Raw genomic sequence first — 57,671 nt, forward strand, 5'->3', positions numbered from 1 at the left:
CCCCCGCTCCGGTCGCCACCGCCAGCGGCGTCACGCCGGCGATAAAGGCCAGTGAAGTCATGATAATCGGGCGCAAACGGGTACGCGCCGCCTGCAAGGCCGCCGCGCTGAGCGAGCGCCCCTGCTTTATCGCATCCTCAGCAAACTCGATGATCAAAATGGCGTTTTTCGAGGTCAGCCCCACCGTGGTCAGCAGCGCTACCTGAAAATAGATATCGTTGCTCAGCCCACGCAGGGTAACGGCCAGCAAGGTGCCCAGAACGCCCAGCGGCACCGCCAGCAGCACGGAAAACGGAATCGACCAGCTCTCATACAGCGCCGCCAGGCAGAGAAACACCACCAGCACCGAGATGGCGTACAGCGTGGTTGACTGCCCGCCCGCCTGTTTCTCCTGCAGCGAAAGCCCACTCCAGGCTCCGGTGGTGCCGGCAGGCAGTTCGCTGGCCAGCCGCTCCAGAGTATTCATCGCATCACCAGAGCTAAAGCCCTGCGCGTTCTGTCCCTGGATTTCAAACGAGGCGGAGCCGTTATAGCGATTCAGCGCTTCCGGCCCCATGGTCCAGTGGGTGGATGCGATAGCGGAGAACGGTGTCATGCCGTTCTCTGCATTGCGGATATACCAGTTGTTTAAATCAGAAGGCGAAGAGCGATAAGGCGCATCGGCCTGAAGATAAACCCGCTTTACGCGCCCGCGATCGATAAAGTCATTGATATAGGCGCCGCCCCAGGCGCTGGTCAGCGTACTGGTCACGCCATCCAATTGCAGGCCCAGCGCGACCGCTTTGCTGGTATCAATATCGATCTGCAGCTGCGGCGTCTGCGGCAGAATATTCGCCCTGACCGCAGAGAGTTCCGGGCTCTGCGCCGCCTTCTGCAATAGCTGGTCGCGCAGCGATTCCAGTTCACTGCGGGTTGTACCGCCGCTGGCCAGCAGCTCATAGGTAAAGCCGTTGTTCTGGCCCAGCCCCGGCACCGAAGGCGGCGTCAGCGCAAATACCTGCGCGTCACGAATAGAAGAGAGCGCTGCCGTGGCGCGGGCGGCGATCGCCTCGGCGGAGTTTGCCGCCCCTGCGCGATCTTCCCAGTTTTTAAGCTTGATAAAGGCCATGCCGGCGTTCTGCGCCGCGCCGCTGAAATTAAAGCCGTTGATAGTGAATATCACATCAACGTTCTCTTTTTCCTCGCTGAGGAACCAGTCGATGATCTGCTGATTGACCGCCTCGGTACGGTTTGAGGTGGCGCCCGCCGGCAGGGTCGCCTGCAGCATGATACTGCCCTGATCCTCAGTAGGCAGGAAGCTTCCCGGCAAACGGGTAAACAGCACAAACAGCACCAGTCCCATCGCGCCATACAGGGTCATCATCACGATCGGGCGACGTAGCGTTCCCAACACCTTATGGCGATATTTACGCTCGGTGGCTTCATAAAAGCGGTTAAACCCGCCGAAGAATCCGCGACGATACGGTTTTCCCGGTTTCAGCAACATACCGCAGAGCGCAGGCGTCAGCGTCAACGCCACCACCACCGACAGCGACATGGCGGCAATAATGGTAATAGAGAACTGACGATAAATAACGCCGGTCGAGCCGGCAAAAAACGCCATCGGTAGAAATACCGCGGAAAGCACCAGCGCAATCGCCACCAACGCGCCAGAAATCTCTCCCATCGATTTTTCCGTGGCCTCCCGCGCCGGCAAGCCTTCGTCGTGCATGATGCGCTCGACGTTTTCCACCACCACAATGGCATCATCCACCAGCAGCCCGATAGCCAGCACCATCGCGAACAGCGTCAGGGTATTAATGGTATAACCGGAAATCGCCAGCACGCCGAAGGTGCCCAGCAGCACCACCGGTACCGCCAGCGCCGGAATGATGGTGGCCCGGATGTTCTGCAAAAACAGATACATCACCACAATCACCAGTACGATAGCTTCGATCAGGGTGACCACCACATCCTGAACGGAGATTTTAATGAAATCGGTGCTGTCCAGCGCATACGCCACTTCATAGCCGGCGGGCATCGAATGCCGATACTCTTCGACCTTCTGCTTGACCAGCGTGGCGGTATCCAGCGCGTTAGCGCCCGGCGCCAGCATCACGCCGACACCGGCAGCCGGATGGCCGTTCAGGCGAGTAGACATATCATAAGACTCGCTGCCCAGCTCAACGCGCGCGACATCGCCAACGCGCACGATTGCCCCGTTCCGCTCGCTTTTCACGATAATATTACGAAACTGCTCTGGCGTTTGCAGGCGTGACTGCGCGCGCACCGTTGCGGTCAGCTGCTGATTGTCCGGCGAGGGTAGCCCGCCGATTTTACCGGCGGAAACCTGAATATTCTGCGACTGAATCGCCGCGGAGACATCGGAAGGCTGCAATGAGAAAGAGGCCAGCTTGTAAGGGTCCAGCCAAATGCGCATGGCGTACTGACCGCCAAATACCTGAATATCCCCCACCCCTTCGGTACGGGCGAGCGGTTCCTGCATATTACTGACCAGCCAGTCGCCGATATCATTACTGCTGCTTTTATTGGTGGTGTCGTACAGCCCCATTACCAGCAGAAAGTTGGACTGGGATTTGGTTACGGTTACGCCAAGCTGTTGTACTTCGCTGGGCAAGCGCGACAGCGCCTGCTGCACTTTATTCTGTACCTGCACCTGAGCCGTATCGGGATCGGTGCCCTGGCTAAAGGTGACCGTAACGGTGACGCTTCCCCGCGAACTGCTGCTGGAGGTGAAATAGAGCAGATTATCCAGCCCGGTTAGCTGCTGCTCGATAACCTGCGTCACGCTGTTTTCCAGCGTCTCGGCCGACGCGCCGGTATAGGTGGCGCTGATATTGACGGAGGGCGGCGCCACATCGGGATACTGCTCTACCGGTAGCAACGTAATAGAAAGCGCCCCCAGCAGCATAATCAAAATGGCAATAACCCAGGCAAACACCGGGCGATAAATAAAAAAACGGGAAAACATTAAGCGGCGCCTCAGTTTTTAAAATAAAAATATGACGGGATCTGTTTAGCAGATAAACGCACTCAGCGGGGGTTCGTTCACGAACTCTTTTTATCCGGCTACCAACAGAGCAGCCAATAGTATGCCGAAACGGGAGGCGATAGCTTGACCTCTCTTCTGAAAAATGACGAACGGATTGAATCAGGTCGGCTTGTTGCCAGCGCCTGAGGGCGTGTTAATTTTACAGGTTATTCTGAAGGCAAAAGCCGTCATGCCGTGCCATTGTTAACTATACTTTTGGTTTGATGATGTTTATTGAGTGAGGGAATAATGAAAAAGACAATCATGGCACTATCTGCACTGCTGCTGGCTTCTCCGGTTTTTGCCGCAACTACGCACGCAACGGATGACACCGTCGCCACCGCCCACGAAGGCGCGCATACCGCCAAAGAAAAACTGCATCAGACGCAGCATCAGGGCGAAGAGATGAAACTTAAATCTGAACATGCCGCAGAAGGTAAAAGCGATAACCTGAGCAGTAAAGCCAGCGAAGGTACGAAGAAAGCGTGGGATAAAACCAAAGAGGGTACGGAAAAGGGCTGGAACGCCACCAAAGAAGGGAGCGAGAAAGGCTGGAATAAGACCAAAGAAGGCGCCAGCGAACTGAAAAACAAAGTCAGCGAATAACCCGCTATTCTCTGTTAATAAAAGGCCGCCGCTGCGGCCTTTTAACGTTAACGTTCCAGCCATCGTCCATCCGGGCTGCCTGTTAATTTTATACGTTCATGTTAACTCTGCGCCCAGACCCGCGGGCCATTCACCTGTTGATTGCCGGATTGCGCGGTTTGCGCGGCGTTCATCACCGCTTGTCCAGCGCCCTCCTTCACACCCTCCTTCACGCCCTGCTTGAGGCCTTCTTTCAGTCCCGCTGTCAGCGCTGCGCGCCCGGCCGTTGCCGCCGCCCCTGCCGCCCCGACGCCCGGGATCAGCATACTCAGGCCGGTTGCCACATAGCCCAGGATATCAAGCAGTTTAAAGATGCCGCCGCCCTTCTCTTTCTTCTGATCGGGCTGGGTTTCCTGCCCTCGCGCCATATCATCCTGCGCGCTCAGCTCGGCCTGCGTGGTTGGCTTATCGGCTAACTGCGGTGATGGCGCTACCTGATTTGAGCCTTTGCGAATAAAGGCATCCAGATCGCCTTTGCCAATATTTCTGTCGTTGGCTTTATTAAAGAAGTTTCCGCCCGCCCCATGCTTGCCGTTATCCAACATAGAAAACAGCATCGAATTGGGCTGGCTAAGCAGGTTTGCCGCGTCCCGCACTTCCTGGCTGTTATTACTGTCGTTGGCGATTTTAGTCAGCTTGTCAGGCTTAATGCCGCCGCCCTTGAAGAAGATATCCTGGTTATTTTGCAACGTCTCCAGCGCTTTACTCTCCTGCGGCGAGAGCTTCACATTATAAGAGGCGACATCGCACAGCCGATCGCGCGAGACGGTCGCGCCCGGATCGTCCTTACCGGTAAGCTGCTGCCACCGATCGGGATGAGCGGTGTAATATTTTGCCGCGGCGGCGACCTGCGGTGGGCATTTGCCCATGTCCTGCGAACCATCGGCAATCTTTTGCAGGGTTTCCAGGCTGACCTTTTTCGGCAGGCTTTCAGAGTACAGATAAAGCTCACGCATGGCGTCATTAGAGGTCATCTCGCGGGCGGGCGATCCTGGTGCTGAATCTGACGGAACATAGTCGTGGGTATAGGTTTCCGCTTTCGCATCGGCATACTGCCTGATCGCCGGATTCTGCTGCCATTTCTGGATATCTTTGGCGCTGATTTTTCCGTCGGTTTTGCCGTTCTTCGCCGGATCGATGGCGTCAAACATGGCGGGGTTCTCTGCCAACGCATCCAGCGCCTGTTTGGCATCACTTGGGGTGCTCGGATCGTTGCGCAGCTTTTCTATCCCTTCACGATCGAGCGGTTTTTTCAGCAGGTTTTCATGCCGGCCCAGAGTGGTGATGACCTGCTCAAACGGCATCTGATCGCTGGCGGCTGAGGTGAGCGGCAACGCGCCGTCCGCCTGAGCAGAGCCGGTTAGCTCCGCCAGCAGATTAGCGATCAGGCTTGATATTAGCTGCGTAAGCGGCTGCGTTGCCTGCTGCCCGCTCAGTGCCAGGTTCGTCTGCCCGGGCAGCGACGGGCTATTAAAAGAGAGCGGTATTGACCCGGTTCCTTTCGCGTCAGGCTGTTTAGCCGTTGGCGATCCTGTACCGGGCAACGCGGGTTCGCGCGGCGCGGTAAAGTTTGATGGTGAAAAACCAGAAAGGCGCATTTTTTTTTCCTTCCGTCAGATAAGAATCCTTATGTGGTTCCCCATACGCGGGAGTTCCATTTACCTGACGGAGCAACGCCCTGATGCAGCTTGAGCGGTCATGATGCAAACCGCCCCGGCCTATTTATGCAGCGCCAGTCCTTTTATCGCTTTCTCCACCGCCTTCTTCGGGCCGCGCAGCGCCAGACCGACCAGATCCAGGTTATCCGCATCCTCCGCCAGGAAAACCTCGCGGTTGGCCTGGTCATGGCCGGTGGAAAACATGGCGTGGACGTAGGGGATTAGCGTGAGCTCGCGCTCCAGCCCTTTGCGGTGCGCGTTCTGCAGGCCGTTAAGATCCGCTTCAAAAACCAACATTGGCTGGCCCAGCATATTGCCGTAGCGGTTGCCGTGTGCGTCAACATAGGGCTCGCCCATCATCTCCGGCGCGGCGGAAGCTATCCCGCTGGCAAGAAATGCCACTACGTTCAGGCGCTGCCATACCGCCAGATCGTGACGAACGATCAGTGCAACTTTGGTATCAAACATCAATCAGGTTCTCCGGTGATTAACAACAGAGACCATCATCAGAGAGAAGGGGCGCGGGCGTATAGAACGTTTGTGCACTGACGCTGATATTCAGCCGGAGTAAGGCGATAAGCGCGTCGGAACCAGCGGCCAAAGTGACTTTGATCGGCAAAGCCGACCTGCGCGGCGGCCTCAGCGGGATTAAATCCCTGCGCCAGCAGCATGCGGGCGGTGCGCAACCGCAGTCGCACCAGCCAGGCATGGGGCGACTGTCCGAACGCCTTTTGAAACTGGCGGGTCAAACGAAAGCGATCGATACCGGCATAATTGGCCAGTTCATCCAGGCCAATATCCAACGCCATCCCGTCATGCATATAATCCCGCACCCGACACATCTGATTAAACGACTCTCCCGCTTCCAGCGCGGGCCGCAGGGAAAGATGACGTGAAAGCAGATCGATTAATCGATCCAGGCTTTGGTCGCGCGCCAGTTTGCCTTCGTGATAATGTACGGCGTGAAAAGCCTGTTGGATGGCGTGGTTCAGCAATGCATCATCGGTAAGGGTATGCCGAAAGGCGGCCTGCAGCGTGGAAATATCGCCCAGTCCACGACGCTGCAGCATGCTCGTCAGCCACGCCTGCGGCAGATAGAGCATGGTATAAGCGAAACCTTCCGCCTGCGGGGCGTGTCCGTCATGTACCGCGCCCGGCTCAATCAGGATCACCCGGCCAGGACTGCTGGTATGCAGCGTGCGATGACAGTTAAAACGCTGCAGCCCGGTTTGCGTTACGCCCACCAGCATCTCATCATGATCGTGCGGATCGTAAGCATGGCCGTAAAAATGGGCATGCACGCTTTCGATGCCGGTTTCATGGTCGCGCTGCAAATTTATCCAGTCGTTACTTACGGATTTCGCCATCATTATTGCGCCTGCAGGGTTGAATTGTCTGACGGTACGCCAGGCCCGCTATTTACCTTATCTGTTTTTTAGCCGGTCGGGTATCTCAGCCAGCATATTCAGCGCCGCCACTTTACAGCCCTGCCGCGGTTGGATAGTATGGCGCGCAGACATCAGGGCCGCGCCCTGTTGCGTAAGCGTTAACGTTAACCAACGCACTATCAGCAGGTTTCCTGCTTTTTGTGCTTAGGTATTATGCGATCCTCGATATCCCCCTCTCCTCTTTTTTTCCTGTTTGTTCTGCTGATAACCGCAGCCAACTTGCGTACGCCGATTACCGTTACCGGCCCGGTGCTGGAAAATATTAGCCGCACTTTTAGCCTGAGCGCGTCTGAAGCGGGCCTGCTGAATTTTATTCCACTGCTGATGTTTGCCGTACTGGCACCGTGCGCTTCGTGGCTGGGTAATCGAATGGGGCTGGAAAAAGCGCTGTGGATCGCGGTCTGGCTGATTACGCTGGGTTCGCTGTGGCGTATTATCGGTAATGAGACCGGTCTTTGGCTGGGCACCCTGACGCTAAGTTCCGGCATCGCCATCGCTAATGTGCTGCTGCCACCGCTGATTAAACGCGACTTTACGGAGCACACGGCAAAATATATCGGCCTCTATGCCTCAACGATGGCGATCACCGCCAGCCTGGCTTCCGGCACCGCCGTACCGCTGGCGCAGGCGACTCCGGCGGGATGGACATTATCGTTGGGGATCTGGCTGGTGCCGGCACTGATTGCGCTGGTCGCCTGGCTGCCGCCGCTTAAACACGCCCGCACGCCCCGTCCGCAGCCGCGCAGCGCCCACGACGTCCGCTTAACCTCGCCGTGGAAATCACTGCTGGGCTGGCAGGTTTCATTGTTTATGGCGCTGCAGTCGATGGTGTTTTATACCCTTATCACCTGGTTTACGCCGTATGCGCAGGCGAATGGTTTTAGTCAGGTCGCGGCGGGCTGGCTGCTGTTTATCTATCAGGTGATTGCGGTCGCCGCCAACCTTGGCTGCATGGTGGCACTGAAAAAGCAGCGCGATCAGCGGATGATCGGCTTTATCGCTTCGCTGGCTATTTTTATCGGCCTGGCCGGTCTGCTGCTGGCGCCGCAGCTGGCGGCGCTTTGGCTGATTAGCGCCGGGCTGGGCGCGGGTGCATCGATGGTAACCTGCCTGGCGCTGTTCAGCCTCAGAGCCGCTAACCATCAGCAGGCCTCACAGCTTTCGGGTATGGCGCAGTGCGTGGGATATGGGCTGGCGGCGCTGGGTCCGCTGGCGTTTGGCGTGTTGCATGAAATATTTGCCAGCTGGAATAGCGCGCTGCTGGCGCTGCTGGGGATGACGATTTTGCAGATGGTTGTCGCGCCGCTGGCAGGCAGAGAAAAACAGATCGGCTAAATAGTTCCTGCTATCGCGCCAGCAACAGAGCATGGCTCGTTTTTCCGAGGCTGCCTAGCGCTCTGCCAGCAATTTGCTGTACATGACCGGCGTCATACCGGTCATGCGGGTAAAGGCGCGACGCATCACATCGGGTCCGGAAAAGCCGCAGCGGGCGGCAATAGTTTTCGCGGGCAGCTTCCCTTCCGTTAGTAGCAGCTTCGCTTTTGCCACCCGCTCACGCTCCAGCCATTGCCCCGGCGTCATATTTATCTGCTGGCGAAACAGGCGTGTCAAATGTCGCTCGCTTAAATGGATATGGGCCGCCATCATCGCCACGCTTTTTAACGTATCAAGATGGTTTATGCTCCAGCGTTGAAGATCCTGCAATGCCGTCCGTCCGGTTAATGAAAGATCACCGCCGCGCATAAAATGCGTCTGATTAACCGGGCGGCGGAAAAACATCACCAGGTTACCTGCAATATCCAGCGCCACTTCACGTCCCAGATCCTCCTCCACCAGGCGCAGCGCCAAATCGAGTCCAGAGGTCACTCCGGCAGCGGTTCTTATCGGACCGTCAGCCGCATAGAGCGCGTCGGCATCTACTGAGATTTCAGGGTAGCCTGCCGCCAGCGCCGCAGCGCAAGCCCAGTGCGTGGTTACTCTTTTACCGTTCAGCAGTCCGGTTTTCGCCAGCAGCAGCGCGCCGCTACATACAGAGCCAAAGCGACGGCTACGCTGACACAGGCCGACAATCATTTTAAGCATTGCTGCGTCAGGCGTGAATACATCAATATCCGGCGAACCGGCAATCAAAAACGTATCTGCCGCATAACTTTCTGCATCGCTAAGCTGATAGTCCGCCGCCAGCCGAACGCCGGAAGAAGCCTGCACCACCGGCGCAGCAAAAGACATTACACGCAATGTATAAACCTGGCGTTGCAAAATACGGTTCGCTTCGGCGAAGACATCAAGCGGGCCGGAAAGGTCCAGTAATTGTACGCCCGGTACCGCCAGAATAATGATCTCACGCTTCATTGTTTTCCCCATGTCGCGATAAATCGCATTGTCCCAAATCGTCGCTTATAGATGCTTTAAGACAACAAGGATGCGCTTTAGGCTTAAACAAGGCAACTAACCGGAGACAAGAATGCATAGCAAGATAAACAACCTGACCATACCCGATAGCCAAATGGCGCGTGACGCCACTGCTTTTATTCGTGATACAGAGTCCGATCTATTGTTCCATCACTCCAGTCGCGTCTACTACTGGGGAGCACTGGCGGGCCAGCGGTACAGACTTAACGTAGATCGCGAGCTGCTCTATATCGGCTGTATGTTTCACGATATTGGCCTGACGCATGAACATTGCAGCTGTGACAAACGTTTCGAAGTTGACGGTGCTAACGCAGCGCGTGATTTTTTAAAGGGCTATGGCATCGCGCAAAGCGATATTGATAAAGTCTGGACGGCCATCGCGTTGCATACCACACCAGGCATTCCGGAGTATATGGCGCCGGAGATCGCGCTGGTTACGGCAGGGGTGGAAATGGATGTGCTGGGCATCGGCTATGAAGACTTCGACGAACGTGAAATTGAGGCGGTTACCACCCAACATCCGCGTCCAGCCGCGTTTAAAGAAGAGATCATGACGGCGTTCTATAACGGGATTAAACATAAACCCCAAACCACCTTTGGCAATGTAAAAGCAGATGTGATTAAGGATAAAGATCCAGCCTTTTCACCGCTTAACTTTTGCCAGGTTATCCGCCAGTCGCGCTGGCGTAGTTAAAAGCAAACGCGTGGCTTCGGCTAATAAAATACCGGCAGAATGCATTGGCAGCCTGCCGGTCATCTTATCTAGTCGCTGTCCTCAAAATTTTCGCTTCGCGTTCTTCTGAACCCGAAGCGATTCTGCGGAAATTTGACTGTTTTAGCGTCAGTGTTACCGGCGTCTTTACGACGGAGCCCCGACACTGACTGCGGAATGTGTCTGAATGCTTTCCTTGCCTCCCAGTAAGACATGACTTTCTCTTCGTCAGTCTCCGTTTCGGCAAGCTGCTGTAACTTATCCATGATGGCATGATTACTTAAAGCACTCTGGCTATCCAGAATAGACATGACCGCTTCGCCCAGGGCTACATGCACATTCTTTTGATCTTCTTTATCCAAACGCTCTCCTGTGCTGATGTTAAAAGGAAACCGGTTATTCAGGCGATGCGGAATAACCTGGCGCTTTTCAGGCGCTAGCTGTTGCTTATGGCAACAGCTACGCCAGAATCAGGAGAGTCTTACTACAGGTATACATAACGTGAAAACAGATAATTGTGATAAACATTCAGGCCAGAGCGCGCCCGCTGGTCAGGATCTATTCGCGGCCCAGTACCAGAGCCAATAGCCCGTGGTAATGCTTTTCCATTTCCTTGCTGGTTGTACCATCCAGCTTCGTCAGCAGCTTGGCGCAGATCGCTTTGCGGTTAACGCTTTCACCCGCCCGTAAAATATCAGCGACGATCTGTCCCAGCGTCTCCTGCTGAGTAGGGATTTCTATATCTGCCATGTCAAAACGCGGAGCAAGTGCCTTGTTGGTTCCAGGTGTCCATCGTTGCTGCTGCATCATTGGCGCCCTCGTGGTCAGATGATTAAATAAGCTAAACTTGTTACGGGCTAAACTATACAAAAAAACAAAAGCTGTACAGGTATTTTTTGCTGAATTTTTTGTTGATCGATCTTGATCCGAGGCCAGAAGAAAGGGTACAGGCGCGCCTGTCCAGCGGGGGCAGCAGCGGCGTGTTGCAGGTAGTGCCACTGATGCCGTGCCAGTTTTTTATCGCAATTTAACGCGGCGCACCCTTCAGCTTGATACAACCAGATTGCTCTATAAATGACATCAGCTGATAACAGGCGAAACATGATGGAAATCGAACGCGGCAGCTCTGCTGCTTACCGTCTCTGCACGTTCCGCTCGATAAAAACGAGAACGCTTAATTACTGAACTCGCGGATTATCAGGCATCGGAACCGGTCAGGGTAGCCCTCACATGAGGAAGACTCTGGGGGTAGTTTTGCTGAATAAACTCAATCATTTTTTCCCGCACGTGACAGCGTAAATCCCAGGCCATGGGTGAATTTTGTGCCGTCATCAATAATCTGATAGTCATGGTTTTTTCACTGGTATCGGTAACCTGAAGCACCTGAGTTTGTTGATCCCAGAGTTTTGTTTCACTGAGTACTTTTTCAAAGTGCTTGCGCAGAGGCTCTAAGGGCATGGAATAATCAAGGTAAAGAAAAACCGAGCCTAAAATTTGTGCATTGTTACGCGTCCAGTTTTGGAACGGATTTTCTGTAAAGTAAGTAATAGGCAAGACCAGCCGGCGCAGGTCCCAGAGACGTACCACAACATAAGTCAGGTTTATCTCCTCAATCCAGCCCCATTCTTTTTCAACCACGACTGCATCATCAATTTTTATCGGTTGTGTAAAGGCTATCTGGATTCCGGCGAATAAGTTGACAAGCGACTTCTGTAGAGCAAACCCAATTATTATTCCGGCAACCCCGGCACCGGCCAGGATGGTAGTGCCGAATTTTCGAACGCCAGGGAAACTAAGCAGAATCAGAGAAAGACAGAGCATCACGAGAACGGCAATAGCAACCTTTTTAACATATATTATCTGAGTGCGAATTTTGCGGGCACGAAGATTATTCGAAATATTGATGTCATAACGGATAAAAAGCATATCCTGAGCAACATTGATCAATCGAATCAGGACTGAGCAAAATGATAATATAATAAATATATTAACTGTTGTTTTAATAAAACCAAGAGATGCAGGCTGAACGTTGACATAATTAACCCCTAAGTTTATTAACAGTAAGGGAATAAAAAGAAACATTGATCCACGAAGGTGCTTTTCAAGTGATTTGAATAGCTTTCGGTCACGACTCTGCCAGTAACAGATGAATCGAAGAAGGATAAATCGCGTTAGAAAACCCACTGCGAGTGAGAGAGTGACGAGCAATACGGCAGGCACCCATAATGGAGCGCCAGATAACTCACCAAATAACAAAGGCATTATTTCCCCTTATATTCAGACTACAGCACTGGGCTGTCAGATTAGTTTAAAAAATCAGTAAACATTTGGTTTTAGGTTATCTGATACACGCACATTATTATATGAGAAATATGATAAAATGGCCTCGTCAGGAGATAAAAATATCTGGCAATCTCTGGTAAACGCTTCCTGCGTGTCACGAATCTGACACACAAGTTCGGGAACCGAGTTGTGTACTTTTTATAAGCGATTTGAACCGATACCGAAGCAGGTCAACGGCCTGAGGGGATAACTAGCATAAGCCCACACGTCAGATAAATGCAACTCGTTGAGATTTTAAGAATTTTTCGATGGGTAAAGTAAATTGTGAAATGAAGATGCTGGCTAAGCAAGTCGGCGGCAGCTTTAACGCACGGGCGCAGAGTGTTCTTCGCGCTTACCTGCCACAAGGATTTCCCCGCAGTGAAGCCAGAGCAATGACGTCAATGAATCCCGGCCACGGCAGTGGCCGCTGTCATCTTAGTGCTGGAATAAGCTGAAGGTGCTGCTGTAATAACTGACCATCCAACCTACATAGACCAACCACACCAGCAACAGTCCGGTTAAGCTCATTTTCATTGTCATAACATTTCCTTACCCTCGCCAGGGTTCTTAACAACGCCTGGACCATAATTTGGCAGAGTAAGAAAAGACTGAACTTGCGGTAGATCAATTAAACCTGTTTCATGATAAAAACTGATAAATCATAGCCGATCAAGTTTGCTAATCGCCTGGCTTTTTTAGCCGCTCATCACATTTAGCTGGCCGATAAAAATAACCATCAATATCAGATATTTACCATTTCAAGATCTTCATCAATTTTTACTAATAATGATAATAATCACTATTTGCCTACTACCCTATTTCGTTGCAAGAAAGTTGTCACTCTATTGCTGTAATTAATGTAAAACGAACCGACAGTACTCCGGCGCTCTTTACCCGGATGGCAGAGGCTAAGCATAGATCCTATGGTGTATGTAGTTGACGATGGTAGCGGGCCTGGTGCTGCTGGGTGCGGTAACGCCGATTTTCGGTAAAGCGGAAGATTATCCGCAGGGCGTTGATTTGAGCGTTTTTGCCGGTATTCGTGATGAACTGCTTAAAGATCGCGCGCAGTTCATCAGCGATTTTGCCGCCACTTTTTACGGCACTAATGCCGGGCAGACGGTTTCCGCAGGCGTGCTGACGCAAACGTTGAATATTGCGCTGCTGGCATCGCTGAAAGGTACGCTGGAGTGCGTCACGGCCTTCTCCGAGACCGATTTCCGCCCGGATATGGCGAAGATCGATGTGCCGACGCTGGTGATTCACGGCAACAACGATCAGGTGGTGCCGTTTGAAACCACCGGTAAGGTGGCGGCGGAAATGATTAACAACGCCGAGCTAAAGGTCTATGACAATGGCCCGCACGGCTTTGCGGTAACGCATCAGGATCAATTGAATAATGATTTGCTGGCGTTCCTGCAGGCGCACTAAGCGAAAAAGGGGATGCGGCGCATCCCCTAAAAATAAAGAAATGTGCTTGTACTCCCGTCGCCTTACGTTCATTAGCCGTTTGTAAGAGGAGGCCACATATCCCTTTTCTCTTCGCGAAAACTGAGAAACCTGGCGGTTAATACACATTGTTTTATACCGGTGCTATCTGTTCAATAGCGCGATAAATCTTCAGGCCGCGCTGTTCCGCTATTTCAATATCTTTATCTGCGCCCCGCGAATCCCCTTCAATACGTAATATCGCATCGCACTGGGCAATTAAGCGATGCGCCACCGGATACAGCATCGATTCGCTAATTTCATCGCCCAACGTTTTTGAACCTGCCGCTTTAGCTAACGGAAGCGCCAGCCATTCGCCAATCACCGGCACGTGTCCGCGTTGATAAACCTGTAACGCCGCCGCTTCAAGCCGCTGAAGATTCTGCGCGATCAAGGTTTCATCGCCCTGCGTTCCGCTGCGATATGGCCCGGCAATAAGAATTAATTCTGCTGTCATTTTCGCCTCACATAATGCCCTTCAGGGCCAGGTACTGAAGTAACATAATGGTTTTAGCATCCGCTATTTCACCGTTATCTATCGCCGCCATCGCCTGCTGAAATTCCATTTCGACTACTTCAATATCTTCTCCTTCCTCTTTAATGCCACCGCCCGCGCCAGAAAGGTGTTCGTCGCGGTATTCAGCAATAAAGAAGTAGAGCTTCTCGGTAACCGAGCCCGGGCTCATAAAGGCTTCAAAAACTTTTTCTACCTGTTCAACCTGATAACCGGTCTCTTCTTCCGCTTCGGCTTTAATTCGCTTTTCAGGATCAAGGTTATCCAGCAACCCCGCCGGCGCCTCTAACAGCAGGCCGGGATGCTGATTTACGTAAACGGGAAAACGAAACTGGCGCGTTAAGATAACGGTTTGCCGGCTACGGTTATAAAGCAGAATCACCGCCCCGTTGCCCCGGTCGTAAACCTCACGGCTTTGCCGCTGCCATTCGCCATCGCGGCGCTTAAGCTCAAAGGTATATTTTTTCAGTAGGTACCAGTCATCCGATAACACTTTACTGTCAATAATGCGCATTTCTGCATGTTTAGCTGGCATAATGGCTCCTCCGTCGATAATATCGTCATCATATCGTGTACAAACGTGCACACTCAAATGAATTCGTGCAAACCAGGAAAAAGGCCATATGCTTACCTCGCAACGTAAACAGCTCATCCTGCAAAAACTTGCGGCGGAGGGGCAGGTGCTGTCTAAGCATCTCAGCGAAACCTTTAACGTATCAGAGGACACCATCCGCCGTGATTTACGTGAGCTTTCTGCTGAAGGCCTGCTGCAGCGGGTACACGGCGGCGCGCTGCCAGCTTCCGCTGCAACCGTCACCTTCGCCGAACGTAAAAACCTGCGGTTGGATGCGAAACGGGTTATCGCGAAAAAAGGCGCAGAACTGATTGAGCCGGGACAGGTCGTGATGATCGACGGCGGAACCACGACCGCTGAATTGATTACGTTCTTACCCCATAGCCTGCAGATTACCGTGGTCACCCATAGCCCAGGCATTGCGCTTGGTCTGGCGGATCATCCCTTGATCGATGTGATTATGATCGGCGGGCGGCTATTCAAACATTCGCTGGTGGCGGTTGGCGCGGCGGCTATTGAGAACGTCGCGAATGTCCGCGCGGATATTTTCTTTATGGGCGTAACCGGCATTCATGCTGACGCCGGTTTGAGTACCGGCGATTATGAAGAGTCCTGCATTAAGCGCGCATTTTCGCAAAAGGCGGCGGAAACCATTGTGCTGGCGTCGCCGGAAAAACTGAATTCCGCCTCGACCTGGGTAATCGGCGATATTTCGCTAATCAATACCATGGTGGTGGAAAAGAGCACCGCAGAACAGTTGCTGACGCCCTTTATCAACAAAGGCATCAGCGTGGTTAAAGCCTGAACGCTAAACAGCCTGGACGCCAAAGTGCCGCTTCAGGCCCTGCGCACCTTTGGCGGTGATACGCACGCAGCGGCTGCCGATATCCTTTTCCATCCAGCGCTGCTGCTCAAACCAGCTGAGCAAAGCGGCGCCCAGCGCCCCGCCGAGATGATAGCGACGTTCGCTCCAGTCCAGGCAGGCACAGCTAAATTTTCTGCGCGAGCCGGCAGGCGCTACCGCAATCCCCAGTTCCGCCAGCATTGCGCTGCCCTGCGTTGTGAGAGCGCTACCTTCCTCTGTTAGCCAGCCGCGCTCGGTTAGCCGCTGATACAGGCTCACCGCCACCTCCCCCGCTAAATGGTCATAACAAGTTCTGGCACGACGCAGATAAGCGGGCGTGGTAATACGCGGCGCGGCCATCCATTAATACACACAGCATACGGGCGCGTGACTTATCCGCCATAATCGCCGCCGTGGCCGCCAACAGATCTTCCGGCTGACAGAGATGCTGCGCCTCTGCGCTTTTTTCGCTGCGTAATGCCATATTCTATCCCCTGGTTGCCATTAACAAAGAGCCGGATGCGGATACGTTACCTTCAGATGGCGCGGATCACCATCTCCAGGCCCAACGCGAGCAGACAGATCAGAAAATAACGTTTAAATACCGGCGGAGAGATAAACCGGCGCAGCCGCTGTCCGGCAAACAGCCCGATCAGCGCCGGGATCACCGCTAATCCTGATATGCCCAGGGAGACGGAAGGCAATGCACCATGCCATCCCAGGCCGGCGGCAAGGGCCAGCGTCGAGCTGGTAAACGAGATCCCCAGCGCCTGCACCAGCTCATCTTTCTCCAGCCCCAGCGCCTGTAGCCAGGGCACCGCGGGCATAACAAAAACACCGGTAGCGCCGGTCAGCATACCGGTAACGATGCCTACCGGCAGCGACCAAACCGGCTCATGCCGCGGCGCGACGGCAACACTGCGCCCGGTCAGCGTCCATAGCGCGTAAACGATAAGCGCCGTTCCCAGTGCCAGCTGCGTATACGCGCTATGACCGTTGGCCAGCCATCCGCTGCTTAACAGCGTAGCGCTGACAATCGCCAGCTGCATCGGCCACAGCCGCCGGATCAGCGCGCCGCAATGCGCTCCGCCGCTCAGCTGAAAAATGTTGGTTATCAGGGAAGGCAAGAGCAGCATTGCGGCGGCGGTGGCCGGTGAAAGTAACGCGCCGAGCACGCCCATCGCCACCGTCGGCAGCCCCATGCCGGTCACGCCCTTTACCAGCCCCGCCAGCAAAAAAGTGACGCCTGCCAACAGCAGCGTAGCGAAATTAAACTCTATCATGCGTTTCTGCCTCCGCCTGCGGCGCCTGGCCGCGCTCGTTTTTGCCGTAATCGCGTATTACCGCCGCGACGCGCAGCCGGTAATGGCTGAAAATATCGGCGTGCCCCGCCTGCTGCGCGGTGCGGTGCGCTTCCTGACGTCGCTAGGCGAGTATCGCTTCCTCGTCCCGCCACCAGGAAAGAGATAATAGTTTCTCCGGCTGGGTCAGACTTTGAAAACGCTCGATGGAAATAAATCCGTCGATATGGCTGAGCAGCGGCTTAAGTTCCGTCGCCAGGCTCAGATAGCGTTGCTGCTGAGAGGGATAAGGTTCAGCTTCAAAAATAACGGCAAACATGGTCGACTCCTTCTGGTTGAGAAAACCAGCTTGCCGCAGACGCAGGGTGGATGCTTCGCCGGACAACAAAGTATGGGCGCCGAGTGGCCGTTAGGGTAGAGAGGCGAGTTGAACTACAGGGATCTCATCCTGCCTGTTCAACAGGCAGGATAAGCAATCCAGGTTCCGGGCGGAGCCTGGATTATCCAATTAGAAGTTGTAGTTGGCGGTAACAGAGACGTTACGCGGCGCGCCGTAAACCTGATATTGCCCCACGTAGGTATCGTAGGATTTATCGAACAGGTTATTCAGGTTCGCCTGCACCGACAGCTGTTTCGTAACCTGATAGCGGCCAAACAGATTCACCAGCGCATAGCTGCCCTGCTCTGCGCGCCAGGTACCGTTGCCTTCCGGCGCGGCGACATCCTGCCAGACGTGCGTCTGCCAGTTTACGCCGCCGCCCAGCGTCAGCTGGCTTAAGGCCGGCACGTTATAAGCGGCGAACAGCTTCAGGCTGGTGCGCGGCAGCATCGGGTTGATGGCATTGCCGTCGCCATCTTCCGCCACGTAGCGCGTTGCGCCGAAGGTCATCTGCAGGTTATCGGTGACCGCGCCGTTAACCTCAAACTCAATGCCTTTGCTGACCGTACCCTGCGCAGCGTAGTACGCCTGTTCGCTATTAGTGTTCGGGATCATCTGGCCGGTGGTTTGCGCGACGTTATCCTGCTCAACACGGAACAGCGCCACGGAGGTGGTCAGGCGGCTGTTCAGCCAGTCCGCTTTTAGCCCGGTTTCATAGTTTTTACCGACCGTCGGCGGCAGATAGCTGCCGTTAATATCCCGGTAAGACTGCGGATTAAAGATCGAGGTATAGCTGGCGTAAGCGGACCAGGTATCATTGATGTCATACACCAGGCCAGCGTAAGGCGTGATACGGTTTTTCGCCAGATTCTGCGTCAGCGTGCTGGTGCTCCATTTGGTATAGCGCGCGCCTACAATCAGGTTGAGCGGATCGGCCAGCGAAATGCGCGTGGCCAGATAGGCTGACTTCTGGTGCACCGTATCGGCCTGCGCCAGGCTTAGCTCGCCCCAGTTGGTCTCAGGAATATTGCCATCCCAGTTATTGTAATTGCCGATGTCATCCGAAGAAAGGTTCGCGAACGCGTTGGTGTAGCGGTTGTTTTGGCGGCTGTAGCTTACGCCCGCCATCAGCTCGTGCTGACGACCAAACAGCTGGTAAGGGCCGCTGGTAAAGGCATCCAGCGCATGCACTTTGCGCGTGCCGGTGTTATAGCCGGTGCCGCCGATAACAGGATAATCGGCGTAAGCGCTGACGCCTCGCCCGGTGGTTTTATCAAAAAAGCCATCAAGATAGAGCATCTTGCTGTCGAGTTTGGTTTCCGCATGGGTGCCGTTCAGGGTGATCTGCCAGCCGTTATCGAAGCGCTGCTTCAGCGTGGCGAACACTCTTCTGGACTCGGTATTGCTGTAGGCCCAGTCAGGCGCGGTATTGTCGCTGCGATCGTAGCTAATTTGGCTGCCGTCCGTATACCAGCGCGGTAAGCCGCCCCAGGTCGGGCTGTCAGCCTGGTTTTCCTGATAGTCGTAGCCCACCGATAAGGTAGTAGAGTCGGTGAGGTCCGCATCCACCACGCCATAAATGAATTTTTTTTCGTTGCTGTAGCGATCAAGATAGCTGTTTCTGTCCTGATAACCGGCGACCACGCGTCCGCGTACGTTGCCTGAATCGGTTAACGGCGCGGAGAGATCAAGCACATAGCGCTGCTTATCCCAGCTGCCGTAGCTGGCGGAAACGTTACCGACAAACTCGCGGCTGTCGGCGTGCTTACGCACCATATTCACCGAGGCTGACGGGTTGCCCGCGCCGCTCATCAGACCGGTCGCGCCACGCACCACTTCGATGCGGTCATAAATCGCGCTATCGGACATAGCATCGCCAAGGTTCCAACGCTCTTCAAACACGGTCGGAATATCATCAACCATGTAGTTATCAATCATAAACCCGCGCGAATAGAAAGTGCTGCGATCGAGATCGGCCACTTTTTCCGTCACGCCGGTGGTGTTCTTCAGCACATCGCCCAATGACTGCATCTGCTGATCCCGCATGCGCTGCTTGCTGATAATGCTGACGGACTGCGGTATATCCCGCGCGGTTAAGGTCATCCTGGTCCCCGCCTGGGTGACCGGCACGCTGTAATCGCTTTGCGTGCTGTTCTCTTCGCTGTCAACAGCGGCATCAACCACCAGCGTCTCTTCCTGCGCTGCCGCCCAGGCCGCGTTACCGTGCAGCGCAATGGCGATCAACGCTGCCAGGGAAGTTAGAACCCGTTTGACTGACGCGCCTTCGCTAAGGCGAATTTCCCTGTTATCAACTGAAATTAAAGACATTTTTTACCTTCGAGAGCTATTATTTTTTTGTGTGCCCGACCGTATGCGCTTTCTCAATCTGCAAAAGCCCTACGCTTAAGGCAGTTTTCCCTGAGCCAGAACTCCTGGCGCTGTCGCTTTCCCTGCCGGCTTAGCGGATTAATGGATACGTAAAAAATCATTTCACCGCTAATGGTGAGAATGAGAAATTTAATCATTTTCATTACGGATGTAAATGAGTATTACAGAATTGTCTTGAAGGCGCCTGTGGGGTGACAGCAAAGGGTAAAGATGAGGAGTTAAAGACGAAGGAAAGAGGCTATATGTTCCCCGATAAAGCACCGGGGAAATCTGCCGGCCCGCAAGAGCCAGCGACGTTTACGCTTTGTCGGCGGCCGGACGCAGGCGGGCAGTTAAACCACGCAGGAAGTAGCGCAGGAACTGATCGCCGCATTCACGGTAGTTTTTATGGTCCGGCGCACGCATGATGGCGGTAATCTCCGGCATAGAGACCCGGAATTGCTGCGAGGTCAGAATTGCCAAAATATCATCGGTTTTCAGCGCAAAGGCGATACGCAGCTTTTTAAGGATGATGTTGTTGGTAATACGACGCTCGACTTTCAGCGGCGGCATGCTCTCATCTTTACCGCGTTTGTGATAAATCAGGCCGTTCAGGAAGCCGCTCATCAGCACGTCCGGGCAGGCGACAAAGCCTTGCTCTTCTTCTTTCAGCATATAGCTGGCCATCTGCTCAACGGGAATCGCCATATCGGCCAGCGCCAGGATCGCGACCATATCATTATTGTTGAGCTTTAGCGCGTAGCGCAGGCTACGCAGTACATCGTTATTCATCATCGCGATGATTCCTTACCCTTCCGGCATACAAAGCGGGCAGTATAGCGATCTCTGCGCTGATGACGAGCAAAACAACGCGCTTTTGCGCTAACGACGTGCTGGTAATCACAAGGGAAAGAGCCTGAGAGACGAAGTAAAACAGCCGCCCTGCAGAGGCAGGACGGCAGAAGGCATTAGTTTTCCAGCTTATAGTTCAGGGTGATTTCAGCATTCAGTACCTGTGAAACCGGACAGCCTGCTTTTGCCTTGTTGATAATTTCATCAAAGGCAGCGTTATCGATTCCCGGCAGCTTGATGTTGCTATCAAGCGCAATTTTGGTAATGGCAAAACCTTCGCCCTGTTTATCCAGCGAGACATCCGCCGTGGTATCAATACTCTGTGGCGTATGGCCAGCCTGACCCAGCATCATCGACAGCGCCATTGAGAAGCAGGCGGCATGCGCTGCGCCAATCAATTCTTCCGGGTTAGTGCCGGGCTGATCTTCGAAACGGGTGTTAAAACCGTATGGTTGCTGTTTCAGCGCGCCACTTTCAGTAGAAACGGTGCCTTTACCCCGTTTAAGATCGCCTTCCCAGTGTGCCTGACCTTTCTTATGAATCGTCATCTTTCCTCCGGTTTTACTGAAATGTACTATCAGTATAGTTAGCCCGCTGCGTATCACCTGGCGGCAGCGGTTTTATTACCCTGGCCCAGGCTGTCAGACCATGTGCTGTCTGACGGACGGACGACGAGAAAAATGTAACTAACAAAGAATAACGGAGAGATATGATGTTTCAGAAAGATGATTTTGTGCAGGCGAAAACCGGCGGCCCGAAAATGCAGGTGCTGCGCGTAGAGGGTGAAACGCTCTGGTGCGCCCGCGTTGATGATGCAGACAAAAAAGAGATCGAGATCCCGGCCAGTTCAGTGAATCCTTATCATGAAGAGGGTGACTTCGGCGTCTGCTGAGTCCCCGGCAGCCTGAATGAGAACGGGCTGCCTTCTTAGGGCTGCGCGGCGCCGCTAAGATGAAACTTATTTTTACCGGGATCTGGGTATGAGCGTGAAATTACGTCCGCTTGAGCGGGAGGATTTGCACTTTGTGCATCAGCTGGATAATAACGCCAGCGTGATGCGTTACTGGTTTGAGGAGCCCTACGAGGCGTTTGTTGAACTCTCTGACCTTTATAACAAGCATATTCACGATCAAAGCGAACGACGCTTTGTGGTGGAAAATGGCGGTGAAAAAGTGGGCCTGGTGGAACTGGTTGAGATCAACCATGTGCACCGCCGCGCCGAGTTCCAGATCATTATCGATCCCCTGCATCAGGGCAAAGGGCTGGCGAGCCAGGCGGCAAAACTGGCGATGGATTACGGTTTTTCCGTGCTGAATCTGTATAAACTCTATTTGATTGTCGATCAGGAGAATGAAAAAGCGATCCATATCTACAGCAAGCTGGGCTTTGAGATAGAGGGCGTACTGCGGCACGAATTTTTTATTAACGGCGAATACCGTAACACCATTCGCATGTGTATTTTCCAGCATCAGTATCTGGAAAAACATAAAACTCATCCCGGCGCGATGGTCAAACCTACCGCTCAGTAAACGGCAGGCAGCGCGAGGATAGAACCTGCGCGCTGCTCTTCTCACCGTGATTTATCAACCGGCGCGCGCGCCGACCGGGTTGATCACCGGCTGAATCTGGGCCGGCTCAATGTTATACATGCCGCCATAGAACGGATCCACCAGCAGCCAGCCCGGGAAGCCGCCCAGCGGGATATTACCCAGGATATACCACAGGTTGGCCTTCTCTTTTAACGGCAACGTCAACGGAACATAGCCGGGGCGCTCCATCATCACCCGATAACTCTTTTTGCCGAAATAGCTGCCGTTCGATTTATCCAGCACCACGGTTTTCGGGGTTATCCCCTCCGCCACCGCGCGTCCGGTTTCATCCTGCACCACAAAGGTTGCTCCTTGCGGAATCGAATCGATTCGCACGCTTTGCGTTTCCGAGCCAACAATCGTGGCGCAGCCACTGAGCAGCGATACCGCCGCCAGCGCCAGTAACAGGCGTTTCATACGCTTTCCTGAATTTTACGGTTTGGTAGTAGTTTAATCGGCAATGCGGCAGTTTTCCTTAGCGCCCGATCGCTTTCCAGGCGCTAAGGCAGCGCAATGCGTTATTGATGCGCGCAGCCGCGGGCCAGCGCGGCGATATCCTGTGGCGTGGTGCGACAGCAGCCGCCGATAATTTGCGCCCCCGCCGCTTTCCACTCGCTCAGCTTATCCTGCAGCGAACAGCCGGCCGGCGCGCTATGCCAGCTTTTGCTGACCGCATCGTACTGCTCACCGGAGTTGGGATAGACCAGCAGCGGCTTTTCGGTCAGACGGCGCAGCGTCATTAACGCTGGCGTGACCTTTTCCAGCGCAATGCAGTTGACGCCCAGCGCCACCGCCTGCGGACAGGCGTTCAGTAACGCCGCCACCGCCGTCAGCGGCGTGCCGTCGGAAAGATGCTCGCTGTCGCGCAGGGTAAACGAGAACCAGGCAGGCATGGTGGGGAATTCCGCCACCAGCGCCACCAGCGCTTCAAGTTCGGCATAAGAAGGCAGGGTTTCACAGGCCAGCAGATCGATACCGGAACCCGCCAACGCCTCCACGCGCGGGCGATGAAACGCCATCATCTCTTTCTGCGACAGCGCATAGTCGCCGCGATACTCCGCGCCGTTGGCAAGAAACGCGCCGTAAGGCCCGACCGAGCCCGCCACCAGCAGCGGCGCGGCCTGCGGCTGCTGCGCCAGATAGTCATTGCGCGCGCGCAGCGCCAGCTCAGCGCTGCGAATAATCAGCTCGCGTGATTGCAGCTCGCTCAGCCCGCGCGCGGCAAAACTCTGCGGCGTCGCCTGATAGCTGGCGGTAATCGCGCACTGCGCCCCGGCGGCAAAATAGTCATAATGCACCTGATAAATCAGCTGCGGATCTTCCATCAGTACCTTCGCTGACCACAGCGCATCAGCCAACTGGCATCCGCGCGCCTCCAGCTCCGTTGCCAGCGCGCCATCAAGGATCAGCGTGTCGCGACGCTGGAGAAGATCGGCAATGGGATTAAATAGCATGTTTCGTTTCCTTAGCGCTTTGCTGCTTTTTACGTTGGGTTAACCAGAAAGCACCATAGCAGATCGCCACAAAGGGCAGACCACACCACAGCGCGATGCGCTGCTCAGGATCGAAAGCCAGACCAACGCAGGCCAGCAGACAGAGCGCAAAGCCCAGAATCGGCGTCAGCGGGAACCAGGGCGCCCGGTATTTCAGTTCGGCGAGCGGCCGTCCTTCGCGCTGATACTGCCGCCGGAAGGCATAATGCGAGGCGCAGATGCTGAGCCAAACCGCCACCACCGCGAAGCCGGAGATGGCGGAAAGCGCCACGTAAACGGTATCGGCGGCGACGATGCTGGAAAACAGCGCCAGCAGCCCGCCCAGCATACTGGCGCCGATCGCCACCAGCGGAATGCCTCGTCGCGTCAGGCGCGCAAAACAGCGCGGCAGCGTGCCTTCGTTAGACAATGACCAGAGCATGCGGCCCGATGCATACAGTCCGGAGTTGGCCGCCGAGAGGATGGCGGTCAGGATAACGAAATTAAAAATATCCGCCGCCCAGGGCAGGCCGATCTTTTCAAATACCAGCACAAACGGGCTTTTCACGATGCCCGCCTGCTCCATCGGGATCAGCGCCGCCAGAATCAGTACCGTGCCGATAAAGAAAATAATCAGGCGCGCCACGGTGGTGCGAATCGCCAGCGGCAGCACTTTCTGCGGGTTTTCCGTTTCGCCAGCAGCGATGCCAATCAGCTCGGTGCCAGAAAAGGCGAAGTTAACCGCCACCATCGTCATCAGGATCGGCAACGCGCCGTGTGGTAGCCAGCCGGACGCGGTGAGATTATGGAAGAACGGCGCGGGGGTGCCATCCTTAAGCGGGATCAGGCCAAATACCGCGCCGCCGCCAAGAATAATAAACGCCAGAATGGTGATCACTTTAATCAGTGAGAACCAGAACTCCCCTTCTGCGAAAAAGCGCGTGGAGATAACGTTCAGTAAAAATATCGCCAGACAAAATATCAGGCACCAGAGCCAGACCGGCGTCTGCGGAAACCAGTACTGCATACAAAAGCCCGCCGCCGTCAGGCTGGAACCGAGCGCGACGGTCCAGGTCAGCCAGTAGAGCCAGGCGACGGTGTAGCCCGTAGCCGGGCTAAGATAGCGCGAGGCATAGACGTGAAAGGCGCCGGTTTCCGGCATCGCGACCGACAGTTCGCCCAGTGATTGCATCACCAGCCATACCACCAGCGCGCCGATCAGGTACGCCAGGAGCGTCCCCGCCGCGCCGGTAGTAGAGATGATATAGCCGGTATTAAAAAACAGACCGGTGCCGATAACACCGCCCAGGGAAAGCATTACCAGATGGCGTGCTTTCATACTACGTTTAAATTGTCCGCCTTGCGGCTGTTCTGACTGCATGGTTGCCTGATCCATATGGACGTCTAAACTTCTAAATGTGGCAAAGTTTATACCTGCCCATGCAGCAGAATGCAACGTGACAAAGGATATGGCTTAACGGCGGTCGGGCGGAGTCGTTAATCGAACATACTTTGTAAATAGCGCTCCAGCGCGGCGCGGGAGCTAAAGCCGTGCGGAATGCCGTAGTGATCCTGCGTATCGCCCACAAGATACATCGGGAAGCGCGTGTAGTGATCGCAGGTCTTAATATCTGACGCCGGGTCCGCATAGTTCAGGCTTTTTTCTTTCAGCGTCGGATGAATGACCAGTGCGGTTCGCCCCAGGCGCGCTTCGCGGTTGACGTAAACATAGTTTTCGCCACGGCGGTAGCCATAGGTTTTCGGCGTCACGGTATCCATTTCAAAGCCAGCTTTTTCCAGAACGCGTGCCACCTCATCTGGTCGTAAATACATGCTTAATCCTCTCAATCTTATAAAGCTTCGCAACCTTACATCAGCGCAGCAGCCAGGGACATTCAGAATTATCCAGAAAGTCCGCGGCGGAAGACCTTTAGCGCTTCGCTTACAGGGAATGGTCTACACTAAGTATTACGTTATTCAGCAAAGGGAGAGGAAAAATGTCTAAACAAACAGTGAAAAATGATGAATTAGACGTACATCAGGACGTTTCGGTACTGGCAGATGCGCTGGACGATTTACTGAAATCGTACGGCAGCAAAACCAAAGATGATATTGACGTGGCACGCAGCAAAGCAGAAGCGCTGCTAAAAGAGACCCGGGCTAAAATCAACGGCCGTAGCCGCGTACGTCAGGCAGCGCGCGACGCGGGCCAGCAGGTTGATACCTGGATTCACGATAAGCCGTGGCACGGCGCAGGCGTCGGTGCCGCTATCGGTATTTTTATCGGCGCGCTGCTGGCTTCCCGTCGCTAACTCTCCACGCTGTATCTCCCATCCTCGCCACGTGCGGGGATTTTTTTTGCCCGAAAAAAATTTTTCCAGCGCTGATGCGCTCTGCGCCGCCGTTTGCCGTTAGGCCTGAAATCTTCATGGTTGAAAATGGAAAACGCTACATCTAGTATTCAAAACATCAAATGCACACAACACCTTGTAAATATAGCACAGCAGACGTATCGCTGGCGCTTAATGTAGCACAGGGTTTCAGGCTGGTTAAAGGAAATACGAATCATGCTCATTACTATTTACACTAAGAATAACTGCATGCAGTGTACCGCTACCAAAAACATGATGGATAAACTGGGGTTGCCCTGGCAGCTGGTTAATCTGGACGAGGAGCCAGCGGCTCTCGAAGACCTGAAGGCGCTGGGCTACCGCCAATTGCCGGTGGTGATGGCCGATGAGGATCACTGGAGCGGTTTCCGCCCCGATAAGCTGATCCGTCTGACGCAGGTGCAGCGGGCGCAGGGCTAAGCCGATGCTGGTCTACTTTTCCAGCCAGTCGGAAAACACCCACCGGTTCGTTACCCGACTTGGCCTGCCGGCGCGCCGTATTCCATTAGATAAAGCGCAGCGCCTGCAGGTAGATCGCCCTTTTATCCTGGTGGTGCCCAGCTACGGCGGCGGCAGCGCGCGCGGCGCCGTACCCGCCCAGGTTATTCAGTTTCTTAATGATGAAGCCAATCGTCGGCTGCTACGCGGCGTGATTGCCGCAGGCAACCGCAACTTCGGCGCAGGCTTTTGCCTGGCCGGCGACATCATTGCGCAAAAATGTCAGGTTCCCTACCTTTACCGCTTCGAGCTAATGGGAACCGCCGACGATATCGCCAACGTTAAAGCGGGAGTAACCCAATTTTGGCAACAACAAACAGCCCACAGCTAGCGCCCGACTATCATGCGCTGAACGCCATGCTCAACCTTTATGATGAGCAGGGAAATATCCAGTTTGATAAAGATCGTGAGGCGGCGCGCCAGTTCTGGCTGCAACAGGTGCTTCCCAACAGCGTGCCGTTCGATTCACTGACGGCGCGGCTACAGTATCTGGTGGCGGAAGGCTACTATGAAGCGGAGGTGCTGAACGCCTATCCCTTTGAATTTGTCTGCCAGCTATTTGAACAGGCGGCCGGTTGGGGCTTCCGTTTCCAGACCTTTTTAGGCGCCTGGAAGTTTTTCACCAGCTATGCGCTAAAAACCTTTGATGGTAAGCGCTACCTGGAAGATTTCCCCGATCGCGTCTGCATGGTGGCGCTCACGCTGGCGCAGGGCGACAGTCAGTTAGCCACGGCGCTGATGGAAGAGATGCTCTCCGGCCGCTTCCAGCCAGCGACGCCGACCTTCCTTAACTGCGGCAAGCAGCAGCGTGGCGAGCTGGTCTCCTGCTTCTTATTGCGTATTGAAGACAATATGGAGTCGATTGGCCGCGCGGTAAACTCTGCGCTACAGCTGTCAAAACGCGGCGGCGGCGTGGCTTTTCTGTTATCTAACCTGCGTGAAGCCGGCGCGCCGATAAAGCGTATCGAAAATCAATCTTCCGGCGTGATCCCGGTGATGAAAATGCTGGAGGATGCTTTTTCCTACGCCAACCAGCTGGGCGCGCGCCAGGGCGCCGGGGCGGTTTATCTGCATGCCCACCATCCCGATATTCTGCGCTTTCTTGATACTAAGCGGGAAAACGCCGACGAGAAGATCCGTATTAAAACCCTGTCGCTTGGCGTGGTAATCCCGGATGTGACTTTCCGTCTGGCGAAAGAGAATCAGCCGATGGCGCTCTTCTCGCCGTATGACGTGGAGCGCCTGTATGGCCAGGCGTTTGCCGATATCAGTATCAGCGAGAAATATGATGAAATGCTGGCGGATGCGCGTATCCGCAAAACCTTTATCAATGCGCGCGAGTTTTTCCAGACGCTGGCGGAAATCCAGTTCGAATCAGGCTATCCCTATCTGATGTTTGAAGATACCGTTAACCGCGCCAACCCAGTGCAGGGCCGCATCAATATGAGCAACCTCTGCTCAGAGATCCTGCAGGTGAATAGCCCTTCCAGCTACCATGACGATCTCAGCTATCGTCAGGTAGGTAAGGATATCTCCTGTAATCTCGGCTCGCTGAATATCGCCCATGCAATGGATTCCGGCAATCTGGGGCGCACCGTGGAGATCGCGGTGCGCGGCCTGAGCGCCGTTTCTGATATGAGCCATATTCATTCGGTGCCGTCGATTGAACATGGCAATGCGCAGTCGCATGCCATTGGCCTGGGCCAGATGAACCTGCATGGTTACCTGGCGCGTGAAGGGATCGCCTACGGCTCGCCGGAAGCGCTCGATTTTACCAACCTCTACTTTTACTGCATTACTTACCACGCGCTATGTACCTCAAACCAGTTGGCGCGGGAACGGCAGCAGCGCTTTGCGGGGTTCGGACAGTCGCGCTACGCCAGCGGCGACTATTTTACCCAATACATCGAGCAGGCCTGGCTACCACGCACCGAGCGTATCGCGCAGCTGTTCGCCAGGGCGGGCATCACGCTGCCGACTCAGACGGACTGGCTGACGCTGCGTGAAGCGGTAATGCGTGACGGGCTGTACAACCAAAATCTGCAGGCAATCCCGCCAACCGGATCGATCTCCTACATCAATCATGCGACCTCGAGCATTCACCCTATCGTCTCGCGCATTGAAATCCGTAAAGAAGGCAAAACCGGGCGCGTTTACTATCCGGCCCCTTTCCTGACCAATGAGAATTTCGCTGCATGGCAGGATGCGTATGAGATTGGCCCGGAAGCGATTATCGATACCTATGCGGAAGCGACGCGCCATGTCGATCAGGGGCTGTCGCTGACGCTGTTCTTCCGCGATGGCGTAACCACGCGCGACATTAACCGCGCGCAGATCTACGCATGGAAGAAAGGGATTAAAACCCTCTATTACATTCGCCTGCGGCAGATGGCGCTGGAAGGCACTGAGGTGCAGGGCTGCGTTTCCTGCTCGCTATAAACTGAATTGACGGATCGAGTTATGCAAAATCTTAAGCGCATCCAGGCGATAAACTGGAACCGCATCGAAGATGAGAAAGATCTGGAGGTCTGGAACCGTCTGACCACCAACTTTTGGCTGCCGGAGAAGGTGCCGCTCTCTAACGATCTGCCGGCGTGGAATAGCCTGAGCAACACCGAGCAGCAGCTGACTATCCGCGTATTTACCGGCCTGACGCTGCTGGATACTCTGCAAAACAGCGTCGGCGCGCCCGCGCTGATGGCTGATGCGCTGACGCCGCACGAAGAGGCAGTGATCTCTAATATCAGCTTTATGGAAGCGGTGCACGCGCGCTCTTACAGCTCAATTTTCTCTACGCTGTGTCCGGTTAATGAGGTGGATGCAGCCTATGCCTGGAGCGAAAGCTGCGTCCCGCTGCAGAATAAAGCCGACCTGATCAATCAGTACTATTGCGCCGACGATCCGCTAAAAAAGAAGGTTGCCAGCGTCTTTCTTGAGTCGTTCCTGTTCTATTCCGGTTTCTGGCTGCCGATGTACTGGTCAAGCCGCGGTAAACTGACCAATACCGCAGATCTTATCCGCCTGATTATTCGCGATGAAGCGGTGCACGGTTACTATATCGGCTATAAGTATCAAAAAGCGCTGGAAAAAGCCGATCCGGCCCGGCGTGAAGCGCTGCAGCAATTCGCCATCGATCTGCTGATGACGCTGTATGATAACGAGCTGGCTTATACCGAGGCGCTGTATGGCGAAACGCCGTGGCTGGAGGAGGTAAAAGCCTTCCTGCACTATAACGCGAATAAGGCGCTGATGAATTTAGGCTATGAAGCGCTGTTCCCGGCAGAAATGACCCAGGTTAACCCGGCTATTTTAAGCGCGTTGTCGCCTAACGCCGATGAAAACCACGACTTCTTCTCCGGATCCGGCTCCTCTTATGTGATGGGCAAAGCGGTAGATACCGAAGATGAAGACTGGGATTTTTAGTTAATGATTTGGGGGCGCATCAGCGCCCTTTTCTTCTTCAGTCCATTATCGATTAAAAATAATAATCACTCCGTTAAGAACTTTCGCCCTAAATAGGGCTTTTCATTCTTTTCAACACTGGAAATTCACCCCGGTTTTTGCGGCAAAAAAAGGGTAAAAATGCGTGCCGCCCTCCACAAAATTCATCTTTTTTTTAGCCGCAATTATTTGCCGTTAGCCCTTATCCCTACTGACCTAACGCGAGATGAGAATCTCAAAGCCTGATGACAAGCGCCGCGCAAAGGGTTGCCTGAGATTTTAACTATGTTAGGGTATAGGCCGCTTTAATTTCACCAGGACATAAATCACAGTAAATATTAACTAACCAGGATAATTAAATTGCATGGCAATTAAATTAGAAGCAAAGAATCTGTATAAAGTATTTGGCGAAAATCCCGATCGCGCTTTTAAATATATTGATAAGGGCGTGAGTAAAGAAACGCTGCTGGAAAAAACCGGACTCTCTTTAGGCGTTAAAAATGCCAGTCTGGCCATTGAAGAAGGCGAGATATTTGTCATCATGGGGCTTTCCGGTTCAGGAAAATCCACCATGGTTCGCCTTCTCAATCGTCTGATAGAGCCGACGCGCGGCCAGGTGATTATTGATGGCGTCGATATTGCAAAAATATCCGACAGCGAGCTGCGAGAAGTGCGGCGAAATAAAATCAGCATGGTATTTCAGTCATTCGCCCTGATGCCGCATATGAACGTGCTGAATAACACCGCCTTCGGTATGGAATTAGCCGGCGTTCCGCAACAGGAACGGCAGGAAAAAGCGCTGGAAGCGCTGCGTCAGGTTGGCCTGGAAAATTATGCCCATGCCTGGCCTGATGAATTATCTGGCGGTATGCGCCAGCGCGTTGGATTAGCGCGCGCATTGGCGATTAACCCCGATATTTTATTAATGGACGAGGCGTTTTCCGCGCTCGATCCCTTAATCCGCACGGAGATGCAGGATGAGCTGGTAAAACTGCAGGCGAAACATCAGCGCACCATTATCTTTATTTCTCACGATCTTGATGAAGCGATGCGCATTGGCGATCGCATTGCCATTATGCAGGGCGGAGAAGTGGTGCAGGTAGGCACGCCGGATGAGATTTTAAATAATCCCGCCAATGATTACGTACGCACCTTTTTCCGCGGTGTGGATATCAGTCATGTGTTTAGCGCCAAAGATATTGCCCGTCGCGGCGCCGGCGCGTTGATCCGCAAATCGCCCGGCCTTGGCCCGCGCTCCGCCATCAAGCTGTTGCAGGATGAAGATCGGGAATATGGCTACGTGCTGGAGAAACAAAAGTTTATCGGCGTGGTCTCTACTGATTCGCTGAAGGCAGCGCTGGCCGCCGGTACCGGCATTGACGCCGCTCTCCTTTCCACGCCTGCCGCCGTGCCTGGCGATACCTCCCTGAATGAACTGCTATCGCACGTGGCCCAGGCGCCGTGCGCGGTGCCGATTGTCGGCGAAGAAAATCAATATATCGGGGTTATTTCTAAAGGCACGCTGTTACAGGCACTAGATCGTGAGGGGAATCAGCCATGAGTCAGGCAAGCAACAATCCGTGGGAGACGACATCAACGCAGCCGGCGGCAGCCGATACCGCCAGCGATCCCTGGGGCAGTGCCTCCGCTGACGGCAGCGCAGCTCAGCCCACCAGCGGTGGCGATGCCGGAAGCTCAGCTTCCGATGCCTGGGGCTCGCCTTCCGATGCAGCTGGCGGCGGTGATGCCTGGGGCTCACCCTCCGATGCGGCTAGCGGCCATGATGCCGTAGCCAACAGCAGCGACTGGCTAAACAGCGCGCCCGCGCCGCAGACGGAACACTTTAATCTGCTGGATCCTTTCCATCATACCCTGATCCCGCTGGATAGCTGGGTAACGCACGGGATCGACTGGATCGTTAGCCATTTTCGCCCGCTGTTTCAGGGGATCCGCATTCCGGTGGATTATATTCTCAGCGCTTTCCAGCAATTGCTGCTGGGCATGCCTGCGCCGGTGGCGATCGTGCTGTTTGCGCTGATCGCCTGGCAGCTCTCCAGCTTTAGCATGGGAGTCGCCACGCTGATTTCCTTGGTGATTATCGGCGCTATCGGCGCCTGGTCGCAGGCGATGGTGACGCTGGCGCTGGTGTTAACCGCCCTGCTGTTCTGTATTGTCATCGGCCTGCCGCTGGGCATCTGGCTGGCGCGCAGCGAACGTGCCGGGCGCATTATTCGTCCGCTGTTGGATGCGATGCAAACCACGCCCGCCTTCGTTTATCTGGTGCCGATTGTCATGCTGTTTGGTATCGGCAACGTGCCCGGCGTGGTGGTGACCATTATCTTTGCCCTGCCGCCGATTGTGCGCCTTACCGTACTGGGCATTAAGCAGGTGCCGGCAGATTTAATTGAGGCGGCGGAGTCGTTTGGCGCTAATCCGCGCCAAATGCTGTTCAAAGTGCAGCTGCCGTTGGCAATGCCGACGATTATGGCGGGCGTCAACCAGACGCTGATGCTGGCGCTGTCGATGGTGGTTATCGCCTCAATGATCGCCGTCGGCGGTCTGGGGCAGATGGTGCTGCGCGGCATCGGCCGTCTCGATATGGGCCTGGCCACCGTCGGCGGCGTGGGGATTGTTATTCTCGCCATTATCCTCGATCGCCTGACGCAATCTTTTGGCCGCAACAGCCGCAGCCGTGGCAACCAACGCTGGTACGCCACCGGTCCGCTGGGTTTACTGACCCGCCCTTTTATTAAATAACGCCCGGGCGGCGTCGCTGTACGCCGCTCCGTTATGATCCGATCACCATAAATAAGGAATCGTTATGCGTAAAACAGCCCTTTTGGCCGCCGCACTGACGTCGCTGGCTACCGTGTCGGCCTTTGCCGCCGATTTACCCGGTAAAGGCATTACCGTTAAGCCGATCCAAAGCACCATTTCTGAAGAGAGTTTCCAGACGCTGCTGGTCAGCCGCGCGCTGGAAAAGCTGGGCTACCGTGTCGAGAAACCAAGCGAAGTGGATTATAACGTAGGTTACACCTCGATCGCCTCCGGCGACGCCACCTTTACCGCCGTAAACTGGCAGCCCCTGCACGATGATATGTACCGCGCCGCCGGCGGTGATAAAGCCTTTTATCGTCAGGGCACCTACGTTACCGGCGCCGCGCAGGGCTATCTGATCGATAAGAAAACCGCAGTGAAATATCATATCACCCGCCTCGATCAGCTCAAGGATGAGAAGCTGGCGCGACTGTTTGATAACAACGGCGACGGCAAAGCGGATATGACCGGCTGCGCGCCGGGCTGGGGCTGCGAGGCGGTCATTCTGCATCAGAATAAGGCGTTCGGTCTGGAGAAGACGGTAGAGCCGAATATGGGCAACTATGCCGCCATGATGGCTGATACCCTTGCTCGCTATAAGCAGGGCAAACCGATTCTTTATTACACCTGGACGCCGTACTGGATCAGCGATGTTCTGGTGCCGGGCCGCGACGTGGTTTGGTTGCAGGTGCCGTTCTCTTCAATGCCGGGCGCGCAGAAAGAGGTGAATACCCAGCTACCGAACGGCGCAAACTACGGTTTCCCGGTTAATACCATGCATATCGTCGCGAATAAAGCCTGGGCCGAGAAGAACCCGGCGGCGGCGCGCCTGTTTGCTGAGATGAAACTGCCGATTGCCGATATCAATGCGCAGAATTCACGTATGCATCAGGGCCAGTCCTCTGAACAGGCCATTAACGCTCATGTGGATGGCTGGATCAAAGCGCATCAGGCGCAGTTCGATCGCTGGATCGAAGACGCGAAAGCCGCGGCGCAATAAAGCCGGGCCGCTACCCTGGCGATCTGACGGGCAACGCATGTTGCCCGTTTTTTATTTATTCTTTATTTACGTCTGTTAAAGGTTACGCTCGCGCTAATGCAGGTAAAGAAAACTGGTATGTCCTGTTAAACACAACCAACAATGAAATAGTTTTTTGGGTTACTATTAGTCACGACGAATTATCAACCATGCTTATTGCTTATGAATTCAACATCCCAGGGACTTAGCCCAACGCTGGTCGCCCTGATGTCAATCGCCACGGGACTGGCGGTGGCCTGTAACTATTATGCGCAGCCCCTGCTGGATACCATTGCCCATAGTTTTAATCTGTCGGTTAATCAAGCCGGTTTCATTGTTACCACCGCTCAGCTCGGCTATGCCGCGGGCCTTTTGCTGCTGGTGCCGCTTGGCGATCGCCTGGAGCGACGCGGGCTGATTGTCGGCATGAGCCTGTTGGCCGCAGGCGGCATGGTGATTACCGCGCTTTCCGGCAGCCTGGGTATGATGCTGCTGGGCACCGCGCTAACCGGTCTGTTTTCCGTGGTCGCGCAGCTGCTGGTTCCGCTGGCTGCTACGCTCGCCGCACCAGAAAAACGCGGTAAAGTGGTGGGCACCGTAATGAGCGGCCTGCTGCTGGGCATTTTACTGGCCCGTACCGTTGCCGGCGCGCTGGCGCAGCTGGGCGGCTGGCGCGCGGTCTTCTGGGTAGCCAGCGTGCTAATGGTGCTAATGGCGCTGGCGCTGTGGCGCGGCTTGCCACGCTATCGCCAAACGGTAGACCTGGGCTATCCGCAGCTGCTTGGCTCTATTTTTCGTCTTTACGCTCAGTCACGCGTTATCCGTACGCGCGCCATCATTGGCTGCCTCTCCTTTGCTAATTTCAGCATCCTCTGGACCTCGATGGCCTTTCTGCTCGCTGCTCCGCCGTTTAACTATTCGGAAGGCGAAATCGGCCTGCTGGGGCTGGCGGGCGCGGCGGGCGCGCTGGCTGCGCGTCAGGCTGGCTCACTGGCGGATCGCGGCAAGGCGCGCCTTACCACCACGCTGGGACTGCTGATTATGCTGGCATCATGGGGCTTAACCGCCTTAGGGGCCCATTCATTGGTGGCGCTGATCGCCGGCATTATCCTGCTCGATTTAGCGGTGCAGGGCGTGCATATCACTAACCAAAGCGTGATCTATCGGCGTATGCCCGAAGCGCGTAACCGGCTGACCGCTGGCTATATGACCAGCTATTTTATCGGGGGCGCCGCCGGTTCGCTGATCTCCGCCAGCGCTTATCATTTTGCTGGCTGGTATGGAGTTTGCATCGCCGGCGCGCTATTAACTTTGCTTAATCTGTTTAGCTGGTGGCTGGGCCACCGTTATGAAGATCACAATAATTAATCGGCAAAATGTAAATAGCCGTTTTTTTCAGTGCCGACAGGCTATAAAGCCGTAACTCTCTCTGGTATGGTTAGCGGTAAATTTATTCATACCAGTTATTTTTTCGTAAGCAATTATTCAGTTCATGGAAAGGATATTGCTATCAAATGGCCTAAAAGTCGCTCGAAACTGGCGTAAGCTTACCGCCTGCCATATTAGCGGCAGGCATGATTTATCGCCAGACAGGATGCGTTAAGCTTTATTCGCCTGCTGACCCGCTTTGCCCGACGGCGAGGTGATAAGTGCTGTAGCATCAAAGCATTATGCTGCCCGACCTTCGGTTTATGGAGTGAGCCGAAACCTTTAGATGATGACGTTGCGATCGTATGAGCCATCGCTACTGGTAAAGATGTTCATGTCTGTTTCGTCATCACCATTACTATACCAGTTGCAACTAATGAGGTTCCTTTAAGATGGAAAGTTCGTTTACTCCCATTGAACAGATGCTGAATATTCGCGCTACACGTCATAAAGATTTTCCGCTCCAGGAAATCGTGCTGACGCGTCTGTGTATGCACATGCAGAGCAAGTTGCTGGATAACCGCAACAAAATGCTGAAAGCTCAGGGGATTAACGAGACACTGTTTATGGCGCTGATTACGCTGGATGCCCAGGAAAATCAGAGCATTCAGCCGTCTGAACTGAGCGCCGCGCTGGGTTCTTCCCGGACTAACGCCACACGTATCGCCGATGAGCTGGAAAAACGCGGCTGGATTGAGCGCCGTGAAAGCGATAACGATCGCCGCTGCCTGCACCTGCACCTGACGGAAAAAGGCAACGCTTTCCTGCGTCAGGTGCTGCCGCCGCAGCATCAGAGCCTGCAATATCTCTGGTCTTCTCTGAGCAGCAGCGAAAAAGCGCAGCTGGAAAGCCTGACGCGTAAGTTATTGAACCGTCTTGATCAGATGGATGAAGAGGAAGTTATTTCCTCCCTCTCCCACCAATAGCAATTCCTGCGACACAATCACTCTCAGAAACCGTTATTTTGATCCCCTTTTGTCCATGCCAGCGCTATCGCTGGCATTTTAGGCTCGGGCCCCTGCGTACAGGGAAAGGCGCACCCCGAAATACGTGTATACGTGGAAAACGTGGAGAGAAGCATGAGTGCGAATGCGGAAACGCAACAACCGCAACAGCCAGCCAATAAAAAGAAAAAGCGCAAAGGCGCGTTAATTTTTCTGGCTGTTTTGTTTGTTCTGGCGGGTATTGCTTATTTGATTTACTGGGCACTGGTGCTGCGCCATTTCGAAGAAACCGATGATGCCTATGTGGCAGGCAATCAGGTGCAGATCATGTCTCAGGTGGCGGGCAGCGTGAACAAAATCGGCTTTGATAATACCGATTTTGTAAAGAAAGGCGATGTGCTGGTCACGCTGGATAAAACCGATGCTGAACAGGCGTTTGAAAAAGCGCAAACCGCGCTGGCCACCAGCGTGCGTCAGACGCATCAGCTGATGATCAACGGTAAACAGTATCAGGCAACGATTGACCTGCAAAAAACCGCGCTGGCGCAGGCAGAAGCGGATCTGAAGCGCCGCGAGCCGCTGGGCGCCTCTAACCTGATTGGCCGCGAAGAGCTGCAACATGCGCGTGATGCGGTCGCTACCGCGAAAGCGCAGCTGGATGTGGCGGTACAGCAATACAACGCGAATCAGGCGGCGATTCTTGATACCTCGCTGGAAAACCAGCCGGCGGTAAAACAGAATGCCGCCGCGCTGCGTGATGCCTGGCTGGCCTTACAGCGCACCGAAATCCGCAGCCCTATCGATGGCTATGTCTCACGCCGCAGCGTTCAGGTTGGCGCGCAGATCTCTACCTCTACGCCGCTGATGGCCGTGGTGCCGGCCACCGGCATTTGGGTCGACGCCAACTTTAAAGAAACCCAGCTGGCCGGCGTGCGTATTGGTCAGCCAGCCACCGTGGTTAGCGATATTTATGGCGACGAGGTGGTTTATCACGGCAAGGTGGTCGGCCTGGATATGGGTACCGGTAGCGCCTTCTCGCTGCTGCCGGCACAAAACGCCACCGGTAACTGGATTAAAGTTGTTCAGCGCCTGCCGGTGCGTATTGAGCTGGATAGCAAAGAGGTCGCTGAACATCCGCTACGCATTGGTCTTTCCACGCTGGTAAAAGTGGATACCGCCAGTAAAGAAGGCAGCGTGCTGGCTTCTCAGGTACGTCAGTCGCCCGCTTATCAGAGCGATGCGCTGGCGATCGATCTGGCGCCGGTGAACCAGTTAATCAGCGAGATTATTCGCGCCAATGCGGGCGAATAACGCGGGAGGCTGTTATGGCACAAAAGCCGCTTGAAGGCGCTCAGCTGGTTCTGATGACCATCGCGCTGTCGCTGGCGACCTTTATGCAGGTGCTGGATTCCACCATCGCTAACGTTGCCATTCCGACCATCGCCGGTAACCTCGGCGCGTCGAACTCGCAGGGCACCTGGGTTATCACCTCGTTTGGCGTGGCGAATGCGATCTCCATTCCGATTACCGGTTGGCTGGCGAAGCGCATCGGCGAGGTGAAGCTGTTTGTCTGGTCAACCATCGCTTTTGCCGTCGCCTCTTTCCTGTGCGGCGTGGCGGATAGCCTGACGATGCTGATCCTGTTCCGCGTGATTCAGGGGCTGGTTGCCGGCCCGCTGATCCCGCTGTCGCAAAGCCTGTTGTTAAGTAACTATCCGCCGGCGAAACGCAGCGTCGCCCTGTCGCTCTGGGCGATGACGGTGGTGGTGGCACCGATCTGCGGTCCGATCCTTGGCGGCTGGATCAGCGATAATTACCACTGGGGCTGGATTTTCTTTATCAACGTGCCCATCGGTATTGTGGTTACTATCCTGACGCTGCAAACGCTGCGCAGCCGTGAAACCAAAACCGAAATTCGACCGATCGATACGGTAGGCCTGGTGCTACTGGTGGTTGGCATCGGAGCGCTGCAGATCATGCTGGATCGCGGACGTGAACTGGACTGGTTCAGCTCGACGGAAATTATCGTGCTGACAGTAATTGCAGTGGTGGCGCTGGCGGTGCTGTTCGTCTGGGAGATGACTGACGATCACCCGGTGGTAGATTTAACGCTGTTCAAATCGCGTAATTTTACCATTGGCTGTTTATCGATAAGCCTGGCCTACATGCTCTACTTCGGCTCCATTGTACTGCTGCCGCAGCTGCTGCAGGAGGTTTATGGCTATACGGCGACCTGGGCCGGGCTGGCTTCCGCGCCGGTAGGGATTTTTCCGGTGATCCTGTCGCCGATAATCGGTCGCTTTGCCCATAAGATCGATATGCGGCGCCTGGTCACCTTCAGCTTTGTGATGTACGCCGTTTGCTTTTACTGGCGCGCTTACACCTTCGAACCGGGGATGGATTTTGGCGCCTCCGCCTGGCCGCAGTTTATTCAAGGTTTGGCGGTGGCCTGCTTCTTTATGCCGCTGACCACCATTACGCTGTCGGGATTGCCGCCGGAACGTCTGGCCGCCGCTTCCAGTCTGTCGAACTTCTTGCGCACCCTGGCCGGTTCGATCGGCACATCGATTACGACCACCATGTGGACCAATCGCGAGTCGATGCATCACAGCTATTTCACCGAGTCGGTTAATCCTTATAACCCTAATGCGCAGGAAACCTACCGGCAGCTGGAACAGCTGGGCATGACGCAGCAGCAGGCGTCAGGCTATATCGCGAAGCAGATCACCAATCAGGGGCTGATTATCTCCGCTAATGAGATTTTCTGGGCCTCCGCCGGGATCTTCCTGATACTGCTGGCGCTGATTTGGTTTGCCCGCCCGCCCTTCACCTCCGGCGGCGGCGGCGGTGGCGCGCACTAACTTTCAGCCATAAAAAATGGGCTTAATGCCCAATGCTGGTCAGTTAAGACTAATAATGGTTTAAGGCTGCTATTTCACCTGAGATAGCAGCCTTTTTTTATTGGTCCGTGAGCATGCTTTCGTTTGCTGCTTTGGGCAAAACGCGGACATGTCCGGACTTAACGCTCCGGTTCCTGGCCGCTGCGCCCGGAAGCGGAATTGGACAGTGGAGCGCCCTAATTCCGCCAGAGTTATTCCATCGCTGTCGGGCGCACCACGATTTCGTTGATATCGACCGTTTCCGGTTGATTAATCGCAAAAGCGATGGTTTCGGCAAGCGTTTCTACAGAAATAGCGATTTCATGTATCTTTCTGACCTGCTCTGCTACTGCGGGATCGGTCACGCTGGACGGCAAATCGGTATCAACCGGCCCTGGAGAAATAATTGTGCTGCGAATGTTATATGGCGTCATTTCCATGCGCAGGCCTTCTGATATTGCCCTGACAGCAAATTTGGTTGCGGAATAGACGGCTGAGGTCGGACGAACACGATGCCCTGAGGTAGAGGAAACGTTGATAACGTGACCACTTTTCTGCTGTTTCATAAAAGGAAGCGCCGCAGCGATGCCGTAAAGCGTGCCTTTCAGATTGATATCAATCGCACGCTCCCAGTCATCGACCTGCGGCTGATCAAGGCGAGAGTTTGGCATGATACCGGCATTATTAATGAGCACATCAATTCGACCAAACACCTCAACCGCCTTGCCAACCAATGCTTCGACGTCCTGACGGTTTGATACATCCGTCTGTACTACTTCCGCCTTTCCACCGGCCGCTGTAATTTCATCAGCCAGAGCAGTAAGCTTGTCCAGGCGACGCGCGCCCAGCACAACATAAGCCCCCGCTGCGCTTAACAGGCGGGCTGTAGCTTCGCCGATACCACTACTGGCGCCGGTGATGACAACAACTTTTCCACTCATATTACTGGTCATAAAAGATTTCCTTTCCGGGATTACAGGGAATCAAACAACTATAGCGAGTGAGGCGGGATATGAATGATATCTTTCCTGCCCGTTATTAAGTTGGGGCGGTACCGGTATGACCGGCAACCGTAATAGCCTGTATGCGTAAATCATTACTGAGAAAAACTACGGCCCGACTGGTCGAACCATACCGATGGTAATATCTGCTTCACGGCGGCGAAGAGAAAGACGTTCTTTGGTTTCCGTCAGGCTCAGACAAAGACGCGGATACCTTTGTAAAACAGCCAATATGCGGGGGCAATGAGATTGCTAATGAAAACATAGGGCGCGGCGATAATGACATCACCTTCCACCACATTTTGTTCTGCAGCGGAAAATAACAGCTTTCAAAATGCTCCCATTTCCGCTTAGGCACGAAGCGGGCAGGTTGTCGGGGCTGGAGGTTTGCGATGAGCGAGCAGCGGAAGTTAGCGCTAATTAACCTGATAAAGAATGGAAACCAGTAGTTGAAAAAGCGGCCAGCAAATGGTTCTATAAAACATTAATAATTATTCACTATTAATGCATAAGGTCAGATACGTTGTCACTACAATCTGCAGAGTGGTTTAGCCGGAATGGCATGGAGTGTTCACGGGTAAAAGCCCATAATTCTGGCTTTCCGAAACACCTTCATGATGAGTATGTCATCAGCGCAAACCTGACGGGGGTTGAGGAAATCTGGCTGGCAGGAAAAACCGCATATGTTAAAAGTGGTCAGGTTACCTTATATAATCCAGGTACCATTCAGGCGTCGCGCTTTGACACTCAGTCCGTGGAATTCATCAGCGTGCACATACCTCAGTCAGTGATGAAGATGCTTGCAGATGAGGACAATATCCGCAGCGATCGCGAAGCGCCGGTTCTGCGTGAAGGCATAATCAATAATGCGCGCCTGTTTGACGCGCTATACCGTTTTGCAACATCATCCCGGCTGAATCAGGGCATGAATGAGGAGCAGGAACTGATTTTACTCTGTGGTGAGCTACTTGAGACGCCCGCTGTGCTTCAGAGAGGTGATGAACAGAGAATTAACGTAGTCATTGAGTACCTGCGGGATCACCTCAGCGTAAAACCGCAGCTGGAGGTGCTCCCGCAGATAGCGGGGATGAGCAAATATCATCTTGTTCGCTTCTTTACCCGGCATACGGGTATGCCGCCTCTGCAGTATCACATGCAGCTTCGCCTGCACCATGCCCGCGATTTACTTCGCAGAAACGTGCATCCGCTCGATGCCGCGATAATGCTGGGGTTTTACGATCAGAGTCATTTCATCAACGCGTTTCGCAAAGTGATGGGAACAACACCCCATCACTATGCTTCGCAGGTCAGATCAGGTCACCATAAACTCCCGGTACCCTGACATAATCACGTAAAGCGCAAAGTAGCTGAATATGAGCGCTGAGGCTATATAGGAATATTTAAGCAGACGGTGGCCAAGCAGTTTGCCCCCAAAACTTCCGACCAGGCAGAGTACACAGGTCCAGAAAATCCCCGCAATGAAGAAGCCACTCAGAAACCAGGACGTTGCCGTGACGCTGTGCTGACCCATCCGGGATATCAGCGCGCCTCCCACTGTCGCAAACCACAGAATAGCCGTGGGGGAAGACATGGCAAGCACCACGCCCCTGCCAAATTCACGCAGAAGCGGGCGATACTGATGGGTTTCGCTCACGTTAAGCTCTGCCGCCCTCCTGAAAGCGGCCACCAGCATTTTACCGGCGAACCATAAAAGCATCGCGCCACCGCCAATCCACAGTACCCAACGTACTGCTTCATACTGAAGCAGTACGGCCATTCCCGCCAGTGCCAGTAATGCATACGTCAGGTCACCCACGCAGGTCCCGATTCCCAGCCAGAAACCATGAAAATACCCGCGTTGCATGGCAAGGGTAATCATGGCGATATTGGCAATCCCGATATCAAGACACAGCGAAAGGCTCAGTAAGAAACCATTTGAAAACTCGATCATAGCGTAAAGCCTTTAATCTTTTGGTCATACTCGATCATGTCGACAGTTTTGCCAAGCCGGTTCAGCAGCAGATCAGCCTCTTCGCGCTGATGATGAGGTGAATAGCATTGCAGAAACGCTATGGCAGCATCTGTATCACCCTGCAATACAGAGCGGGTCATTACTGTTGCCAGTTCCGTCAGAGCAGGCTTCACCGCACTGAGTTCCACCCTATAGTGGGTTTCATTCCATTTCAGGCACTCGTGTTCAGTTAACCACTTGAGTTGTATGTAAGCCGCCCCTGCATCAGGATAATCGCATGGGCCACGGCGCAGATATCGCAGCATTTCAAGCAGGAACACTTTTAACTGCAACGTCTCATTCAACTGCAGGGCCTGTCGTGAAGGCTCCGTCAGGCACATCAGCAGCCCAAACACATCGGCCAGTGCTTCCTGCACCACCATTGATCCCCATCGGTCCTGTTTACTCAGTTTGCCAAACATCATCTTTTCAAGGACAACGGAATGCCCCAGGTCATGACCGCGGAACCATGCAATAAGGTGTCGGGCACAGAGAGCGCTTTCCGGGATAGCGTCATGGTGCCAGCCAAGTAGGGAGGTTTGAGAGCGGGCGAACCTTTCAAACAGGTTCAGATAGGTATTCGCAAACACGATGGTGCGCTTTTGGGGTGCATATTTCACGCCTTCATCTTCAGGGCAAAAATAAGCGAAATGTTTCGGGTAGCTGTTAGCTTCGCCAGCAATGGCAAACAGGTCGACAATTTTGTAGCGGCATCCGGGCAGAGCAACCAACCGTTGATCAATATGGCTTTGCAGCCAGCAGAGGTTGTCAGGAAAGAGATCATCCACCACATCCGAAACTTCCTGCAATCCGCGATTGGGTAACCCAAACCAGGCGGAATAATGCTGCGTGCGGGACTTACCTACCCACGTCGACATGTAACCTATTCCCTGCACCAGCTCCTGTTCATCCAGTCCTGCTATCTGCGGGAGAAGTTCTTCTGCTGTGCTGGCGTCAGAAAGGATTTCTGCGCGCAGCTGCAACGCTTTGCGGGTATCGGGATCGTCAAATTCCTGCGCAAGCTTGAAACAGATAATGCTGAGTTTTTCTCCAACAGATTGAAGCAGCGTGCTCCCGGTTCGTGTGGTAACCGGGTGAATATGACTGGCCGCTTCTGCAAGACGCGTAGCCTGATGGATAAGGTCCAGCGCAGCGGGCGAAAGTGAGTCAGGCAGAGGAATATCCATCATGTGGATATGGTATGAGTCAGCAGCAGGCCAGAACGGTGTCGTAAACATGAAATTCCCTTCCATTATGAATAACGAGACTCTTACTTAACCATTGCATGCGTTACCGGTATTGGAAGGAATTGCGCAGCGCTGACTGAAAGCGAGATGCATTTTAGAGATTGCTTCGCTTTCCAGCGTTTGGACAAAGTGCCGTGTCGAAAAAATGACTACGCGAGGCTCAGACTTACATATTGATAGAGCCACAAGGTCTGCGTTACACAGGGGACAATTAACCTGCGCCCTATAAATTAATTTAAGAAAGAGGTATAAAAAAATCCGGCGACAGGAATGTCTCCGGATTCTTATATAGCCCCAGGATCGTTCAACCGATCCTTAGCTGCTTGCCATTACGGACTTAATGCCCGTTTTTCTTTATTACCTGCCTGCGTGCGACTTAGTGGTTCTGACGCCACCACTCCGCCAGCAGAATGCCGGTTGCGACCGAAACGTTCAGGCTTTCTACCTTACCGGTGCCGTCGATCGACACGCTCAAATCGCCCTGCTGCAGCGCGGACTCCGTCAGACCATCGCTCTCCTGCCCCAGCACCAGTACCATCTTCGCCGGCAGTTTCGCCTGGGTTAACGGCGTGCTGCCTTTATGGCTGGAGGTGGTCACGATGGTGTAGCCCGCGTTACGGAACGCTTCCAGACCGGCCACAAAGCTTTTGGCGCTGAGCGCCTGAACATGCTCGGCGCCGCCTTCGGCGGTACGTACCGCCGCGCCCGACTCCAGCACCGCCGCATCATCCACCAGCAGACCTTTCACGCCGAAATGTGCGCTGCTGCGCATAATGCCGCCGATGTTGTGCGGGTTGCCGATGTTTTCCAACGCCAGTACGCAATCCTGCTCACGATCGGTTGCCAGCCAGTCGCTTACCGGTGTGCCGACGCGCTTTTTAATCAGGAAGCAGACGCCGCCATGATGTTCGGTACCGGAGGCTTTCTCCAGTTCAGCTTCATCCACAACGTGATAGGCTTTGCGGTTGGCCGCCAGCCAGCGCAGCGCATCACGGAAACGCGGCGTCACGCTCTGGACGAACCAGGCGCGTACAATGCACTCTGGACGACTCAGAAACAGCGCCTGACAGGCGTTTTCACCATAGACGCGGGTCTCTTCCAGACGCTGACGACGCAGCTGGCCCGGATCGATAAAGCTTTTACCGCTGATGCCGCCATGATCGGGCTTAGCTTCTTCATTCGGCGCGCGCGAAATGGTACGCCACGGCGACTCGCCGCGCGGCAGCTCGTCGCGGTCACGCTCGCGATCGCCGCGAAACTTACCGTCGCGTCCGCCGCGTGCCGGGTTTTCAGACTGGCGCGATGGACGACGGCTTCCTTCCTGACGGTCAGCGCCGGGCCTGCTGCCTTTGCCCGTACGGGGATTTTGTCCGCGTTTATCATTGTTATCATCACCGCGAACATACATCACTTTGACTTTGCCGCTTTTACCTTTGAATTCGTCGTTCATCTGTTCCTCCACCTGCTGAGCGCGAAGCGCGAAGATTACCTGAAGCCCAGGTTGTATGCCATCAACTTCGGCTAAAAGTCGCCAACTATTATATTCATTGACTATTCCATGTTGTTGCTTAATCGCGCGCCATTGATAATTGAGCTTACGCATAAAATTAGCAGTTTAATGCGCTGTTAACGATAAACCCTGAGGTGATAAATGAATACGGTATGTGCATCCTGTCAGGCAACGAACCGCGTTCCGGAAGAGCGCATTGCCGATGGAGCAAAGTGTGGCCGTTGCGGTAATGAGCTGTTTGACGGCGAAGTCGTCAATGCTACCGCCGACACGCTGGATAAATATCTGCAGGACGACCTGCCGGTAGTGGTTGATTTTTGGGCGCCCTGGTGCGGCCCCTGCGTCAACTTTGCCCCCATTTATGAAGATGTGGCCAGCGAGCGCAGCGGAAAAGTGCGCTTTCTGAAGGTGAATACCGAAGCCGAGCCTGCGCTCAGCGCCCGTTTCCGCATTCGCAGCATCCCTACCATTATGCTGTTTAAGCAGGGCGAATTGGCCGATATGTTGAACGGCGCCATGCCGAAAGCGCCGTTTAATGAGTGGCTGGACGAAGCGCTGTAATCATCGCGGCTGACAATGTCAGCCGCGCTACGCTTCTTGCCCACTTCCCGCTACAATGGCGTTTTTGCCCGCTCAATGTGATGACTGATAACGCCGTTTTACGCCTGCGCGCCGAGCGCCTGGCGCGTGCTACCCGCCCTTTTCTCGCTCGTGGCAATCGCGTACAACGCTGCCAGAGTTGTCTGCTGCCGCAAAAGCTCTGCCTGTGCGATGAAATTTCTGCGCAATCCGCGCGCAGCCGCTTTTGTCTGGTGATGTTTGATACTGAGCCAATGAAGCCCAGCAATACCGGTCGCCTGATTGCGGATATCCTTCCCGAAACGCAGGCGTTCGGCTGGTCACGCACCGAGCCAGACCCGGCATTGTTGGCCGCGGTAGCAAACACTGACTATCAACCGATGGTGGTATTCCCGGAATCCTATGCCGACAGCGATCGCCCGGTGTTAAATAGCCCGCCGCTTAGCGGGAAGCCGCCGCTGTTTATTATGCTGGACGGCACCTGGACCGAGGCGCGGAAAATGTTTCGTAAAAGCCCATGGCTGGATGCGCTGCCGGTGATGTCATTACGCCTGACCACGCCTTCAGGCTATACGCTGCGCGAAGCGCACGGCGCCGGTCAGCACTGTACCGCCGAGGTTGCCGCCGAACTGCTGCGCCAGGCGGGCGATGAGGCTGCCGCTCAGGCGCTCAGCGCGCATTTTACGCTGTTTCGTCAGCGCTATCTGGCAGGAAAACCTCACCATCCGGCTCACTTCACGGCAGAGGCAACAGAAAACGTTTAGACTCAGCGTAGTTATCGCCTGAGGGATGGGAAATGAGTCAACGTGGACTGGAAGCGCTGTTACGTCCAAAATCTATTGCCGTTATCGGCGCGTCGATCAAACCAGGGCGCGCCGGCTACCTGATGATGCGCAACCTGTTAGCCGGCGGCTTTAGCGGCCCGGTTCTGCCCGTCACGCCAAAATATAAGGCGGTATCGGGCGTCCTCGCCTGGCCGGATATCGAAAGTTTGCCGTTCGCGCCCGAGCTGGCGGTGATCTGTACCAATGCCAGCCGGAATCTTGCTCTGCTCCAGCAGCTGGGCGAGAAAGGCTGTAAAGCCTGCATTATTCTTTCCGCGCCGGAAAGCCAGCTGCCTGAGCTAAAAGCCTGCGCCAGCCGCTGGCAGATTCGTCTGCTTGGCCCTAACAGTCTCGGCCTGCTGGCACCGTGGCAGGGGTTAAACGCCAGTTTTTCTCCGGTTCCCATCTTAAAAGGCAAGCTGGCCTTTGTTTCGCAGTCGGCAGCCGTTTCTAATACCATCCTCGACTGGGCGCAGCAGCGTCAGCTTGGCTTCTCCTGGTTTATCGCGCTGGGCGACAGCCTGGATACCGATATTGACGATCTGCTTGATTTTCTGGCGCGTGACGGCAAAACCAGCGCCATCCTGCTCTATCTGGAGCATTTGAGCGACGCGCGGCGCTTTGTCTCTGCTGCCCGCAGCGCCTCGCGCAACAAACCGATTCTGGTGATTAAAAGTGGCCGCAGCCCGCAGGCGCAGGCATTGCTGAAAACCCACGCCGGGCTGGATGCCGCCTGGGATGCCGCCATTCAGCGAGCGGGTTTGCTGCGAGTACAGGATACCCACGAACTCTTCTCGGCGGTGGAGACCCTAAGCCATATGCGCCCGTTGCGCGGCGAACGGTTGATGATAGTCAGCAACGGCGCAGCGCCCGCCGCGCTGGCCCTGGATGCGCTACAGCTGCGCAGCGGCAAGCTAGCCCAGCTTGATGAGGCGACGCTGAAGACGCTACGCGCGCAGCTGCCCGTTGAGATCGCCCCGGATAATCCACTTGATTTGAAAGATGATGCGACGCCCGAACGCTATCTGCAGGCGGTCTCCGCGTTGCTCGACTGTCATGAGTTGGATGCGCTGATGATTATTCATGCTCCCAGCGCGGTTGCGCCCGCGACCGAAACCGCGCATCGTCTGATAGAATTGCTCAAACAGCATCCGCGCGGCAAAAGCGTGACGTTACTGACTAACTGGTGTGGCGAATACTCCTCGCTGGAGGCGCGCCGGGCGTTCAGCAACGCTGCAATCCCCACCTATCGTACGCCCGAAGGCACGGTAACCGCCTTTATGCATATGGTTGAGTATCGCCGCAACCAAAAGCAGCTGCGCGAAACTCCCGCGCTGCCGACCACGCTGAAACAGGATACCGCTTACGCTCATCAGCTGATCCAACAGGCGTTAGACGAAGGGGCCACGCAGCTGGATACACATGAAGTGCAGGCTATTTTACAGGCCTATGGCCTCACCACGCTGCCGACCTGGATTGCGGGAGACAGCGCTGAAGCGGTTCATATCGCCGGGCAAATCGGTTATCCAGTCGCCCTGAAGCTACGATCGCCGGATATACCGCATAAATCCGATGTTCAGGGCGTGATGCTTTATTTGCGCACCCCAAGCGAGGTGCAGCAGGCGGCCAATGCCATTATCGATCGGGTAAAGCTGGCCTGGCCGCAGGCGCGAATTCATGGATTACTGGTGCAGAGCATGGCGAATCGCGCCGGCGCCCAGGAGCTGCGGATCGTGGTTGAACAGGACCCACTGTTTGGCCCAGTGATTATGCTGGGCGAAGGCGGCGTAGAGTGGCAGGCCGATCGACACGCGGCCGTCGCGCTGCCGCCGCTGAATATGACGCTGGCGCGCTATCTGGTTATTCAGGCGATTAAAAGCGGTAAAATTCGCGGACGTAGCGCATTGCGGCCGCTGGATATCGCGGCGCTAAGCCAGGTACTGGTGCAGGTGTCCAACCTGATAGTGGACTGCCCGGAGATCCAGCGGCTGGATATTCACCCGCTGCTGGCTGCCGGCGATGAGTTTACCCTGCTGGATGTTTCCCTGACGCTGGCCAGCTTTAGCGGCGTGAACGAATCAAGGCTGGCCATTCGCCCTTATCCGCATACGCTGGAAGAGTGGATCACCATGAAAAACGGCGAGCGCTGCCTGCTGCGCCCTATCCTGCCGGAAGATGAACCTTTGCTGCAGCGCTTTATCGCTCAGGTCACCAAAGAGGACCTCTACTATCGCTACTTTAGTGAGATCAACGAGTTTACTCATGAGGATTTAGCCAATATGACGCAAATCGACTACGATCGAGAAATGGCTTTCGTCGCCGTGCGCGAACAGCGGGGAGAAAAGGCAATTATAGGCGTGACCCGAGCGATATCCGATGCGGATAATACCGATGCTGAATTTTCTATTCTGGTACGCTCGGATTTAAAAGGACTGGGACTTGGCAGACGCCTACTGGAAAAGATGCTGGTTTATACGCGTAGTCATGGTCTGTTGCAGTTAAATGGTATTACCATGCCTAATAACCAGGGCATGATTACCCTGGCGAAAAAGCTGGGATTCAGCGTTGATGTGCAGTTGGAGGACGGCATTGTTAGTCTGCATCTGCCTCTTACTCACGCTGGCGAGCAACATTAACCCGCGAAGATCGCCCTTTGCGCCGAGTTAATGTTAATATTGTCGGTTAGAACCATGATTTTATGGCAGAAGACCACTCAATGAATAGAGAAGAAGCGCACTGTGATGTTGTCTAAATTTAAGCGCAATAAACACCAACAACACCTTGCACAGCTGCCCAAACTGTCTCAGTCAGTTGCTGATGTAACTACGCTTTACTCACCATCCGAGTTCCGCGCGACACTGCTGGAGAAAATCGCCAGTGCTACGCAGCGCATCTGCATTGTGGCGCTCTATCTGGAAAATGATGATGCCGGACGCGCCGTTCTGTCCGCGCTTTACGACGCCAGGCGCGCGCGCCCGGAACTGGATATCAGCGTGCTGGTTGACTGGCATCGGGCACAGCGCGGCCGTATTGGTGATGCGAAAGGCGTGACTAACGCTGACTGGTATTGCGATATGGCCAGCCAGCATCCGGATATTGCGATTCCGGTCTACGGTATTCCGGTTAACACTCGTGAAGCGCTGGGCGTGCTGCATCTGAAAGGTTTTATCATCGATGATACGCTGTTCTATAGCGGCGCCAGCATCAATGATGTCTATCTGCATCAACATGATAAATATCGCTACGATCGCTATCAGCTGATTCGTAATCCGCAATTAGCCGATACCATGTTTGAATGGATCGATCGCAACCTGAAAAAAGCGGAAGCGGTCCATCGCCTCGATCATCATGAACGTCCTACCAGCCCGGAAATTAAAAATGAAACGCGCCAGTTCCGTCAGGATCTGCGTGGCTTTGACTATCATTTTACGCCGAATGCCGGCAATGAAGAGCTGGCGGTAACGCCGCTGGTTGGGCTGGGAAAGCGCAGCCTGCTCAATAAGACTATTTATCATCTGATGCCCTGTACGGAGCAGAAACTCACGCTCTGTACTCCCTATTTTAATCTGCCCGCCATTCTGGTACGAAATATCATTTGGCTGCTGCGTCAGGGTAAGGAAGTGGAGATAATCGTCGGCGATAAAACGGCAAATGATTTTTATATTCCCGAAGATCAACCGTTTAAAATTATTGGCGCGCTGCCCTATCTGTATGAGATCAATCTGCGGCGTTTCCTGAGCAGGCTGCAATATTACGTAAGCAACGGTCAGCTGACCGTACGCCTGTGGAAAGACGGTGAAAACAGCTACCACCTGAAAGGCATGTGGGTGGATGAAGAGTGGATGCTGATCACCGGTAATAACCTTAACCCGCGCGCCTGGCGTCTGGATCTGGAAAATGCGGTGTTGATTCATGATCCGTTGCAACAGCTGGCGGAACAGCGCGAACATGAACTGGCGCTGATTCGTCAACATACCAGCGTAGTAAAACACTTCCGCGATCTCGACAGTATTGCCGACTATCCGGTAAAAGTACGTAAGCTAATCAGGCGCCTGCGCCGTATCAGGATCGACCGGCTAATTAGCCGTATCCTGTAAGCGACAGGATGTCATAACGCGCCTTAATGCACCTTTCAGGTCAGGAGCGGCGATGCGAGTAGCAGCGATCTTATTTTGCTTATGCTGTACAGGCTGTAGCCATATGGCGCAGGATAGCTGGACCGGCCAGGATAAGGCCCAGCATTTTATTGGATCGGCGCTGCTCTCTGCCGCAGGCAATGAATATGGGCAGCAGCAAAACTGGTCGCAGCACCGCAGCAACAGTTTTGGTTTGATGTTCGCTTTTAGCCTCGGCGCGGCAAAGGAACTTTATGACAGCCGCCCGGAAGGAAGCGGCTGGAGCTGGAAAGATTTAAGCTGGGATATTGCCGGCGCAGCGGCCGGCTTTGCACTGTGGAATGTGGGCCAGTAGCTTAGAGTTTCATGCCCTGCCCTTTGCGATGCAGCATTAGCGATACCAGCAATGCCAACGCTCCCATTACTGAAACATACCAGAAAAACCAGCTTTCATGTCCAGCCGCTTTAAGTGATAGCGCGACATATTCTGCCGAGCCGCCAAAAATAGCATTCGCTACGGCATAAGAAAGGCCAACGCCTAATGCGCGGACTTCGGGTGGAAACATCTCTGCTTTTACGATGCCGCTGATAGAGGTGTAGAAACTGGTAATCAATAACGCCAGCATCACCAGAACAAATATCAGCCAGCCGCTTTCGCTGTTCTGCAACAACGTCAGGATCGGCACGGTACAAAGCGTGGCGCCGGCGCCAAAAATGAGCATTGAGTTACGCCGCCCAATCCTGTCTGATAATGCGCCCATCAATGGCTGAATGAGCATAAAAATAAACAGCGCCAGCGTCATTAACGCACTGGCGTTTTTAGCATCCATACCGGCGGTATTAACCAGATATTTTTGCATGTAGGTGGTGAAGGTATAGAAGCTTAACGATCCGCCGGCGGTAAAACCTAACACCATTAAAAATGCGCACCGATGTTTCCATAAGCCGCGTAGCCGTCCCGCATCCTGATGCTGTCGGGTTTTATCACTGGTGGTTTCGTTTAGCGAACGTCGCAGAAATAGCGCAACTATCGCCAATACCGCGCCCAAAGCAAAAGGAATACGCCATCCCCAGCTGCGAAGCGCTTCCGGCTCCAGCAAATGTTGTAAAACCACCACAGTAAGCAATGCCAGTAGCTGGCCGCCGATCAAGGTAACATATTGAAATGAGGCATAATATCCTTTACGTCCCTCTACCGCCACTTCGCTCATATAGGTCGCGCTGGTGCCATATTCTCCACCGACCGATAATCCCTGAAACAGACGCGCCAATAGCAGCAGTATTGGTGCCCAGATCCCCAGCGTGGCGTAGCCAGGTAAACAGGCAATCACCAGCGAACCAAAACACATCATACAGACGGAGATTAGCATTGAGGTCTTACGGCCATGACGATCGCCAATCCAGCCAAAAAGCCATCCGCCTATTGGACGCATCAAAAAACCCGCAGCAAAAACGCCAGCGGTTTGAACCAGCTGTGTAGTGGTGTTGCCCGTTGGGAAAAAAATGTGCGCAAAATAAAGGGAGCAAAAGGAGTAAACGTAGAAATCAAACCATTCGACAAGATTACCCGACGATGCGCCGATGATAGCGCGAATGCGGGCTTTGTTTGTCGCCCCTGCGACGTTTTCCTGTTTGCTATTGGTGATCACATCAGCCATATAGTGCCTCACTGTGGTTCCTTGCTGCCTAAAAAGGCCAAAAAGTCAGTAAAGCATTAAAGCATGATGTTAAGAAAATGTTTTGTATTCAGGGAATGGGTTTTGTGAAGTGGCAGGAATTACGGCTTTCCGTAAACCGCAGACACGAAAAAGCCTCAGCTTTCGCTGAGGCTCTGTCGTTTGTTTGATGCCTGGCAGTTCCCTACTCTCGCATGGGGAAGCCCCACACTACCATCGGCGCTACGGCGTTTCACTTCTGAGTTCGGCATGGGGTCAGGTGGGACCACCGCGCTCTTGCCGCCAGGCAAATTCTTTGTGCACGGAACGGCTCTTTTGCGCTGCTACTGCGTTGGCTGCTCTCGCATAACTCAGTTACATACTTCTGTATGCGCCTTCGTTATGTCTCGCTGGCCGCCTGGCTTCAGCACAAAATCTTCCGTTCCCGCAAATATCTATCCGGTGAACAAAGCTGAAAATCTCTCAATCCAAAACGCCTGTGGCGTTGTAAGGTTAAGCCTCACGGGTCATTAGTACCGGTTAGCTCAACGCATCGCTGCGCTTACACACCCGGCCTATCAACGTCGTCGTCTTCAACGTCCCTTCAGGAGACTCAGGGTCTCAGGGAAGACTCATCTCGAGGCAAGTTTCGTGCTTAGATGCTTTCAGCACTTATCTCTTCCGCACTTAGCTACCGGGCAGTGCCATTGGCATGACAACCCGAACACCAGCGGTGCGTTCACTCCGGTCCTCTCGTACTAGGAGCAACCCCTCTCAGTCTTCCAGCGCCCACGGCAGATAGGGACCGAACTGTCTCACGACGTTCTAAACCCAGCTCGCGTACCACTTTAAATGGCGAACAGCCATACCCTTGGGACCTACTTCAGCCCCAGGATGTGATGAGCCGACATCGAGGTGCCAAACACCGCCGTCGATATGAACTCTTGGGCGGTATCAGCCTGTTATCCCCGGAGTACCTTTTATCCGTTGAGCGATGGCCCTTCCATTCAGAACCACCGGATCACTATGACCTGCTTTCGCACCTGCTCGAACCGTCACTCTCGCAGTCAAGCCAGCTTATGCCATTGCACTAACCTCACGATGTCCGACCGTGATTAGCTGACCTTCGTACTCCTCCGTTACACTTTGGGAGGAGACCGCCCCAGTCAAACTACCCACCAGACACTGTCCCCACGCCGGTTCACGGCGCCAGGTTAGAACATCAAACATTAAAGGGTGGTATTTCAAGGATGGCTCCGTGCGAACTGGCGTCCGCACTTCACAGCCTCCCACCTATCCTGCACATCAAGGCTCAATGTTCAGTGTCAAGCTGTAGTAAAGGTTCACGGGGTCTTTCCGTCTTGCCGCGGGTACACTGCATCTTCACAGCGAGTTCAATTTCACTGAGTCTCGGGTGGAGACAGCCTGGCCATCATTACGCCATTCGTGCAGGTCGGAACTTACCCGACAAGGAATTTCGCTACCTTAGGACCGTTATAGTTACGGCCGCCGTTTACCGGGGCTTCGATCAGGAGCTTCTCTTGCGATAACCCCATCAATTAACCTTCCGGCACCGGGCAGGCGTCACACCGTATACGTCCACTTTCGTGTTTGCACAGTGCTGTGTTTTTAATAAACAGTTGCAGCCAGCTGGTATCTTCGACTGGCTTCGGCTCGGGGAGCAAGTCCCTCCACCTACATGCCAGCGTGCCTTCTCCCGAAGTTACGGCACCATTTTGCCTAGTTCCTTCACCCGAGTTCTCTCAAGCGCCTTGGTATTCTCTACCTGACCACCTGTGTCGGTTTGGGGTACGATTCGTTGTTACCTGATGCTTAGAGGCTTTTCCTGGAAGCAGGGCATTTGTTGCTTCAGCACCGTGGTGCCTCGTCGTCACGCCTCAGCCTTGACTTTCCGGATTTGCCTGGAAAGTCAGCCTACACGCTTAAACCGGGACAACCGTCGCCCGGCCAACATAGCCTTCTCCGTCCCCCCTTCGCAGTAACACCGAGTACGGGAATATTAACCCGTTTCCCATCGACTACGCCTTTCGGCCTCGCCTTAGGGGTCGACTCACCCTGCCCCGATTAACGTTGGACAGGAACCCTTGGTCTTCCGGCGAGCGGGCTTTTCACCCGCTTTATCGTTACTTATGTCAGCATTCGCACTTCTGATACCTCCAGCATGCCTCACAGCACACCTTCGACGGCTTACAGAACGCTCCCCTACCCAACAACACACAGTGTCGCTGCCGCAGCTTCGGTGCATGGTTTAGCCCCGTTACATCTTCCGCGCAGGCCGACTCGACCAGTGAGCTATTACGCTTTCTTTAAATGATGGCTGCTTCTAAGCCAACATCCTGGCTGTCTGGGCCTTCCCACATCGTTTCCCACTTAACCATGACTTTGGGACCTTAGCTGGCGGTCTGGGTTGTTTCCCTCTTCACGACGGACGTTAGCACCCGCCGTGTGTCTCCCGTGATAACATTCTCCGGTATTCGCAGTTTGCATCGGGTTGGTAAGCCGGGATGGCCCCCTAGCCGAAACAGTGCTCTACCCCCGGAGATGAATTCACGAGGCGCTACCTAAATAGCTTTCGGGGAGAACCAGCTATCTCCCGGTTTGATTGGCCTTTCACCCCCAGCCACAGGTCATCCGCTAATTTTTCAACATTAGTCGGTTCGGTCCTCCAGTTAGTGTTACCCAACCTTCAACCTGCCCATGGCTAGATCACCGGGTTTCGGGTCTATACCCTGCAACTTAGCGCCCGGTTAAGACTCGGTTTCCCTGCGGCTCCCCTATACGGTTAACCTTGCTACAGAATATAAGTCGCTGACCCATTATACAAAAGGTACGCAGTCACCCCATAAAGAGGCTCCCACTGCTTGTACGTACACGGTTTCAGGTTCTTTTTCACTCCCCTCGCCGGGGTTCTTTTCGCCTTTCCCTCACGGTACTGGTTCACTATCGGTCAGTCAGGAGTATTTAGCCTTGGAGGATGGTCCCCCCATATTCAGACAGGATACCACGTGTCCCGCCCTACTCATCGAGCTCACAGCACATGCATCTTCGTGTACGGGACTGTCACCCTGTACCGTGCGCCTTTCCAGACGCTTCCACTGACACACATGCTGATTCAGGCTCTGGGCTGTTCCCCGTTCGCTCGCCGCTACTCAGGGAATCTCGGTTGATTTCTTTTCCTCGGGGTACTTAGATGTTTCAGTTCCCCCGGTTCGCCTCATGCCACTATGTATTCATGACATGATAGTGCAACGGATTGCACTGGGTTTCCCCATTCGGGTATCGCCGGTTGATAGCGGTTCATATCACCTTACCGGCGCTTATCGCAGATTAGCACGCCCTTCATCGCCTCTGACTGCCAGGGCATCCACCGTGTACGCTTATTCGCTTAACCTCACAACCCACAGACGTCTCGTGACGGCTGCGCATCACGTCAGCTTCGTTGTGCAGTGCTCGCCATGCTCATGGACAATAAGTCCACTCCGCCTGCTGCGCGCTGTACGCCTTGCTGTCGTTTTGCTCGCTCGTCCCGGTGTACTGATTCGGGATGTAAGTATTGAGAGAATCGTGAACAACATAACGTTGTTCCGTTTTCAATTTTCAGCTTGTTTCCGGATTGTTAAAGAGCAATATCTTAAAGCCGACTTCTCAGTCAGTTTTAAGATATTTTGGCAGGTGACTTTCACTCACAGACCAGCAAGTGGCGTCCCCTAGGGGATTCGAACCCCTGTTACCGCCGTGAAAGGGCGGTGTCCTGGGCCTCTAGACGAAGGGGACACGAAATTTGCTGTGCGAATCACCGATTCGCTAATTTCGTGTAAGGGCGAGATTTTCTTAAGAAAATCGAGCGACAATATCTTTTGTCACTGTACCCCCTACGCGTAAACGCCTTGCTCGTTACTTCTATCAGACAATCTGTGTGAGCACTTCACGGGCGGGATTCAGCATGGTAAGGAGGTGATCCAACCGCAGGTTCCCCTACGGTTACCTTGTTACGACTTCACCCCAGTCATGAATCACAAAGTGGTAAGCGCCCTCCCGAAGGTTAAGCTACCTACTTCTTTTGCAACCCACTCCCATGGTGTGACGGGCGGTGTGTACAAGGCCCGGGAACGTATTCACCGTGGCATTCTGATCCACGATTACTAGCGATTCCGACTTCACGGAGTCGAGTTGCAGACTCCGATCCGGACTACGACGCACTTTATGAGGTCCGCTTGCTCTCGCGAGGTCGCTTCTCTTTGTATGCGCCATTGTAGCACGTGTGTAGCCCTGGCCGTAAGGGCCATGATGACTTGACGTCATCCCCACCTTCCTCCGGTTTATCACCGGCAGTCTCCTTTGAGTTCCCGGCCGAACCGCTGGCAACAAAGGATAAGGGTTGCGCTCGTTGCGGGACTTAACCCAACATTTCACAACACGAGCTGACGACAGCCATGCAGCACCTGTCTCACGGTTCCCGAAGGCACTTCCGCATCTCTGCAGAATTCCGTGGATGTCAAGGCCAGGTAAGGTTCTTCGCGTTGCATCGAATTAAACCACATGCTCCACCGCTTGTGCGGGCCCCCGTCAATTCATTTGAGTTTTAACCTTGCGGCCGTACTCCCCAGGCGGTCGACTTAACGCGTTAGCTCCGGAAGCCACGAGTCAAGCTCACAGCCTCCAAGTCGACATCGTTTACGGCGTGGACTACCAGGGTATCTAATCCTGTTTGCTCCCCACGCTTTCGCACCTGAGCGTCAGTCTTCGTCCAGGGGGCCGCCTTCGCCACCGGTATTCCTCCAGATCTCTACGCATTTCACCGCTACACCTGGAATTCTACCCCCCTCTACGAGACTCTAGCCTGCCAGTTTCGAATGCAGTTCCCGGGTTGAGCCCGGGGATTTCACATCCGACTTGACAGACCGCCTGCGTGCGCTTTACGCCCAGTAATTCCGATTAACGCTTGCACCCTCCGTATTACCGCGGCTGCTGGCACGGAGTTAGCCGGTGCTTCTTCTGCGGGTAACGTCAATGAATAAGGTTATTAACCTCACTCCCTTCCTCCCCGCTGAAAGTACTTTACAACCCGAAGGCCTTCTTCATACACGCGGCATGGCTGCATCAGGCTTGCGCCCATTGTGCAATATTCCCCACTGCTGCCTCCCGTAGGAGTCTGGACCGTGTCTCAGTTCCAGTGTGGCTGGTCATCCTCTCAGACCAGCTAGGGATCGTCGCCTAGGTGAGCCGTTACCCCACCTACTAGCTAATCCCATCTGGGTTCATCCGATGGTGTGAGGCCCGAAGGTCCCCCACTTTGGTCTTGCGACGTTATGCGGTATTAGCCACCGTTTCCAGTGGTTATCCCCCTCCATCGGGCAGATCCCCAGACATTACTCACCCGTCCGCCACTCGTCAGCAGAGCAGCAAGCTGCTCTCTGTTACCGTTCGACTTGCATGTGTTAGGCCTGCCGCCAGCGTTCAATCTGAGCCATGATCAAACTCTTCAATTAAAAGTCTGATGCTCGAGAAAAACGTCGTAATGAATTACGTGTTCACTCTGAGACTTGATACTGCAATTATTTTTGCGATATCCCTTCCGTGAGTGCCCACACAGATTGTCTGATAAATTGTTAAAGAGCGGTGCGACCGGCGTTTCGTGCCGTTGTCGCGAGGTGGCGTATATTACGCTTTCCTCTTTCAGAG

At 54.3% G+C, this 57,671-nt stretch carries 47 protein-coding genes, 1 tRNA gene, 3 rRNA genes and 3 pseudogenes (1 of these 54 only partly in view); 25 read left to right on the forward strand and 29 right to left on the reverse strand.

Annotation, left to right across the window (positions count from 1 at the left end; genetic code table 11):
* A protein-coding gene (locus tag K6958_RS15810; RefSeq protein ID WP_249892008.1) for an efflux RND transporter permease subunit crosses the window boundary here: on the reverse strand, positions 1 to 2,971 show its 5' portion. 167 nt of this gene lie to the left of the window's left edge; 2,971 of the gene's 3,138 nt are visible here — the first part of the coding sequence; its start codon is at positions 2,969 to 2,971; its stop codon lies off the left edge, out of view.
* A 309-nt stretch (positions 2,972 to 3,280) separates the two neighbouring features.
* Here K6958_RS15810 and K6958_RS15815 point away from each other — a divergent pair, with 309 nt between their 5' ends.
* Entirely contained in the window at positions 3,281 to 3,637 is a 357-nt protein-coding gene (locus K6958_RS15815; protein WP_249892009.1) for a hypothetical protein, read from the forward strand.
* A 101-nt stretch (positions 3,638 to 3,738) separates the two neighbouring features.
* On the opposite strand, the gene K6958_RS15820 is transcribed toward K6958_RS15815, so the two are convergent.
* The 3 genes from K6958_RS15820 to K6958_RS15830 all read right to left on the reverse strand — a co-directional run bounded on the left by K6958_RS15820 (position 3,739) and on the right by K6958_RS15830 (position 6,704).
* Positions 3,739 to 5,274 carry an HrpF/NolX family T3SS translocon protein gene (locus K6958_RS15820; protein ID WP_249892010.1) on the reverse strand — a complete coding sequence of 512 codons (1,536 nt, stop codon included), beginning with the start codon at positions 5,272 to 5,274 and terminating at the stop codon, positions 3,739 to 3,741.
* Positions 5,275 to 5,394: 120 nt separating this feature from the next.
* Positions 5,395 to 5,802, reverse strand: coding sequence for a DUF2000 domain-containing protein (locus K6958_RS15825; RefSeq protein WP_249892011.1), 408 nt, complete (start codon positions 5,800 to 5,802; stop codon positions 5,395 to 5,397).
* Between the two features lie 38 nt (positions 5,803 to 5,840).
* Complete coding sequence (locus K6958_RS15830; RefSeq protein ID WP_249892012.1) at positions 5,841 to 6,704, reverse strand: AraC family transcriptional regulator; 864 nt, start codon at positions 6,702 to 6,704, stop codon at positions 5,841 to 5,843.
* Between the two features lie 231 nt (positions 6,705 to 6,935).
* Between K6958_RS15830 and K6958_RS15835 the strand changes: the two genes are divergently transcribed.
* A complete protein-coding gene (locus K6958_RS15835) occupies positions 6,936 to 8,117 on the forward strand; it encodes a CynX/NimT family MFS transporter (protein WP_249892013.1) in 1,182 nt (393 codons plus the stop codon).
* Between the two features lie 54 nt (positions 8,118 to 8,171).
* Here the strand turns inward: K6958_RS15835 and K6958_RS15840 are convergent, their stop codons facing one another.
* Positions 8,172 to 9,134 carry a GlxA family transcriptional regulator gene (locus tag K6958_RS15840; protein ID WP_249892014.1) on the reverse strand — a complete coding sequence of 321 codons (963 nt, stop codon included), beginning with the start codon at positions 9,132 to 9,134 and terminating at the stop codon, positions 8,172 to 8,174.
* 112 nt (positions 9,135 to 9,246) lie between these two features.
* On the opposite strand from K6958_RS15840, the gene K6958_RS15845 reads away from it, so the two are divergent.
* Positions 9,247 to 9,888, forward strand: a complete 642-nt coding sequence (locus K6958_RS15845) for an HD domain-containing protein (protein WP_249892015.1) — start codon at positions 9,247 to 9,249, stop codon at positions 9,886 to 9,888.
* A gap of 68 nt (positions 9,889 to 9,956) precedes the next feature.
* On the opposite strand, the gene K6958_RS15850 is transcribed toward K6958_RS15845, so the two are convergent.
* The 3 genes from K6958_RS15850 to K6958_RS15860 all read right to left on the reverse strand — a co-directional run bounded on the left by K6958_RS15850 (position 9,957) and on the right by K6958_RS15860 (position 12,168).
* Positions 9,957 to 10,268, reverse strand: coding sequence for a hypothetical protein (locus K6958_RS15850; RefSeq protein WP_249892016.1), 312 nt, complete (start codon positions 10,266 to 10,268; stop codon positions 9,957 to 9,959).
* A 196-nt stretch (positions 10,269 to 10,464) separates the two neighbouring features.
* Entirely contained in the window at positions 10,465 to 10,656 is a 192-nt protein-coding gene (ycgZ, locus tag K6958_RS15855) for a regulatory protein YcgZ (protein WP_249892017.1), read from the reverse strand.
* A gap of 447 nt (positions 10,657 to 11,103) precedes the next feature.
* A complete protein-coding gene (locus K6958_RS15860) occupies positions 11,104 to 12,168 on the reverse strand; it encodes a mechanosensitive ion channel family protein (protein WP_249892018.1) in 1,065 nt (354 codons plus the stop codon).
* 1,008 nt (positions 12,169 to 13,176) lie between these two features.
* Between K6958_RS15860 and K6958_RS15865 the strand changes: the two are divergent.
* Positions 13,177 to 13,662, forward strand: a pseudogene (locus tag K6958_RS15865) (alpha/beta hydrolase); the annotation flags it as partial.
* A gap of 151 nt (positions 13,663 to 13,813) precedes the next feature.
* Here K6958_RS15865 and K6958_RS15870 read toward each other — a convergent pair.
* Both K6958_RS15870 and K6958_RS15875 read right to left on the reverse strand, forming a co-directional pair.
* Positions 13,814 to 14,176: a DUF4406 domain-containing protein gene (locus tag K6958_RS15870; protein ID WP_249892019.1), complete on the reverse strand. Its 363-nt coding sequence runs from the start codon at positions 14,174 to 14,176 to the stop codon at positions 13,814 to 13,816.
* 7 nt (positions 14,177 to 14,183) lie between these two features.
* Entirely contained in the window at positions 14,184 to 14,768 is a 585-nt protein-coding gene (locus K6958_RS15875; RefSeq protein ID WP_249892020.1) for an NUDIX domain-containing protein, read from the reverse strand.
* An 88-nt stretch (positions 14,769 to 14,856) separates the two neighbouring features.
* Between K6958_RS15875 and K6958_RS15880 the strand changes: the two genes are divergently transcribed.
* A complete protein-coding gene (locus K6958_RS15880) occupies positions 14,857 to 15,612 on the forward strand; it encodes a DeoR/GlpR family DNA-binding transcription regulator (RefSeq protein ID WP_249892021.1) in 756 nt (251 codons plus the stop codon).
* A gap of 3 nt (positions 15,613 to 15,615) precedes the next feature.
* Here the strand turns inward: K6958_RS15880 and K6958_RS15885 are convergent.
* The 6 genes and pseudogenes from K6958_RS15885 to K6958_RS15910 all read right to left on the reverse strand — a co-directional run bounded on the left by K6958_RS15885 (position 15,616) and on the right by K6958_RS15910 (position 21,098).
* Positions 15,616 to 16,135 (reverse strand): annotated as a pseudogene (locus K6958_RS15885) (hypothetical protein).
* A gap of 52 nt (positions 16,136 to 16,187) precedes the next feature.
* The gene (locus K6958_RS15890) at positions 16,188 to 16,934 is read right to left on the reverse strand and encodes a sulfite exporter TauE/SafE family protein (RefSeq protein WP_249892022.1); all 747 of its coding nucleotides are present in this window, start codon (positions 16,932 to 16,934) and stop codon (positions 16,188 to 16,190) included.
* Positions 16,921 to 17,271, reverse strand: a pseudogene (locus K6958_RS15895) (antibiotic biosynthesis monooxygenase family protein). The gene K6958_RS15890 and the pseudogene K6958_RS15895 overlap by 14 nt, the downstream one beginning before the upstream one ends.
* Before the next feature lie 189 nt (positions 17,272 to 17,460).
* The gene (fhuE, locus tag K6958_RS15900) at positions 17,461 to 19,659 is read right to left on the reverse strand and encodes a ferric-rhodotorulic acid/ferric-coprogen receptor FhuE (RefSeq protein WP_249892023.1); all 2,199 of its coding nucleotides are present in this window, start codon (positions 19,657 to 19,659) and stop codon (positions 17,461 to 17,463) included.
* 357 nt (positions 19,660 to 20,016) lie between these two features.
* Positions 20,017 to 20,493, reverse strand: coding sequence for a YehS family protein (locus tag K6958_RS15905; RefSeq protein ID WP_249892024.1), 477 nt, complete (start codon positions 20,491 to 20,493; stop codon positions 20,017 to 20,019).
* Between the two features lie 173 nt (positions 20,494 to 20,666).
* A complete protein-coding gene (locus tag K6958_RS15910; protein ID WP_249892025.1) occupies positions 20,667 to 21,098 on the reverse strand; it encodes an OsmC family protein in 432 nt (143 codons plus the stop codon).
* Positions 21,099 to 21,262: 164 nt separating this feature from the next.
* Here K6958_RS15910 and K6958_RS15915 point away from each other — a divergent pair, with 164 nt between their 5' ends.
* Positions 21,263 to 21,442, forward strand: a complete 180-nt coding sequence (locus tag K6958_RS15915) for a DUF2158 domain-containing protein (RefSeq protein ID WP_249894711.1) — start codon at positions 21,263 to 21,265, stop codon at positions 21,440 to 21,442.
* Positions 21,443 to 21,530: 88 nt separating this feature from the next.
* Positions 21,531 to 22,079 (forward strand): spermidine N1-acetyltransferase, encoded by a 549-nt coding sequence (gene speG, locus K6958_RS15920; protein ID WP_249892026.1) that lies wholly within the window; start codon positions 21,531 to 21,533, stop codon positions 22,077 to 22,079.
* Positions 22,080 to 22,133: 54 nt separating this feature from the next.
* Here the strand turns inward: speG and K6958_RS15925 are convergent, their stop codons facing one another.
* The 4 genes from K6958_RS15925 to K6958_RS15940 all read right to left on the reverse strand — a co-directional run bounded on the left by K6958_RS15925 (position 22,134) and on the right by K6958_RS15940 (position 25,444).
* Complete coding sequence (locus tag K6958_RS15925; RefSeq protein ID WP_249892027.1) at positions 22,134 to 22,556, reverse strand: hypothetical protein; 423 nt, start codon at positions 22,554 to 22,556, stop codon at positions 22,134 to 22,136.
* Between the two features lie 101 nt (positions 22,557 to 22,657).
* Positions 22,658 to 23,593 (reverse strand): homocysteine S-methyltransferase, encoded by a 936-nt coding sequence (gene mmuM / locus K6958_RS15930; RefSeq protein WP_249892028.1) that lies wholly within the window; start codon positions 23,591 to 23,593, stop codon positions 22,658 to 22,660.
* Complete coding sequence (gene mmuP / locus K6958_RS15935) at positions 23,583 to 24,992, reverse strand: S-methylmethionine permease (protein WP_249892029.1); 1,410 nt, start codon at positions 24,990 to 24,992, stop codon at positions 23,583 to 23,585. The genes mmuM and mmuP overlap by 11 nt, the downstream gene beginning before the upstream one ends.
* 116 nt (positions 24,993 to 25,108) lie before the next feature.
* Positions 25,109 to 25,444 carry a DUF2002 family protein gene (locus tag K6958_RS15940; RefSeq protein ID WP_085070567.1) on the reverse strand — a complete coding sequence of 112 codons (336 nt, stop codon included), beginning with the start codon at positions 25,442 to 25,444 and terminating at the stop codon, positions 25,109 to 25,111.
* Between the two features lie 164 nt (positions 25,445 to 25,608).
* On the opposite strand from K6958_RS15940, the gene K6958_RS15945 reads away from it, so the two are divergent.
* The 12 genes from K6958_RS15945 (at position 25,609) to emrB (ending at position 39,008) form a co-directional block, all read left to right on the forward strand.
* On the forward strand, positions 25,609 to 25,923 hold the full coding sequence (locus tag K6958_RS15945) for a DUF883 family protein (RefSeq protein WP_249892030.1): 315 nt from the start codon (positions 25,609 to 25,611) through the stop codon (positions 25,921 to 25,923).
* A 255-nt stretch (positions 25,924 to 26,178) separates the two neighbouring features.
* The gene (gene nrdH, locus K6958_RS15950; protein WP_249892031.1) at positions 26,179 to 26,421 is read left to right on the forward strand and encodes a glutaredoxin-like protein NrdH; all 243 of its coding nucleotides are present in this window, start codon (positions 26,179 to 26,181) and stop codon (positions 26,419 to 26,421) included.
* A gap of 4 nt (positions 26,422 to 26,425) precedes the next feature.
* On the forward strand, positions 26,426 to 26,830 hold the full coding sequence (gene nrdI, locus K6958_RS15955; RefSeq protein WP_249892032.1) for a class Ib ribonucleoside-diphosphate reductase assembly flavoprotein NrdI: 405 nt from the start codon (positions 26,426 to 26,428) through the stop codon (positions 26,828 to 26,830).
* Between the two features lie 26 nt (positions 26,831 to 26,856).
* On the forward strand, positions 26,857 to 28,938 hold the full coding sequence (gene nrdE, locus K6958_RS15960) for a class 1b ribonucleoside-diphosphate reductase subunit alpha (RefSeq protein WP_249894712.1): 2,082 nt from the start codon (positions 26,857 to 26,859) through the stop codon (positions 28,936 to 28,938).
* 21 nt (positions 28,939 to 28,959) lie between these two features.
* A complete protein-coding gene (gene nrdF / locus K6958_RS15965; protein WP_249892033.1) occupies positions 28,960 to 29,922 on the forward strand; it encodes a class 1b ribonucleoside-diphosphate reductase subunit beta in 963 nt (320 codons plus the stop codon).
* Between the two features lie 382 nt (positions 29,923 to 30,304).
* Positions 30,305 to 31,501 (forward strand): glycine betaine/L-proline ABC transporter ATP-binding protein ProV, encoded by a 1,197-nt coding sequence (proV, locus tag K6958_RS15970; RefSeq protein WP_249892034.1) that lies wholly within the window; start codon positions 30,305 to 30,307, stop codon positions 31,499 to 31,501.
* A complete protein-coding gene (gene proW / locus K6958_RS15975) occupies positions 31,498 to 32,697 on the forward strand; it encodes a glycine betaine/L-proline ABC transporter permease ProW (protein WP_249892035.1) in 1,200 nt (399 codons plus the stop codon). Before proV ends, proW begins: the two co-directional genes overlap by 4 nt.
* A 64-nt stretch (positions 32,698 to 32,761) precedes the next feature.
* On the forward strand, positions 32,762 to 33,757 hold the full coding sequence (gene proX / locus K6958_RS15980) for a glycine betaine/L-proline ABC transporter substrate-binding protein ProX (RefSeq protein WP_249892036.1): 996 nt from the start codon (positions 32,762 to 32,764) through the stop codon (positions 33,755 to 33,757).
* A 201-nt stretch (positions 33,758 to 33,958) separates the two neighbouring features.
* The gene (locus tag K6958_RS15985) at positions 33,959 to 35,143 is read left to right on the forward strand and encodes an MFS transporter (RefSeq protein ID WP_249892037.1); all 1,185 of its coding nucleotides are present in this window, start codon (positions 33,959 to 33,961) and stop codon (positions 35,141 to 35,143) included.
* 452 nt (positions 35,144 to 35,595) lie between these two features.
* The gene (gene mprA, locus K6958_RS15990; protein WP_249892038.1) at positions 35,596 to 36,129 is read left to right on the forward strand and encodes a transcriptional repressor MprA; all 534 of its coding nucleotides are present in this window, start codon (positions 35,596 to 35,598) and stop codon (positions 36,127 to 36,129) included.
* A gap of 153 nt (positions 36,130 to 36,282) precedes the next feature.
* A complete protein-coding gene (gene emrA, locus K6958_RS15995; RefSeq protein ID WP_249892039.1) occupies positions 36,283 to 37,458 on the forward strand; it encodes a multidrug efflux MFS transporter periplasmic adaptor subunit EmrA in 1,176 nt (391 codons plus the stop codon).
* Between the two features lie 14 nt (positions 37,459 to 37,472).
* The gene (gene emrB, locus K6958_RS16000; RefSeq protein ID WP_249892040.1) at positions 37,473 to 39,008 is read left to right on the forward strand and encodes a multidrug efflux MFS transporter permease subunit EmrB; all 1,536 of its coding nucleotides are present in this window, start codon (positions 37,473 to 37,475) and stop codon (positions 39,006 to 39,008) included.
* 230 nt (positions 39,009 to 39,238) lie between these two features.
* On the opposite strand, the gene K6958_RS16005 is transcribed toward emrB, so the two are convergent.
* Positions 39,239 to 39,979 (reverse strand): SDR family oxidoreductase, encoded by a 741-nt coding sequence (locus K6958_RS16005; RefSeq protein WP_249892041.1) that lies wholly within the window; start codon positions 39,977 to 39,979, stop codon positions 39,239 to 39,241.
* Between the two features lie 571 nt (positions 39,980 to 40,550).
* Between K6958_RS16005 and K6958_RS16010 the strand changes: the two genes are divergently transcribed.
* Positions 40,551 to 41,369, forward strand: coding sequence for a helix-turn-helix transcriptional regulator (locus K6958_RS16010; protein WP_249892042.1), 819 nt, complete (start codon positions 40,551 to 40,553; stop codon positions 41,367 to 41,369).
* Here the strand turns inward: K6958_RS16010 and K6958_RS16015 are convergent.
* From K6958_RS16015 to K6958_RS16025, 3 genes are all read right to left on the reverse strand, one after another.
* Positions 41,340 to 41,978 carry a LysE family translocator gene (locus K6958_RS16015; RefSeq protein ID WP_249892043.1) on the reverse strand — a complete coding sequence of 213 codons (639 nt, stop codon included), beginning with the start codon at positions 41,976 to 41,978 and terminating at the stop codon, positions 41,340 to 41,342. The two genes, K6958_RS16010 and K6958_RS16015, sit on opposite strands and share 30 nt — an antisense overlap.
* Positions 41,975 to 43,276, reverse strand: a complete 1,302-nt coding sequence (locus K6958_RS16020) for a DUF8614 domain-containing protein (protein ID WP_249892044.1) — start codon at positions 43,274 to 43,276, stop codon at positions 41,975 to 41,977. The genes K6958_RS16015 and K6958_RS16020 overlap by 4 nt, the downstream gene beginning before the upstream one ends.
* Positions 43,277 to 43,661: 385 nt before the next feature.
* On the reverse strand, positions 43,662 to 44,735 hold the full coding sequence (locus K6958_RS16025; protein WP_249892045.1) for a tRNA/rRNA methyltransferase: 1,074 nt from the start codon (positions 44,733 to 44,735) through the stop codon (positions 43,662 to 43,664).
* A 201-nt stretch (positions 44,736 to 44,936) separates the two neighbouring features.
* Between K6958_RS16025 and trxC the strand changes: the two genes are divergently transcribed.
* From trxC to K6958_RS16055, 5 genes are all read left to right on the forward strand, one after another.
* Positions 44,937 to 45,356 carry a thioredoxin TrxC gene (gene trxC, locus K6958_RS16030; protein WP_249892046.1) on the forward strand — a complete coding sequence of 140 codons (420 nt, stop codon included), beginning with the start codon at positions 44,937 to 44,939 and terminating at the stop codon, positions 45,354 to 45,356.
* An 80-nt stretch (positions 45,357 to 45,436) separates the two neighbouring features.
* Positions 45,437 to 46,138 carry a tRNA-uridine aminocarboxypropyltransferase gene (locus tag K6958_RS16035; protein WP_249892047.1) on the forward strand — a complete coding sequence of 234 codons (702 nt, stop codon included), beginning with the start codon at positions 45,437 to 45,439 and terminating at the stop codon, positions 46,136 to 46,138.
* Between the two features lie 32 nt (positions 46,139 to 46,170).
* Positions 46,171 to 48,834, forward strand: coding sequence for a bifunctional acetate--CoA ligase family protein/GNAT family N-acetyltransferase (locus tag K6958_RS16040; protein WP_249892048.1), 2,664 nt, complete (start codon positions 46,171 to 46,173; stop codon positions 48,832 to 48,834).
* A gap of 105 nt (positions 48,835 to 48,939) precedes the next feature.
* Entirely contained in the window at positions 48,940 to 50,295 is a 1,356-nt protein-coding gene (gene pssA, locus K6958_RS16050; RefSeq protein ID WP_249892049.1) for a CDP-diacylglycerol--serine O-phosphatidyltransferase, read from the forward strand.
* A gap of 52 nt (positions 50,296 to 50,347) precedes the next feature.
* Positions 50,348 to 50,668 (forward strand): YfiM family lipoprotein, encoded by a 321-nt coding sequence (locus K6958_RS16055; protein ID WP_249892050.1) that lies wholly within the window; start codon positions 50,348 to 50,350, stop codon positions 50,666 to 50,668.
* 1 nt (position 50,669) lies between these two features.
* Here K6958_RS16055 and K6958_RS16060 read toward each other — a convergent pair whose 3' ends face one another.
* The 5 genes from K6958_RS16060 to K6958_RS16080 form a co-directional block, all read right to left on the reverse strand.
* Positions 50,670 to 51,971, reverse strand: coding sequence for an MFS family transporter (locus tag K6958_RS16060; RefSeq protein WP_249892051.1), 1,302 nt, complete (start codon positions 51,969 to 51,971; stop codon positions 50,670 to 50,672).
* 189 nt (positions 51,972 to 52,160) lie between these two features.
* Positions 52,161 to 52,276 (reverse strand): 5S ribosomal RNA (gene rrf, locus K6958_RS16065).
* A 201-nt stretch (positions 52,277 to 52,477) separates the two neighbouring features.
* Positions 52,478 to 55,380 (reverse strand): 23S ribosomal RNA (locus K6958_RS16070).
* 307 nt (positions 55,381 to 55,687) lie between these two features.
* A tRNA-Glu gene (locus K6958_RS16075) sits at positions 55,688 to 55,763 on the reverse strand.
* A 173-nt stretch (positions 55,764 to 55,936) separates the two neighbouring features.
* Positions 55,937 to 57,478: ribosomal RNA gene (locus K6958_RS16080) — 16S ribosomal RNA — on the reverse strand.
* The 16S, 23S and 5S rRNA genes sit together here with 1 tRNA gene alongside, the layout of an rRNA operon.
* Positions 57,479 to 57,671: the final 193 nt, after the last annotated feature.

The sequence above is a fragment of the Mixta hanseatica genome, from assembly GCF_023517775.1.
GTDB lineage: Bacteria > Pseudomonadota > Gammaproteobacteria > Enterobacterales > Enterobacteriaceae > Mixta > Mixta hanseatica.

Coding starts and splice junctions, on each gene's coding strand:
- K6958_RS15815 (WP_249892009.1), top strand. CDS start 3,281: ATGAAAAAGACAATCATGGCACTATCTGCACTGCTGCTGGCTTCTCCG.
- K6958_RS15820 (WP_249892010.1), bottom strand. CDS start 5,274: ATGCGCCTTTCTGGTTTTTCACCATCAAACTTTACCGCGCCGCGCGAA.
- K6958_RS15825 (WP_249892011.1), bottom strand. CDS start 5,802: ATGTTTGATACCAAAGTTGCACTGATCGTTCGTCACGATCTGGCGGTA.
- K6958_RS15830 (WP_249892012.1), bottom strand. CDS start 6,704: ATGATGGCGAAATCCGTAAGTAACGACTGGATAAATTTGCAGCGCGAC.
- K6958_RS15835 (WP_249892013.1), top strand. CDS start 6,936: ATGCGATCCTCGATATCCCCCTCTCCTCTTTTTTTCCTGTTTGTTCTG.
- K6958_RS15840 (WP_249892014.1), bottom strand. CDS start 9,134: ATGAAGCGTGAGATCATTATTCTGGCGGTACCGGGCGTACAATTACTG.
- K6958_RS15845 (WP_249892015.1), top strand. CDS start 9,247: ATGCATAGCAAGATAAACAACCTGACCATACCCGATAGCCAAATGGCG.
- ycgZ (WP_249892017.1), bottom strand. CDS start 10,656: ATGGCAGATATAGAAATCCCTACTCAGCAGGAGACGCTGGGACAGATC.
- K6958_RS15860 (WP_249892018.1), bottom strand. CDS start 12,168: ATGCCTTTGTTATTTGGTGAGTTATCTGGCGCTCCATTATGGGTGCCT.
- K6958_RS15870 (WP_249892019.1), bottom strand. CDS start 14,176: ATGACAGCAGAATTAATTCTTATTGCCGGGCCATATCGCAGCGGAACG.
- K6958_RS15875 (WP_249892020.1), bottom strand. CDS start 14,768: ATGCCAGCTAAACATGCAGAAATGCGCATTATTGACAGTAAAGTGTTA.
- K6958_RS15880 (WP_249892021.1), top strand. CDS start 14,857: ATGCTTACCTCGCAACGTAAACAGCTCATCCTGCAAAAACTTGCGGCG.
- K6958_RS15890 (WP_249892022.1), bottom strand. CDS start 16,934: ATGATAGAGTTTAATTTCGCTACGCTGCTGTTGGCAGGCGTCACTTTT.
- fhuE (WP_249892023.1), bottom strand. CDS start 19,659: ATGTCTTTAATTTCAGTTGATAACAGGGAAATTCGCCTTAGCGAAGGC.
- K6958_RS15905 (WP_249892024.1), bottom strand. CDS start 20,493: ATGATGAATAACGATGTACTGCGTAGCCTGCGCTACGCGCTAAAGCTC.
- K6958_RS15910 (WP_249892025.1), bottom strand. CDS start 21,098: ATGACGATTCATAAGAAAGGTCAGGCACACTGGGAAGGCGATCTTAAA.
- K6958_RS15915 (WP_249894711.1), top strand. CDS start 21,263: ATGTTTCAGAAAGATGATTTTGTGCAGGCGAAAACCGGCGGCCCGAAA.
- speG (WP_249892026.1), top strand. CDS start 21,531: ATGAGCGTGAAATTACGTCCGCTTGAGCGGGAGGATTTGCACTTTGTG.
- K6958_RS15925 (WP_249892027.1), bottom strand. CDS start 22,556: ATGAAACGCCTGTTACTGGCGCTGGCGGCGGTATCGCTGCTCAGTGGC.
- mmuM (WP_249892028.1), bottom strand. CDS start 23,593: ATGCTATTTAATCCCATTGCCGATCTTCTCCAGCGTCGCGACACGCTG.
- mmuP (WP_249892029.1), bottom strand. CDS start 24,992: ATGCAGTCAGAACAGCCGCAAGGCGGACAATTTAAACGTAGTATGAAA.
- K6958_RS15940 (WP_085070567.1), bottom strand. CDS start 25,444: ATGTATTTACGACCAGATGAGGTGGCACGCGTTCTGGAAAAAGCTGGC.
- K6958_RS15945 (WP_249892030.1), top strand. CDS start 25,609: ATGTCTAAACAAACAGTGAAAAATGATGAATTAGACGTACATCAGGAC.
- nrdH (WP_249892031.1), top strand. CDS start 26,179: ATGCTCATTACTATTTACACTAAGAATAACTGCATGCAGTGTACCGCT.
- nrdI (WP_249892032.1), top strand. CDS start 26,426: ATGCTGGTCTACTTTTCCAGCCAGTCGGAAAACACCCACCGGTTCGTT.
- nrdE (WP_249894712.1), top strand. CDS start 26,857: ATGCTCAACCTTTATGATGAGCAGGGAAATATCCAGTTTGATAAAGAT.
- nrdF (WP_249892033.1), top strand. CDS start 28,960: ATGCAAAATCTTAAGCGCATCCAGGCGATAAACTGGAACCGCATCGAA.
- proV (WP_249892034.1), top strand. CDS start 30,305: ATGGCAATTAAATTAGAAGCAAAGAATCTGTATAAAGTATTTGGCGAA.
- proW (WP_249892035.1), top strand. CDS start 31,498: ATGAGTCAGGCAAGCAACAATCCGTGGGAGACGACATCAACGCAGCCG.
- proX (WP_249892036.1), top strand. CDS start 32,762: ATGCGTAAAACAGCCCTTTTGGCCGCCGCACTGACGTCGCTGGCTACC.
- K6958_RS15985 (WP_249892037.1), top strand. CDS start 33,959: ATGAATTCAACATCCCAGGGACTTAGCCCAACGCTGGTCGCCCTGATG.
- mprA (WP_249892038.1), top strand. CDS start 35,596: ATGGAAAGTTCGTTTACTCCCATTGAACAGATGCTGAATATTCGCGCT.
- emrA (WP_249892039.1), top strand. CDS start 36,283: ATGAGTGCGAATGCGGAAACGCAACAACCGCAACAGCCAGCCAATAAA.
- emrB (WP_249892040.1), top strand. CDS start 37,473: ATGGCACAAAAGCCGCTTGAAGGCGCTCAGCTGGTTCTGATGACCATC.
- K6958_RS16005 (WP_249892041.1), bottom strand. CDS start 39,979: ATGACCAGTAATATGAGTGGAAAAGTTGTTGTCATCACCGGCGCCAGT.
- K6958_RS16015 (WP_249892043.1), bottom strand. CDS start 41,978: ATGATCGAGTTTTCAAATGGTTTCTTACTGAGCCTTTCGCTGTGTCTT.
- K6958_RS16020 (WP_249892044.1), bottom strand. CDS start 43,276: ATGTTTACGACACCGTTCTGGCCTGCTGCTGACTCATACCATATCCAC.
- K6958_RS16025 (WP_249892045.1), bottom strand. CDS start 44,735: ATGAACGACGAATTCAAAGGTAAAAGCGGCAAAGTCAAAGTGATGTAT.
- trxC (WP_249892046.1), top strand. CDS start 44,937: ATGAATACGGTATGTGCATCCTGTCAGGCAACGAACCGCGTTCCGGAA.
- K6958_RS16035 (WP_249892047.1), top strand. CDS start 45,437: ATGACTGATAACGCCGTTTTACGCCTGCGCGCCGAGCGCCTGGCGCGT.
- K6958_RS16040 (WP_249892048.1), top strand. CDS start 46,171: ATGAGTCAACGTGGACTGGAAGCGCTGTTACGTCCAAAATCTATTGCC.
- pssA (WP_249892049.1), top strand. CDS start 48,940: ATGTTGTCTAAATTTAAGCGCAATAAACACCAACAACACCTTGCACAG.
- K6958_RS16055 (WP_249892050.1), top strand. CDS start 50,348: ATGCGAGTAGCAGCGATCTTATTTTGCTTATGCTGTACAGGCTGTAGC.
- K6958_RS16060 (WP_249892051.1), bottom strand. CDS start 51,971: ATGGCTGATGTGATCACCAATAGCAAACAGGAAAACGTCGCAGGGGCG.